The sequence below is a fragment of the Pseudomonas sp. HD6422 genome, assembly GCF_025377065.1.
In the GTDB taxonomy this organism is placed as follows: domain Bacteria; phylum Pseudomonadota; class Gammaproteobacteria; order Pseudomonadales; family Pseudomonadaceae; genus Aquipseudomonas; species Aquipseudomonas putida_U.
The window spans coordinates 105,261-159,871 of the sequence record NZ_JAHWIW010000010.1 but is presented as its reverse complement, the minus strand read 5'-3'; the positions used below and the strand labels follow the sequence as shown (position 1 = coordinate 159,871).

General features: G+C 56.3%; 57 protein-coding genes (1 of these 57 only partly in view). 50 read left to right on the top strand and 7 right to left on the bottom strand.

The genetic code is table 11. The features are described from left to right. Positions 1–228 precede the first annotated feature (228 nt). Positions 229–786, bottom strand: coding sequence for a TetR/AcrR family transcriptional regulator (locus KY379_RS09900; protein WP_003152690.1), 558 nt, complete (start codon positions 784–786; stop codon positions 229–231). A gap of 179 nt (positions 787–965) precedes the next feature. Between KY379_RS09900 and tmexC the strand changes: the two genes are divergently transcribed. The 6 genes from tmexC to KY379_RS09870 all read left to right on the top strand — a co-directional run bounded on the left by tmexC (position 966) and on the right by KY379_RS09870 (position 9,212). Continuing rightward, positions 966–2,129: a multidrug efflux RND transporter periplasmic adaptor subunit TMexC gene (gene tmexC / locus KY379_RS09895; RefSeq protein WP_065285147.1), complete on the top strand. Its 1,164-nt coding sequence runs from the start codon at positions 966–968 to the stop codon at positions 2,127–2,129. A gap of 15 nt (positions 2,130–2,144) precedes the next feature. Beyond that, positions 2,145–5,279, top strand: a complete 3,135-nt coding sequence (locus KY379_RS09890; RefSeq protein ID WP_034065037.1) for a multidrug efflux RND transporter permease subunit TMexD3 — start codon at positions 2,145–2,147, stop codon at positions 5,277–5,279. Between the two features lie 4 nt (positions 5,280–5,283). After that, positions 5,284–6,702, top strand: a complete 1,419-nt coding sequence (toprJ, locus tag KY379_RS09885) for a multidrug efflux transporter outer membrane subunit TOprJ (RefSeq protein ID WP_256819899.1) — start codon at positions 5,284–5,286, stop codon at positions 6,700–6,702. A 429-nt stretch (positions 6,703–7,131) separates the two neighbouring features. Next, positions 7,132–8,097: a Y-family DNA polymerase gene (locus KY379_RS09880; RefSeq protein WP_256819929.1), complete on the top strand. Its 966-nt coding sequence runs from the start codon at positions 7,132–7,134 to the stop codon at positions 8,095–8,097. Positions 8,098–8,219: 122 nt separating this feature from the next. Beyond that, positions 8,220–8,396 (top strand): hypothetical protein, encoded by a 177-nt coding sequence (locus tag KY379_RS09875; RefSeq protein WP_172402842.1) that lies wholly within the window; start codon positions 8,220–8,222, stop codon positions 8,394–8,396. Between the two features lie 507 nt (positions 8,397–8,903). Next, positions 8,904–9,212, top strand: a complete 309-nt coding sequence (locus tag KY379_RS09870) for a hypothetical protein (protein ID WP_084850862.1) — start codon at positions 8,904–8,906, stop codon at positions 9,210–9,212. Between the two features lie 115 nt (positions 9,213–9,327). Here the strand turns inward: KY379_RS09870 and KY379_RS09865 are convergent, their stop codons facing one another. Further along, on the bottom strand, positions 9,328–9,696 hold the full coding sequence (locus KY379_RS09865; RefSeq protein ID WP_253249385.1) for a TraR/DksA family transcriptional regulator: 369 nt from the start codon (positions 9,694–9,696) through the stop codon (positions 9,328–9,330). Between the two features lie 198 nt (positions 9,697–9,894). Here KY379_RS09865 and KY379_RS09860 point away from each other — a divergent pair, with 198 nt between their 5' ends. The 30 genes from KY379_RS09860 to KY379_RS09715 all read left to right on the top strand — a co-directional run bounded on the left by KY379_RS09860 (position 9,895) and on the right by KY379_RS09715 (position 34,957). After that, positions 9,895–10,257 (top strand): hypothetical protein, encoded by a 363-nt coding sequence (locus KY379_RS09860; protein WP_084850864.1) that lies wholly within the window; start codon positions 9,895–9,897, stop codon positions 10,255–10,257. A 31-nt stretch (positions 10,258–10,288) separates the two neighbouring features. Further along, positions 10,289–10,615: a hypothetical protein gene (locus tag KY379_RS09855; protein ID WP_084850865.1), complete on the top strand. Its 327-nt coding sequence runs from the start codon at positions 10,289–10,291 to the stop codon at positions 10,613–10,615. 93 nt (positions 10,616–10,708) lie between these two features. After that, positions 10,709–10,981 (top strand): HU family DNA-binding protein, encoded by a 273-nt coding sequence (locus KY379_RS09850; RefSeq protein ID WP_084850866.1) that lies wholly within the window; start codon positions 10,709–10,711, stop codon positions 10,979–10,981. A gap of 299 nt (positions 10,982–11,280) precedes the next feature. Beyond that, positions 11,281–11,775 (top strand): hypothetical protein, encoded by a 495-nt coding sequence (locus tag KY379_RS09845; RefSeq protein WP_084850867.1) that lies wholly within the window; start codon positions 11,281–11,283, stop codon positions 11,773–11,775. A gap of 2 nt (positions 11,776–11,777) precedes the next feature. Next, positions 11,778–13,988 (top strand): helix-hairpin-helix domain-containing protein, encoded by a 2,211-nt coding sequence (locus KY379_RS09840; protein WP_253249187.1) that lies wholly within the window; start codon positions 11,778–11,780, stop codon positions 13,986–13,988. Then, positions 13,975–14,406, top strand: a complete 432-nt coding sequence (locus tag KY379_RS09835) for a hypothetical protein (protein WP_084859135.1) — start codon at positions 13,975–13,977, stop codon at positions 14,404–14,406. Before KY379_RS09840 ends, KY379_RS09835 begins: the two co-directional genes overlap by 14 nt. Positions 14,407–14,411: 5 nt before the next feature. Beyond that, complete coding sequence (locus KY379_RS09830) at positions 14,412–16,214, top strand: type IV secretory system conjugative DNA transfer family protein (protein WP_084850870.1); 1,803 nt, start codon at positions 14,412–14,414, stop codon at positions 16,212–16,214. A 38-nt stretch (positions 16,215–16,252) separates the two neighbouring features. Then, positions 16,253–16,594: a hypothetical protein gene (locus KY379_RS09825; RefSeq protein ID WP_084850871.1), complete on the top strand. Its 342-nt coding sequence runs from the start codon at positions 16,253–16,255 to the stop codon at positions 16,592–16,594. 88 nt (positions 16,595–16,682) lie between these two features. Further along, positions 16,683–17,042, top strand: a complete 360-nt coding sequence (locus tag KY379_RS09820; protein ID WP_084850872.1) for a hypothetical protein — start codon at positions 16,683–16,685, stop codon at positions 17,040–17,042. Continuing rightward, positions 17,039–17,419, top strand: a complete 381-nt coding sequence (locus KY379_RS09815) for a hypothetical protein (RefSeq protein WP_137187849.1) — start codon at positions 17,039–17,041, stop codon at positions 17,417–17,419. Before KY379_RS09820 ends, KY379_RS09815 begins: the two co-directional genes overlap by 4 nt. Before the next feature lie 13 nt (positions 17,420–17,432). Further along, positions 17,433–17,816: a hypothetical protein gene (locus KY379_RS09810; protein WP_084850874.1), complete on the top strand. Its 384-nt coding sequence runs from the start codon at positions 17,433–17,435 to the stop codon at positions 17,814–17,816. A 2-nt stretch (positions 17,817–17,818) separates the two neighbouring features. Further along, positions 17,819–18,451 (top strand): hypothetical protein, encoded by a 633-nt coding sequence (locus KY379_RS09805; RefSeq protein WP_084850875.1) that lies wholly within the window; start codon positions 17,819–17,821, stop codon positions 18,449–18,451. 2 nt (positions 18,452–18,453) lie between these two features. Then, positions 18,454–19,242, top strand: coding sequence for a type-F conjugative transfer system secretin TraK (locus KY379_RS09800; RefSeq protein ID WP_224372755.1), 789 nt, complete (start codon positions 18,454–18,456; stop codon positions 19,240–19,242). Then, entirely contained in the window at positions 19,239–20,798 is a 1,560-nt protein-coding gene (locus KY379_RS09795; protein ID WP_084850877.1) for a conjugal transfer protein TraB, read from the top strand. The genes KY379_RS09800 and KY379_RS09795 overlap by 4 nt, the downstream gene beginning before the upstream one ends. Positions 20,799–20,808: 10 nt before the next feature. Further along, on the top strand, positions 20,809–21,204 hold the full coding sequence (locus tag KY379_RS09790) for a TraV family lipoprotein (RefSeq protein ID WP_224372740.1): 396 nt from the start codon (positions 20,809–20,811) through the stop codon (positions 21,202–21,204). Further along, entirely contained in the window at positions 21,192–21,674 is a 483-nt protein-coding gene (locus tag KY379_RS09785; RefSeq protein ID WP_084850878.1) for a hypothetical protein, read from the top strand. Before KY379_RS09790 ends, KY379_RS09785 begins: the two co-directional genes overlap by 13 nt. Continuing rightward, the gene (locus tag KY379_RS09780) at positions 21,667–24,546 is read left to right on the top strand and encodes a VirB4 family type IV secretion system protein (RefSeq protein WP_084850879.1); all 2,880 of its coding nucleotides are present in this window, start codon (positions 21,667–21,669) and stop codon (positions 24,544–24,546) included. The genes KY379_RS09785 and KY379_RS09780 overlap by 8 nt, the downstream gene beginning before the upstream one ends. Next, positions 24,530–24,904: a hypothetical protein gene (locus tag KY379_RS09775; protein WP_084850893.1), complete on the top strand. Its 375-nt coding sequence runs from the start codon at positions 24,530–24,532 to the stop codon at positions 24,902–24,904. Before KY379_RS09780 ends, KY379_RS09775 begins: the two co-directional genes overlap by 17 nt. Positions 24,905–24,907: 3 nt before the next feature. Continuing rightward, positions 24,908–26,221 (top strand): hypothetical protein, encoded by a 1,314-nt coding sequence (locus KY379_RS09770; protein ID WP_256819905.1) that lies wholly within the window; start codon positions 24,908–24,910, stop codon positions 26,219–26,221. Then, positions 26,202–26,861, top strand: a complete 660-nt coding sequence (locus KY379_RS09765) for a hypothetical protein (RefSeq protein ID WP_084850897.1) — start codon at positions 26,202–26,204, stop codon at positions 26,859–26,861. Before KY379_RS09770 ends, KY379_RS09765 begins: the two co-directional genes overlap by 20 nt. Continuing rightward, complete coding sequence (locus tag KY379_RS09760) at positions 26,858–27,541, top strand: transglycosylase SLT domain-containing protein (protein WP_230396069.1); 684 nt, start codon at positions 26,858–26,860, stop codon at positions 27,539–27,541. Before KY379_RS09765 ends, KY379_RS09760 begins: the two co-directional genes overlap by 4 nt. Then, positions 27,510–28,307 carry a hypothetical protein gene (locus KY379_RS09755; protein WP_084850899.1) on the top strand — a complete coding sequence of 266 codons (798 nt, stop codon included), beginning with the start codon at positions 27,510–27,512 and terminating at the stop codon, positions 28,305–28,307. Before KY379_RS09760 ends, KY379_RS09755 begins: the two co-directional genes overlap by 32 nt. Positions 28,308–28,314: 7 nt before the next feature. Beyond that, on the top strand, positions 28,315–29,196 hold the full coding sequence (locus KY379_RS09750; protein ID WP_084850901.1) for a conjugal transfer protein TraF: 882 nt from the start codon (positions 28,315–28,317) through the stop codon (positions 29,194–29,196). 1 nt (position 29,197) lies between these two features. Next, positions 29,198–30,571: a hypothetical protein gene (locus tag KY379_RS09745; protein ID WP_256819907.1), complete on the top strand. Its 1,374-nt coding sequence runs from the start codon at positions 29,198–29,200 to the stop codon at positions 30,569–30,571. Continuing rightward, positions 30,571–31,383, top strand: a complete 813-nt coding sequence (locus tag KY379_RS09740; RefSeq protein WP_261239705.1) for a hypothetical protein — start codon at positions 30,571–30,573, stop codon at positions 31,381–31,383. The genes KY379_RS09745 and KY379_RS09740 overlap by 1 nt, the downstream gene beginning before the upstream one ends. Continuing rightward, positions 31,383–32,537: a hypothetical protein gene (locus KY379_RS09735; RefSeq protein ID WP_261239706.1), complete on the top strand. Its 1,155-nt coding sequence runs from the start codon at positions 31,383–31,385 to the stop codon at positions 32,535–32,537. Before KY379_RS09740 ends, KY379_RS09735 begins: the two co-directional genes overlap by 1 nt. A gap of 189 nt (positions 32,538–32,726) precedes the next feature. Beyond that, entirely contained in the window at positions 32,727–33,671 is a 945-nt protein-coding gene (locus KY379_RS09730) for a hypothetical protein (protein WP_139813908.1), read from the top strand. Next, positions 33,668–34,216, top strand: coding sequence for a hypothetical protein (locus KY379_RS09725; protein ID WP_084850914.1), 549 nt, complete (start codon positions 33,668–33,670; stop codon positions 34,214–34,216). Before KY379_RS09730 ends, KY379_RS09725 begins: the two co-directional genes overlap by 4 nt. Before the next feature lie 70 nt (positions 34,217–34,286). Beyond that, positions 34,287–34,703, top strand: coding sequence for a hypothetical protein (locus KY379_RS09720; RefSeq protein WP_084850915.1), 417 nt, complete (start codon positions 34,287–34,289; stop codon positions 34,701–34,703). Further along, positions 34,700–34,957 (top strand): hypothetical protein, encoded by a 258-nt coding sequence (locus tag KY379_RS09715; RefSeq protein ID WP_084850917.1) that lies wholly within the window; start codon positions 34,700–34,702, stop codon positions 34,955–34,957. Before KY379_RS09720 ends, KY379_RS09715 begins: the two co-directional genes overlap by 4 nt. On the opposite strand, the gene KY379_RS09710 is transcribed toward KY379_RS09715, so the two are convergent. The 3 genes from KY379_RS09710 to KY379_RS09700 are packed head-to-tail and all read right to left on the bottom strand — an operon-like array spanning position 34,954 to position 37,309. Then, positions 34,954–35,550, bottom strand: coding sequence for a hypothetical protein (locus tag KY379_RS09710; protein WP_084850918.1), 597 nt, complete (start codon positions 35,548–35,550; stop codon positions 34,954–34,956). The two genes, KY379_RS09715 and KY379_RS09710, sit on opposite strands and share 4 nt — an antisense overlap. After that, a complete protein-coding gene (locus KY379_RS09705) occupies positions 35,543–36,613 on the bottom strand; it encodes a ParM/StbA family protein (RefSeq protein ID WP_084850920.1) in 1,071 nt (356 codons plus the stop codon). Before KY379_RS09705 ends, KY379_RS09710 begins: the two co-directional genes overlap by 8 nt. A gap of 15 nt (positions 36,614–36,628) precedes the next feature. Continuing rightward, positions 36,629–37,309, bottom strand: coding sequence for a hypothetical protein (locus KY379_RS09700; RefSeq protein WP_139813907.1), 681 nt, complete (start codon positions 37,307–37,309; stop codon positions 36,629–36,631). Positions 37,310–38,142: 833 nt separating this feature from the next. Between KY379_RS09700 and KY379_RS09695 the strand changes: the two genes are divergently transcribed. Then, the gene (locus tag KY379_RS09695; protein ID WP_139813906.1) at positions 38,143–38,625 is read left to right on the top strand and encodes a hypothetical protein; all 483 of its coding nucleotides are present in this window, start codon (positions 38,143–38,145) and stop codon (positions 38,623–38,625) included. Between the two features lie 1,194 nt (positions 38,626–39,819). Here the strand turns inward: KY379_RS09695 and KY379_RS09690 are convergent. Then, positions 39,820–40,152, bottom strand: a complete 333-nt coding sequence (locus KY379_RS09690) for a hypothetical protein (protein WP_084850923.1) — start codon at positions 40,150–40,152, stop codon at positions 39,820–39,822. A 465-nt stretch (positions 40,153–40,617) separates the two neighbouring features. Between KY379_RS09690 and KY379_RS09685 the strand changes: the two genes are divergently transcribed. Genes KY379_RS09685 through KY379_RS09665 form a run of 5 tightly spaced genes read left to right on the top strand, consistent with a single transcriptional unit; the run spans position 40,618 to position 44,950 of the window. Continuing rightward, positions 40,618–41,349, top strand: coding sequence for a hypothetical protein (locus tag KY379_RS09685; RefSeq protein ID WP_084850924.1), 732 nt, complete (start codon positions 40,618–40,620; stop codon positions 41,347–41,349). Beyond that, entirely contained in the window at positions 41,346–42,731 is a 1,386-nt protein-coding gene (locus tag KY379_RS09680) for a hypothetical protein (RefSeq protein WP_084850926.1), read from the top strand. The genes KY379_RS09685 and KY379_RS09680 overlap by 4 nt, the downstream gene beginning before the upstream one ends. Next, positions 42,724–43,035, top strand: coding sequence for a hypothetical protein (locus KY379_RS09675; RefSeq protein WP_084850927.1), 312 nt, complete (start codon positions 42,724–42,726; stop codon positions 43,033–43,035). Before KY379_RS09680 ends, KY379_RS09675 begins: the two co-directional genes overlap by 8 nt. 10 nt (positions 43,036–43,045) lie before the next feature. After that, complete coding sequence (locus KY379_RS09670; RefSeq protein WP_084850929.1) at positions 43,046–43,705, top strand: hypothetical protein; 660 nt, start codon at positions 43,046–43,048, stop codon at positions 43,703–43,705. Positions 43,706–43,717: 12 nt separating this feature from the next. After that, positions 43,718–44,950, top strand: a complete 1,233-nt coding sequence (locus tag KY379_RS09665) for a hypothetical protein (protein WP_084850930.1) — start codon at positions 43,718–43,720, stop codon at positions 44,948–44,950. A 60-nt stretch (positions 44,951–45,010) separates the two neighbouring features. On the opposite strand, the gene KY379_RS09660 is transcribed toward KY379_RS09665, so the two are convergent. Next, positions 45,011–46,567: a sensor domain-containing diguanylate cyclase gene (locus tag KY379_RS09660; RefSeq protein ID WP_084850932.1), complete on the bottom strand. Its 1,557-nt coding sequence runs from the start codon at positions 46,565–46,567 to the stop codon at positions 45,011–45,013. A gap of 913 nt (positions 46,568–47,480) precedes the next feature. Between KY379_RS09660 and KY379_RS09655 the strand changes: the two genes are divergently transcribed. The 8 genes from KY379_RS09655 to KY379_RS09620 all read left to right on the top strand — a co-directional run. Next, a complete protein-coding gene (locus KY379_RS09655; RefSeq protein WP_256819911.1) occupies positions 47,481–47,903 on the top strand; it encodes a hypothetical protein in 423 nt (140 codons plus the stop codon). 303 nt (positions 47,904–48,206) lie between these two features. Beyond that, the gene (locus KY379_RS09650; RefSeq protein ID WP_084850935.1) at positions 48,207–48,764 is read left to right on the top strand and encodes a hypothetical protein; all 558 of its coding nucleotides are present in this window, start codon (positions 48,207–48,209) and stop codon (positions 48,762–48,764) included. 46 nt (positions 48,765–48,810) lie between these two features. Next, complete coding sequence (locus KY379_RS09645) at positions 48,811–49,353, top strand: hypothetical protein (protein WP_084850936.1); 543 nt, start codon at positions 48,811–48,813, stop codon at positions 49,351–49,353. Positions 49,354–50,294: 941 nt separating this feature from the next. Continuing rightward, positions 50,295–50,786 (top strand): hypothetical protein, encoded by a 492-nt coding sequence (locus tag KY379_RS09640; protein WP_261239718.1) that lies wholly within the window; start codon positions 50,295–50,297, stop codon positions 50,784–50,786. 326 nt (positions 50,787–51,112) lie between these two features. Beyond that, on the top strand, positions 51,113–52,135 hold the full coding sequence (sohB, locus tag KY379_RS09635) for a protease SohB (RefSeq protein WP_084850941.1): 1,023 nt from the start codon (positions 51,113–51,115) through the stop codon (positions 52,133–52,135). A 487-nt stretch (positions 52,136–52,622) separates the two neighbouring features. Continuing rightward, on the top strand, positions 52,623–53,126 hold the full coding sequence (locus KY379_RS09630; protein ID WP_084850943.1) for a hypothetical protein: 504 nt from the start codon (positions 52,623–52,625) through the stop codon (positions 53,124–53,126). A 282-nt stretch (positions 53,127–53,408) separates the two neighbouring features. Further along, on the top strand, positions 53,409–53,780 hold the full coding sequence (locus KY379_RS09625; protein WP_084850944.1) for a hypothetical protein: 372 nt from the start codon (positions 53,409–53,411) through the stop codon (positions 53,778–53,780). Continuing rightward, positions 53,770–54,611, top strand: the beginning of a protein-coding gene (locus KY379_RS09620; protein WP_084850946.1) for a hypothetical protein. 1,267 nt of this gene lie beyond the right edge of the window; the window shows 842 of its 2,109 coding nt (coding positions 1–842); the start codon lies at positions 53,770–53,772; its stop codon lies off the right edge, out of view. Before KY379_RS09625 ends, KY379_RS09620 begins: the two co-directional genes overlap by 11 nt.

The window sequence follows — 54,611 nt, the reverse complement described above, 5'->3', positions numbered from 1 at the left end:
GCACTGGTCGATGCTGCGCAGGAGGTGTTGAGCCGGGACGTGATCTTCTAGGTTGAACGAGTAGAACAGGCGCTGCTATCCTCCCGGTAACTGCCCCATCATGCTGTTCGCCCCCACGCTCGCTGACAGAGCAATTTTGCCAACGGTATGGAGAGGCCGCTACTTTTTCAACAGAATCGGCCAAAAACGGACACCGCCAACCCGAAAAAAACTGAGCGTTGCTTTCCGTTAAGTTTGGTAGTTGCAAGCCCCGTTCAGGAAGAATTGCTCGATCAACGCCGCCATACCTGCGCGTGCGATACGGCCGCGGCGCTCGGCGTCTACCAGGCCGAAGATCAAGGAGGAGAAGATTTCGGTAAGCGCCGGGGCACCGATATCGATACGGAATACGCCCAGTTTTTGCCCGCGTAGAAAGAACTCGTCCAGCGTTTCTGAGTAAGGCAGCCATCGGCAGCCGCCTGCATCTAAATCAAACGTGTCCGGGCGCCACTGAAATGAGAGGAAAACCAACAACTCCCTGTGAGTCAAATGGCCTTCGATCAGGCGATGCAATGCGTCCAAGGGCGCCGACTCAAGATCGGCATCGGCAATGACCCGATAAATAACCACCGAACCATGATCCAGAAGCATCTCGATCAGGTTGTCGCGGGTGCCGCAAAACCTGTTTAGCGTCGCCTTGCTGACTCCCGCTGCCTGGGCTATTTCTTTGAACGTGGCTCGCGGGTGGTCAACGATGGCGATCGCCAGGGCCTTCAGCAATTTCTCATCGGCAGCAGTTAAATCCATCGGTCACTCTTTATCTATCGCAGGCAGATGCGGGTATTTTGCCTAGAACACTCATTTTTCTCAAAGAGGATACTAGCTTTGTTCACATCAAAATCAAATGAGTCAATATTGACTCATTTGATTTTGGTGTGCATCATGCGCGGCTTCGACTACGTACTGGCTTCGTGCTTGGGTGAGATATGAACAAATTTCGCGAGTGGATCACTTTTTCCGTGATCTCCTGTTTGGTCGCCGTGACCCTGGTTGGCTGCGACAAGCCCGAAGAGCAAGGGGAGGAGGCGCCGGCGCGTGAAGTCGATGTGCTCAGCGTGCAGACCGAGCCCTTCACCGTGGTTGCCGAGCTACCAGGACGCATCGAGCCGGTGCGTGTCGCCGAGGTGCGCGCGCGGGTGGCGGGGATCGTGCTCAAGCGCACCTTTGAGGAAGGGGCCGACGTGAAGGCCGGCGACGTGCTGTTCCAGATCGACCCTGCGCCGTTCAAAGCGGCCCTGTCGCGGGCGCAGGGTGAACTGGCCCGCGCCGAGGCGCAGTTGTTCCAGGCCCAGGCGATGGTTCGCCGATACGAGCCGCTGGTGAAGATCAACGCCGTCAGCCAGCAGGATTTCGACAACGCCAAGGCCGCTCTGCAGAGTGCCCAGGCCGACAAGCGATCGGCCCAGGCCAATGTCGAAACCGCCCGCCTGGACCTGGGCTATGCCGAGGTTCGCGCACCCATTGCCGGACGCATCGGCCGAGCCCAGGTCACCGAAGGGGCGCTGGTAGGCCAGGGTGAGGCGACTCTGCTAGCGCGTATCCAGCAACTTGATCCGGTGTACGCCGACTTCACCCAGCCGGCTGCCGACGCCCTGCGCCTGCGCGCGGCCATCGCCGAGGGCAAGGTTACCGGCGCTAGCGACCAGCCGTTGTCGCTGCGCGTCGATGGTACCGATATCGAGAGCAAGGGCACGCTGCTGTTCACTGATATCTCGGTGGATCGCAGCACCGGGCAAATCGCCCTGCGAGGGCAGTTCGACAACCCCGAGGGCGTGTTGCTGCCGGGTATGTACGTGCGTGTGCGCACGCCGCAGGGGCTCAACCAGAACGCCATCCTGGTGCCGCAACGTGCCGTGCAGCGTTCGGCTGACGGCCAGGCCAGCGTGATGCTGCTGGGCGAGGGCGATACCGTCGAGGTGCGCCAGGTCACTACTGGCGCCATGCAAGGCTCGCGCTGGCAGATCAGCGAGGGCCTGCAGGCCGGCGACAAGGTGATCACCAGCTCGCTGGCGGCTATCCGTCCGGGCGCCAAGGTCATCCCACGCGAGCAAGGCGCCGCCGAAAAAGCTCCACAGTCCCAGGCCCAGTAAGCCGGAGAACCATTCATGCCCCTGTTTTTCATCCGACGCCCCAATTTTGCCTGGGTAGTCGCCCTGTTCATCTCGCTAGGTGGCCTGCTGGTCATTCCGTTCCTGCCGGTGGCACAGTACCCCAACGTGGCGCCGCCGCAGATTACCGTGACCGCCACCTATCCCGGCGCCTCGGCGCAGGTGCTGACCGACTCGGTGACCAGCGTCATCGAGGAAGAACTCAACGGCGCCAAGAACCTGCTGTACTTCGAGTCCACCAGCAACGCCAACGGCATAGCCGAGATCACCGTCACCTTCCAGCCGGGGACCGACCCCGAACTGGCCCAGGTCGACGTGCAGAACCGTCTGAAGAAGGCCGAGGCGCGCATGCCGCAGGCCGTGCTGACCCTCGGCATCCAGACCGAGCAGGCCACCGCCGGCTTCCTGCTGATCTATGCGCTGAGCTACACCGATGGCGACAAGGACTCCGATGTCACGGCGCTGGCCGACTACGCGGCGCGCAGTATCAACAACGAAATCCGCCGGGTACCCGGTGTCGGCAAACTGCAGTTCTTCGCCTCCGAGGCGGCCATGCGCGTGTGGATCGATCCGCAGAAGCTGGTTGGCTACGGCCTGTCCATTGATGACGTGAACAACGCCATCCGCGCGCAGAACGTGCAGGTGCCGGCCGGTGCCTTCGGCAGCACGCCGGGTTCCAGCGAGCAGGAGCTGACGGCGACCCTGGCGGTCAAGGGCACCCTGGACAACCCGCAGGAATTCGCCGCCATCGTGCTGCGTGCCAACCAGGACGGCTCGCGCCTGACCCTGGGCGACGTGGCACGCATCGAGGTCGGCAGCCAGGACTACAACTTCGGCTCGCGCCAGGACGGCAAGCCCGCCGTTGCCGCCGCCGTGCAGCTGTCGCCCGGTGCCAACGCGATCCAGACCGCCGAGGCGGTCAAGCAGCGTCTGACCGAGCTGTCGGCCAACTTCCCGGACAACGTCGAGTTCTCCGTGCCGTACGACACCTCGCGCTTCGTCGACGTGGCCATCGACAAGGTCATCATGACCCTCATCGAGGCCATGGTGCTGGTGTTCCTGGTGATGTTCCTGTTCCTGCAGAACGTGCGCTACACCCTGATCCCGTCCATCGTCGTGCCGGTGTGTCTGCTTGGTACCCTGACCTTCATGTACCTGCTGGGCTTCTCGGTGAACATGATGACCATGTTCGGCATGGTGCTGGCCATCGGCATCTTGGTGGACGACGCCATCGTGGTGGTGGAGAACGTCGAGCGGATCATGGCCGAGGAAGGCCTGGCGCCGGTGCCGGCGACCATCAAGGCGATGGGGCAGGTGTCCGGGGCGATCATCGGTATCACCCTGGTTCTGTCGGCGGTGTTCCTGCCGCTGGCCTTCATGGCGGGTTCGGTGGGGGTGATCTACCAGCAGTTCTCGCTGTCGCTGGCGGTGTCGATTCTGTTCTCGGGCTTTCTCGCGCTGACCTTCACCCCGGCGCTGTGCGCCACGCTGCTCAAGCCGATTCCTGTAGGCCATCACGAGAAGACTGGCTTCTTCGGCTGGTTCAACCGCAAGTTCACCAGCCTGACCAGCCGCTACACGAAGCTCAACGACAAGCTGGTGCCGCGAGCCGGGAGGGTGATGTTCATCTACCTGGGCGTGGTGGTGCTGATGGGCTTTCTCTACATGCGCCTGCCGGAATCCTTCGTGCCGGTGGAAGACCAGGGTTACATGATCGTCGACATCCAGCTGCCGCCCGGCGCCACCCGTGAGCGTACCTCGGCCGCTGGTGGAGAGCTGGAGTCATTTCTGATGGCCCGCGAGGCCGTGCAGACGACCTTCCTGGTGCTTGGCTTCAGCTTCTCCGGCATGGGCGAGAACGCGGCCATTGCCTTCCCGCTGCTCAAGGACTGGTCTGAGCGTGATTCTTCGCAGTCGCCGGAAGCCGAGTCGGTTGCGGTCAACGAGCACTTCGCCAACCTCGATGACGGCGCAATCATGTCGGTACCACCACCGCCGATTGAAGGCCTTGGTAACTCCGGTGGCTTCGCCCTGCGCCTGCAGGACCGCGCCGGTCTCGGCCGCGATGCCCTGTTGGCAGCGCGCGATGAAGTGCTGGGCAAGGTCAACGGCAATCCGAAGTTCCTCTACGCCATGATGGAAGGTCTGGCCGAGGCGCCGCAGCTGCGCCTGGTGATCGACCGTGAGCAGGCCCGCACGCTGGGTGTCAGCTTCGAAGCGATCAGCAGCGCGCTGTCCACTGCGTTCGGCTCGTCGGTGATCAACGACTTCGCCAACGCCGGCCGCCAGCAGCGCGTGGTGGTACAGGCCGAACAGGCCGAGCGCATGACGCCGGAAAGCGTCCTGCGCCTGCATGTGCCCAACGACAGCGGCAGCCTGGTACCGCTGAGTGCTTTCGTCACCACGAGCTGGGAGGAAGGCCCGGTGCAGGTCGCGCGTTACAACGGTTACCCGTCGATCCGCATTGCCGGTGACGCCGCGCCCGGCGTGAGCACTGGCGAGGCGATGCTCGAACTGGAGCGCATCGCTGCCGAGCTGCCCGAAGGTATCGGCTACGAGTGGACCGGGCTTTCGTATCAGGAGCGGGTCGCCAGCGGCCAGGCGACGATGCTGTTCGCGCTGGCCATCACCGTGGTGTTCCTGCTGCTGGTGGCGCTCTACGAGAGCTGGGCGATCCCGCTGACGGTGATGCTGATCGTGCCGGTCGGCGCACTCGGCGCGGTACTGGCGGTGACTGCCATCGGCCTGCCCAACGACGTGTACTTCAAGGTCGGCCTGATCACCGTGATCGGCCTGGCGGCGAAGAACGCCATTCTCATCGTCGAGTTCGCCAAGGACCTGTGGGAAGACGGCTACTCGCTGCGCGATGCCGCTGTCGAAGCCGCGCGCCTGCGTTTCCGCCCGATCATCATGACCTCCATGGCGTTCATGCTCGGCGTGGTGCCGCTGGCCATCGCCACTGGCGCCGGCGCTGCGAGCCAGCGCGCACTGGGCACCGGGGTGCTGGGCGGGATGCTCAGCGCGACCATGCTCGGGGTGATCTTCGTGCCGATCTTCTTCGTCTGGGTGCTGTCGCTGCTGCGCACCAAACCTCAGCAAACCGACAACCATCCCCTGCATAAAGCGGAGTAATGCGATGACCTCTCACTTCATGCTCCGTCGCGCTCTGCTGCCCCTGGCCATCGCCGCCCTGGCGGGGTGTTCGCTGGCCCCGACCTACGAGCGCCCGCAGGCACCGGTCGCGTCGCACTGGCAAGCCGCCGACGCGGAGGGCGCCCGTGCCCAGGCGCTGGACTGGCAGACCTTCATCGTCGATGCCGACTTGCGCCGCGCGGTGGATACGGCGCTGAGCAACAACCGCAGCCTGCGCCAGGCGCTGCTGGATATCGAAGCTGCGCGTGCCCAGTACCGCATCCAGCGTGCTGATCGCCTGCCTTCGATCAACGCCAATGCCAGCGGCAACCGCCAGCGCCTGCCTGCCGATCGCTCGGAAGTGACCAGCAACTATCAGGTCGGCCTCGGCCTCGCGGAGTACGAAGTCGACCTGTTCGGCCGCGTGCGCAACCTCTCCGAGGCCGCGCTGGAGACCTACCTGGCGACCGAGGAGGCGACCCGTGCCACGCAGATCAGCCTGGTTGCCGAGGTCATCCAGGCCTACCTGACCCGCGATGGTGCGCTACGCCGCATGGCCCTGGTCGAACAAACCCTGGACAGCCGCATGGCCTCGCTGGAGCTGGTCAGCCAGCGCCGTGCAGCGGGGGCCGCCACCGCCCTGGATTACCAGGAAGCGGTCGGCCTTGCCGAACAGGCTAGGGCCGAGCGCGAGAGCACCGAACGCCAGTTACGCCAGGCGGACAACGCCCTGGTCCTGTTGCTCGGCACGCCAGATGCCGCTCGCCTGCTGCCCGCGACGCCCCGCGACGACCTGATGGTGCTGCAGGACATCGCCCCCGGCACCAGCTCGGAACTGATCGAACGGCGCCCGGACATTCTCGCCAGCGAGCACCGCCTCAAGGCGCGCAATGCCGATATCGGTGCAGCTCGCGCCGCGTTCTTTCCCCGGATCAGCCTGACCGGTTCGGTGGGCAGCTCCAGTGCCGAGTTGTCCGGATTGTTCGATGGCGGCTCGCGGGCCTGGAGCTTTGCCCCGACGCTGTCGCTGCCGATCTTCGCCGGTGGCCGCAACCGCGCCAACCTGGACCTCGCCGAAGTGCGCCAGGACGCGGCGGTGGCCGACTACGAAGGCACCATCCAGACCGCCTTCCGCGAAGTGGCCGATGCCCTGGCCGCCACCGACACCCTGCGCCGCGAGGAGGCTGCCCGCCAGGCTCTGGCCGGTTCCAGCGAGGCTGCGATGGCCCTGGCTAAGGCGCGTTACGAGGGCGGCGTGGACGACTACCTGCGTTATCTTGACGCCCAGCGCAGCACCTTTAGCAACCAGACCACACTAATTCAAATCAGCACGGAACGGCAGATTGCGCTGGTTGACCTGTTCAGGTCTCTGGGCGGTGGCTGGGGCCAAACTGAACCGATGGCCGGGATCGGCGCTGAGTGAGCAAAGCCAGGAGTCCTGCATCCGAAGACCGGACTCTGGCTCCATCACCGGTGAGCTACTGGTCATCGACGGGGCAATCGTCTGATCGAGAATAAGACTGTCTGACGACTGGCAGGCCTATGGATTATTGGTGGCAGCAGCTAACGGCTCTATAAAGAGCTGCAAAAAATCACTGTAACGCATGATTGACTGACTGCTTCTGGCCGGTTTCTGCCTGTTGCGTCTCTGCTGCCCACTGGCCAAGTCGGATGCACGCGGTGGTCAGTACCAATGCAATTGACTGGTCAAATGGGTGCAATTGCGCAGGTATGGACTTCAAGCCCCAATTTCCTGGAAAAGAGGTTCTTTCTATGGACATCCGACATCAGAGATTGAGTAGCGGAATGTCTGAGCTGAAGTCATGTCCATGGCTGTTCTTCTTTCCTTTACATCGATGAAAGTTTCGCAGACTTGACTGGAATCCGAGAACCGCTCGGCGACTTTGCACGGACAATACAATCTAGAGTTCTCCAATGGACCGGCATGCCAGTAGGTATCGGAATCGGTCATACAAAGACTTTAGCGAAGGCAGCTCAGCACGCGAGCAAAGTTTACCGACAGCAAACTGGTGGCGTTGTCGACCTACGAGCTGAGAAAGCTGTGAAATGGCTACTGGAGCGGATGCCCTGCCAGGAAGTATGGGGCGTCGGGCGGCGGCTCACCGAGCATTTGGCCTCCGACGGGATTACTACAGCATGGCAGCTTGCGAACGCAAACAGCACAATCATTAGGCGTAAGTATGGCGTTGTACTTGAAAGGACAGTTCGCGAATTGCAAGGTCAGTCATGTTTAGACCTTCAAGAGGCCGAGCCGGACCGCCAGACAATATGTACTAGCCGGATGTTTGGCTCTCGCATAACGACAAAGCCTGCTATGCAGGAAGCCATTGCATCCTACATGCACAGGGCAGCGCAAAAACTTCGCAGTCAACGATCCCTTACCTCTGTTTTCCGCTTGGGAATTCGAACCTCGCCATTTGGTGACGAGCCGAGGTACTCAAATGGTACCACCGTTGTCCCCCCCTACCCAACCGACGACGTTTTGTTGCTTACCCGGCTTGCTAGTAAAGCCCTGGATGATATCTGGAAGGAAGGATTCCGATATAGCAAAGCTGAAATTCTTTTGATGGACCTAAGAAAGCGAGGGGAGTACACACAGGATCTCTTCACGCCCTCTCAACCAGCGAAGTCCGATGTGCTGATGCGCACCATGGACATGGTAAACAGTCGATTCGGTAAGAATGCACTGCGTTCAGCCAGAATGCCTGTAGAGGCCGACTGGGAAATGCGCAGAGAGCTAATGAGTCCATCATACACAACATCCATTAACCAACTTATGCGTTGCTCAGCAAATTAACAGCATGGCAGACTCTGACTCGCGTCCTATTTGCTTGACTACGTAAAGCGATGGTGTCTGCCGTTATAATGACCACTGGCACGCAGCATCAAGCGGCGGGTCGATTTCGAGGGTGAATGGGTATGATTTGGGCTGAAAAAGCGGCGCCAATCGTCGCGGAGGTCATCCGCACGGTCGGCCGCAGCGACATGAAGGTTCTGCGTAAAGCACTGGTCGATGCGTACCCATGGGGGATGCGGAAATATACACCCTACAAGGCCTGGCTAGGGGAAATCCGTCGCCAGCTGGGGCATCCGTAGAATGCCCCGAGACATGATCTGGCCAATACGCAGGTCGACATGTTCACCCAGCTTTGAAAAGCCGAACGCCGCATGCGCAGACGCCATCGCAGTTAAGCGGTCAATCCCTCAACTAGCCGCCGAGGTCCGGGCTCTCCAGCAACAAGATCTGCAAGAACTCTAGCAAGAGTAGGCAGTTCGTGAGGATACGCTTCGTCGTTGCGTCCAGGCGTCCAGGCGTCCAGGCGTCCAGGCGTCCAGGCGTCCAGGCGTCCAGGCGTCCAGGCGTCCACCTTGCAGCGATCAAGCAGGCTCACGCAATGGCTAACGCGAACTGGAGGGCAGTGCTGTGAAAGAAACGCCTGCTGGCCACCACGATCACCTTTCCGCGATGCTTCCGCATGCGAAAACTTTCCTCCCTTCGGAGGTATTTTACAGGGGGTGGTTTGAGAGGATGTCAGCAGAACCGCTGTAAAATCTTAGCCACACCGCATGCCCTTCCCACCATACGTTTCGGGGAGTAGGTGCATGACTACGCGCATCCTTGGAATCAGGACCAGTCAATTGAAGGCTACCTACAAGCAGATTGTACTTCGCGCCGCCCTATCCGCTGCACTAGCGTGCTTTGCTTCGACCGTTACCGCTGAAGAGCAAACAGACATGGCCATCCACACGCCTGAACCGACCGCCATTGATTACCAAGCCTGCGATGGGCTAGCTGAGGGGGATTTGGTTGAGTACTCGATGGCTGGCGGAAAGTCATTCATTGGCACATGCGAAGTCATAGAGGGGCGCCTGGCTGCTGTGCCTTTGAAAGGAACCCGTTCGGCAAAGTGACTGGACATCTGCCCCAGGTGCTATAGAACCGATGAAAAAGCCGCCCTGAGGTTATTCCCCAGGGCGGCTTTTTTCAGGGTGACAGATAAGAGGACACCTCCCACACTCCCGGGACCTATACAGCAGCCACTCGATGATGCTTGCCGATGGTCTCGAGACGGTTTTGCGCTTCAGTAGTGCGCAGGGCGGTTGGGTTGTTCAACAGCCGACGGAGGCCGATTTCCTCACCTGTGTCAGCACACCAGCCGTACTCATCATCAGCAATGCGGTCAAGGGCATCTTTGATTGCCAGAGCCTCAGCGCGCTCCCCTGTGAGGAGACGCATCATGAGCGTGCGGTTCTCTTCAATGGTTCCGGCGTCGGATGAGTCAGCAACCCGTTCGGTGACTGAGAGGGATCGCTCATGCTCACCGATTCGCTCGAAAAGCTCGCGCTGTTTCGCCAGTAGCAAATCCTTGAAAAACTGGCGCTGGTGTACGTCCATGTAGTTCTCGCTAGGCTGTGACAGCAACGAGGATGCATCTGAAATCATGACCACTCCAACCAAACATTTCTATTCAGGAATGACATCAGGTTAACGGCAGTGCATCGGAATGCAATCCGAAACACAACCCCCAAATCCACCTCTTGCAGCCGAGGCCCGGCCCGTTATGTTGGGTTGTGACATCACAGGAGATCCGTCATGCAATTTGAAAATCGGTCGTCCGGGCAGGACAAATTCAACGCCACCTACGGGGCTGCAGCAAATACCATCCTGGACCACCTTCAGATCCTCTACCGCAGCCGTGCAGGAGTTGAGGCACAAGGTTGGGACACAGCCGAGCACCAAAACGGACTGGTAGTTTTGATCCCGACCTCTAGCGATGAAAGTGACCAAGCAGCCCTCGGCGCGGTTGATGCTGCCGGGACCTTTGCTGTAGCGGCCATGCGCACATACGAAGCATACGCGGCAGAGTCTGACATGGACGACCCCGAGCAAGCAGAGCTCCCAACCCTCTTGCTCAAGGCAGCTCAAGATGCCCACCAGTTGGCAGCGCCGGCCTAATCTGCTTTCCTTAAGTGAAATGGGAGGATCTATGCAAACAGACCTTAAACCCGTATCGCGTGACATACGCATCGGTAAGTACAGCTTCACTCACAATCGCTTCCTGCTGATGCTGGCGCTCTGTGCCTTGTTGGCATACCTCGCTGCCGGTGCGGTGGGGATCCCTAGCGCGTCGGCGATGACTATTGCCGAGCGGCTAAGTACAGCGCAGATGGTTTGGGCCCTGCTTTTGGTACCGATCTGTGGGATTGGCAGCTATTTGCTGAAGCGCGCCGGTCATTCCGACACCGCCCTGTCGTGTGCCGTACTTGCGATGGGCTTTCTCATCGGCGCCGCGATGAAGACCTTCTGGATGTAATGAAATCCGAGGCCCCATTTTGGGTTCGAATGGCCGCAGACCACAGTTATAATCGGCGCTTCCACAGTCGTTCCCCTACGCAGGAGAGTCATTTTGAACAAAGGTGAACTAGTAGCAGCCGTTGCTGAAAAGGCGGGCATGACCAAGTCCAGTGCAGAACTAGCTGTCAATGCAGTCTTGGAGACCATCACCGATACCCTTCGCCAGGGCGATTCCGTTGCACTGGTTGGATTCGGCAGTTTTGCAGTCAAAGCGACCGCCGAACGTAAAGGACGCAACCCTTCGACCGGCCAAGAGATCACCATCGCCGCATCGAAGAAGCCTACCTTCACCGCCGGCAAATCGCTGAAGGATGCAGTCGCTTAAAGCCCTGCCTCTCCCAGGTCAAAGCCTCGCACATGCGAGGCTTTTTTGTGTGCTGCTGGCAGCCATTCCACAACACTCGCTAGGGCATCCAAAAGCGATACTCGCTTCCCTTCCCCTCTCCTCTACACACGGCCGCCAGGCGTTAACCGAGCCGCCTGGCTACCTCAACATAAGCACAGGCGCTCACTGACTCACGTTCACGAGCCGCAGGCCCGAAATGACTATTAAGTTTTTTTCCGCGGATCGCCGAAAATGGGGCTGTCGATAGCCACTATTGAGTTAAGACCCCGAGGCCTTCAATGCAACCAATCCATACACCCGAAGCGAAATCCCTGATTTCTGAGTCCTTCCCGACCATCTACGGAACGCTCAAGCGCGGGACACTCCGAAAATTCCTGCACGACGGCTCGAGCGCAGTATTCGCTTGCAAGTCCATTCGTGAGAGGAAATCTGCCTCGACGTTATTCACAAGCGGTGTGGACGCTGCGATACGAAAAATCCAAGCCCAGGTAGATCGCTATGCCGGCCTGCCTATCGATGGGCTCTTTGATGGTTACGACGCGGCTCCTGCACACCCCGAGGGGATGATTTACTGGGACGACCTGCTAAGAGCAGTCACCTTGGTGACACTCTTCGATCAGCTGGTCGCCCTCACCTACAAATACCCAAGCCATCTCGACGAGTCGCCTGAAAGCATCCGCAAAGCCGCCCTAATCGTCACCATGCGCCCACTTTTCCGGGTACGGCGTGCGTCGCGGATCGTCAACAGCGGCCGGGCTTTTCAACAGGGATGAATATGGCAAGTGTGACCGATGCAGTCGATGGACTGCTGAGAGAACAGGCTATCCTGAGCTCAATTCAGTATCGCGACCCATCCGGCCCCTGGGGGATTGGCACCTTCCGACGTGAGGACGGTTCCACCTTCACTGCAACAGGTAGTTTCGGTCAACCCATTCTCTATGAGGAGTTCATCCTCTATGGGAAGTGGAGTCCAGATATCCCGGGCGGGGATTTCGATACGGCATCGTTTTCGTCGATGCCACCAAAGGCCCTGGAAACCCTCCCGCGTTACCTAACCAGTCTGACCCAGAACCGAGTCGCCATCGCTTCAACCATCAAGGCAGTCCAGCACTTCGGTGAGAACCTGATCGACATTCTCGAGCGGGCACCAGTACGCCTTGTAGAAGCGGGTGTTTCTGAGCACGACGCTGCAATACTGGGGTCGACCTGGGAAACCGAACGCTCTCACCAGCTCGCTCTGGCCCAGATCGACCTTGAAGGAATACCGCCGGCAAAACTCGCTACGCTGCAGCGCCGCCTTGGCTACACGACCGACTTGAACGCTGTCCTTCGTGAAGACCCGTACCTCCTCTATGTGCATTTCGACGACATGCTGTTCAGCACTGCTCAGTCGCTAGCAAAGCGCTTCAGGGTAACCAATGACACGGTCTCAGCCGTGAAGGGTGCGATCGTCGCAGTGCTGCGCCGGGAAGCATGGCTAGGCCACAGCTATGTTGAAGGCGTTCCGCTCATCGAGGCAGTGGCGAAGCTTCTCAACCTCGACCGCCAAACGCTGCACCCTCTGATCAGGGAGGGCGTCACTGAATTGAGTCGGGCGAAAGTGGCACGCGCCGAGGACCGCAAGTTACAACTGTTCAACTTGTATGAGATCGAAAAGTCTCTCGTTGAGAAAGCGCGCGGCTGGACAAGATTGAATGCTGACGAGCTCGAGGATCTCGTTCCTTCTGACGAGATGGCCATCAAGCTCCTTCGCCCCCTCAAGCTGGGTGCAGCGGCAACCAAGAGCCTTGCTGCAGGCCTAAGCAGTCTCATGTGCGAACGCCTGGCGCTAGTTCAGTGTGAGACCTTGGATGATCAGCTGACAATCGTTGATGGCATCCAACTGTATCTGAATGGGTTCGGCACAGACGCACTTATCACGGCCGCATCCCGTGAAATGATCACTGAGCTCACCACCAGGTTGGGAGATGAGGCACAAGTCCTGAGTTACGCAGAGCTGATAGGTCTCGACCCTATTACAGGCGTTCCCCAACAGCATAAAGCCAACCCCATTCCAGCTGATGTCGTCGTGGTGGTAGGCACGGACGCTATGGGCATTGAGGAGATCGATGCCCTACTTGAGGCGATGCCGGCAACAGGTCGGATCTTCATGCTTGGTGCACCAAAGGACCTCCCGTCCCAAAACGTTGGCCAACCCTTCGATGATATGGCCAAGGTTCGCGAGATCCGTACGTTCATTGCAAGCTTCTGGTTGCCGGCGAGATCAGAGAAGCGCCAGGCTGCAAAGAATGTTTGGTCCGGGGCGATCAAGCCAGATGACAGCTTTGTACCCGAGAGACCAATCTGCTGGCTCAAAACACCTCGCGAGAGCATCCAGGACGTTGTAAATGTCCTACTGCAACAGCTATCCGACGCATGCGAGATCTCACCTCTGCATGACATCAAAACAGTAGTCGCTCGGCAGCACGCGGAAGTACCAGGCTCCGATGCAGTTACCTGGCTTACACGCTCAATTGCCAGTGAGTTCATCGGCCCGGATGAACCTGTGGAGTTCCAAGGGAAGGCCCTATTCAAAGGTATGCCGGCCCTAGTGCGCCAGGCCCTTTCGCTTGAGCACCCTGCCTTCTCGATCTTTGAAGCCACTGAGCTATCAGCCGAGCGCATGGTCGCAACGCCGAGGTCAGGAAACCCGGTGGTGCTGGATCACAAGCGAAGCCTGAACCTTTTCCATGGGGCAGTCCTGACACCGAAATTCATCCGCGGCCGAGTGTATGAGTTCGTGATCCTAATCGTGCTCAAGGAGCACATGGGCCTGTTCAATGCTGAGCTCCTCTCCACCCTACTGAACAGCGCTAAGCGCTCGCTCATTTTGGTTGGCGAGCTGGAAGGTATCGCCGAGAGCTTCCCCGGTGACGAACCTACCAGGGTGCGCTCACTGCTCTCTAAATGGATGGAAAACGATGGAGACAAAATTGAACAGCATTGAAGCCACACCCCTTCTGGATCTGACCAATCGTGAACAGCTCGATGACTGGCTAGCACGGATGAACTTGAGGGCATCTGGTGCTGATGACTACTGGTGCTACGTAGTCGGATTCACCGTATCCGCAGCGCTTCAAGCAATCAATCTCCAGCCGAACCGCAACGAGATAGGGCCAAGTGACAGAGTAGCTCTGCTCGTATCCGCATTGAGCAGCTTCGACAAGCTGGGGGAGCTTGCAATGGGCATTGACTCAACCTGCTCGCTCGAGCACGCAAACGGAAAAGCCCATGTGCAAGAAATCATCTGCTACTGGCTGGAAGGGAGTCCCGAACACTTTGCCAGGCAGTATCAGCATTCTATGCACCTAACCGCACAGAAAATCCTCGCCCTTGCAGCGACCTCACAACAACCAATCGGATAAATGTAATGGCGATCAGATCTGCCCGCCTGGATGCGCGGGAGGCAGCAAGGCTCAAGACTCAACAGGCTCGAAATGTCGCGCTGAGCCTGCCTCTGGTAGGTGCAGCGATACCCTTCCTGCCCTTGCCGCTTTCGATTGCGATCGCCGTGGGGTGCGCAGCCTGGACGTTGTATCTTGATCGGCGTGATGAAGAGTCAGACACACCGTTGGTGTGGGATCGGAGCTACACACAAACCGACCTCTCCGATTGCGACTTTCAGCGATCCACCTTCCTGGGCAAGACAATGCCATGGGTGGAGTGGAAGGAGCGCGTGGACGCGGTAGCTAATGAGAAAGGTGTCACAAGCGCTGACGACGTCAGGCAGACCCTTATCGAGGCTTACCCAAGCATGATCCCATTCATGCTGTCGGACGACATCATGACGCGCCATATGGCGCTGCTGGCCGCGACCGGGACCGGTAAGACCGAGCTGATCCTAGCAATCATTCAACAACAGATAAAAAAAGGGGCAGGCCTCCTGCTCGTTGAAGCAAAGGCTGATTCTGACTTATCAGGCGCCATTTACGCCATGATGGAAGCCGCAGGACGACTGGATCAGTTCAAGCTCATCACCTTCGAGTTCCCAGAGATTAGCCATACGTACAATCCGTTCTTCGCCGGTGGTGTACGAGCATCCTTGTCTACGGCGATGAAAATGCAGGCTGCTTCGAAGGAAGAGTTCTGGACCGACGTCAACCGTTACTCGCTTTCGGCTGCAATTCTTTGCATGAAGCTACAACCAGGCGAGCCGGCGTTCCACATCAAGGACCTCATTGCGGTCCTCTCTGATTTCGACCTTCTGCTGCGTTATGTGAAGTCGATCCGAGAAGCAGATTCGGATGCCCATAAAGACGGGAAGGAATTCCTCTACTCGTACCTCCGCTACTGGTACGACGAGGAAAAGCAGGAGTGGAATCGCAAGAACTTCAAAACCCTGCTTCAAGGTGCCATTTCCAAGCTATCGGCGTTTGCTCATTCTGAGTACTCTCGCATCGTCAACACCTACAGCCCGGACGTCGACCTGAAGGACGCGATCCTGAATGGCGAGGTAGTTGTGCTTTCTATGTCCGCGCTCGCTGACAAAGACGGCGTTGAGTTGATGGGCAAATTGTTCATCTCTGACCTGGCCAGGGCGATCGGTGAAATCCAGCTACAGAAGCTGAAACCCCTCATGATCTGCCCAGCGATTTTTGACGAATACGGCTCCTTTGCCGAAGAAGGGCAAATCGTTCTATTCCAGCTCGCGCGAAGCGCAAACATCCCGATCATCATTGCGTTCCAGGGCGTCGGCTTCCTGCAGGAGCATTCTGCTCCATTCGTGGAGAAGGTCCTGGGTAACTGTTGGACCCACATCTATTGCGACATTCGTGATGCGGAAACGAGAGCCTTTGCCTGCAAGCTTGCAGGCACGACACTTCGGAAGTTTGAGCAGGAGACGCAGGCCACCAGCACAGGCGCTAGCCACAGTTCGGAGCAGTCAGGGCTTATCGCCAACGAGAACACAGGCGCCAGTAGCAGTGTCGGGGCAAAAGCGACTCGTGAGGACCTACTCCAGCCTGATGACTTCCAGACCCTTGATCAGGGTGACGGCATTGTCATCGCGAAGTCGGGAACCTATCGGATACGCATGCCAATGGTGAGAAGCAGCTTCCCAACTGTTCACTTCCGCGACATGAAGCTGACGCGCCGGCATTCAAGAGGACGAACCGGCCTAAATGCCTGGTCGACCTTCACGGAAACCAACCGCCGACTACTCGGCGATCTCTGACAAAACATTTCGCATGCAGAATCTTTTTAGGGGGACCAATGACGTGGATTGAGAAGATCCGGAACTGGGATTACAGCCTTGACGGGGTGATTGAATGGATCCTGAACCTGATGGAGTTCCATGCCCAGCGCGCTGGGGTGTGGGGCTACCTCGGCGTGGTTCTGTTCATCATCGCCCTCGGCCTGGCATTCCCGGCGACACGCGGGGTCACGAGCCTGATCATAAGCGGCATTTTCAGGATGTTCTTCACCTTCATCCAAAACGTACTTACGCTTTTGACTGCCGACCTCTTCAAATTCTTCGGTCGGATACTGCTGGCAATGTTCCACCGGACGCGAAGATGGATCGCTGAGGTCGCAAGCCGCACGCACAGAGAGTAATCAAAAAGACCCGGGAAACCGGGTTTTTTCTTTTGAAACGACAGAAATGGGGCAGTCCCTTTCCACTATTTAGTGAAAGGAGATCCTCATGAAAGCCGTCTTTCTAGCCATCTGCATGTCAACAGTCGCGGTCAATGCGGCCGCATCTGACTATGCAGGCGACTCATACGTCATCGACCAACGCGATCCAAAGTACCAGGCCGCAATCGAGCACCTCTCGAGCGCCGCCCAGGCGCTACGCCTTGCCCAAGACGAACTGAAAAAAGCTGAGGCCTCCCACCCTCTCCCAGGGTTGGACCTGGTTCGAATGCTCAGCCAGGTCCACCCCGTGGAAGAAACCATCAACGTGATCCTGCGTCCGGAGCAAAAGCGGCTTCGGTATCAGGAACTCACGCCTGATGGGCAGTTTTTTACTACCCCCCCCTCGACTTGGAGATTGAGACGATGACCGTCAATGGATGCATTCCACACATACGCATGGAGGATATGAGGCGGTTCATGGTCAGCATGCTTCTGCTGCTGGCCGTGGCCGCCCTGTGCCTCATACCTGAAGTTTCCCACGCTGCCGACTCGGCGTGGAACGGTCAGTTCGGCCCGGATGCGACCCTGACCAAAAACACAAACGCCAGCTTGCAGGGCTGGTGGAAAACTGCGGCCGGCTGGGGCCTCTGGATTTCGATCGGCTGCCTGCTCTTCTCCATCTTCTTCATGGGCGGTAAGTGGTGGTGGATCCCAGTTTGCGTGTTCCTGGTGTGCCTGTTCGGTGAGAAAACCATCTCGCAAGTAGCAACCTGGGCTGGTTTTGCCAGCGTCTCGGGCGCTTAACAGGAGTCGGACCATGCGTTTTAGAACCACGGCAGAAAGCGACACATACGCATACGCAACTTCTCCCTTGAATTTCGGGGGCGTAGAGAAAGAGGACCTTCTGTTCTGGATGATCCCAATGGCGATCTCGAACCAGGTAATGGATGACCCGTTCTATGCGTTTGCGGTCGGCTGCTTCTGCCTGTGGCTCTATAAGCGACTGACCATGAACACTCCCCCCGGCCATATGGTGCTTCGTTTGAGCATCTGGATGGGGCAGTTGGAGAACGGTGAACTAGCAGAAATGTATCCGGCAATGAAGAAACTAGCTCGTGGCTTGAACAAGTTCCTGACGACTCTCTGGTTAGAAGTTGGACTGCTGCCCTCCCCAACCTATTGCAATCGATACGAGCCATAAGCATGAGCGACAAGTATGGAGTCCCCCTTCGCTACTTCAACCTCCTCGGACGGGGCGAGTTGAGCGCTAACCGGATTAGCGTTGCGTTCATTGCAATTGCTTTATTGCTTTCTGCAGTAATCGCATTCCTGATTAATGTAAACATCGAGCTGCAACGGACCAATGCCGAGCTGCAGGGCAAACGGATCATGTACGGCTACCCTAATGCCGAAGGGATCTTCATCAGCGAGAACGAAATCCCTGAGAGGCACCTCGCTGCTTTTACAGGGGTATTCCTGGACAACTTCTACAACTTCACGCCCGAGTCGTCTTTCACCAACGCGAATGAGTCGCTGCGCCTGATGTCGTCGCGTCTGCGGGCAGTCCAAGAGGAACCTCTGAAGGTTGTTGCTAAGCAGTCCGCTCAGCAACAGATCACTCAGGTTTTCGTCCGTACCACACCATACAAATTCGAAACGACTCCTCAAGGGTACATCGTGTCGTTTCAGGCTCTTCGCTATAGAGCAACACTGAACACCGTGTTTGGCAAAGCGAAGTTCGACGTCAAGCTTCTGCTCAAGCCGGTTAAGCCGTCCAAGCACTTCGAGTGGGCCGTCGTTGCTGACGACATGCAAACTCAGGAGATTACTCAGTGAGAATGACTACTCTGGCTGCATTGGTTGCTGCAGTCCTAGCGACACCCGTTTTTGCAAATGAGGAATGCAACCGTTCCCCGCGCACTGTGGTATACGACAATTCGCCGGTAGACGTATACATTTCGAACGACACACAGCGCGCAGAAGTGGTGTTTCCAGAATCATATTTGTTTGGTGTAAACCCTGAGAACCCTGAGGGTCTTGAGCTCTATCCTTCGCCGATCAAAAACAAACTGGCTTTCAATAGCCATGATGCTCAATACGTAGGACTAGTCACAGTCGACGGAGCGTCTGGCAAGACATACCAAGTCAATCTCATCACTCGACCAGGGTGTGCGGACAGTCAGGTTTCTATAGAAACTCAGGCCCCTGTCGATCAGTCTAAACTGGCTCGAAATGGAAAAGGGAATGTGAAAGGCCTTATGAACTACTTGTTCGACGGCACCGTTCCCAATGGCTATAGAAAAAATAACTTTTCAAAACTCACAAAGCAGCAGCGCGTTGTTTTCCGCCAAGGATCTGTGGAGTTCTCGCTCCAGTCCCAAGTGATAGGTCCAAAATATGTGGGAACCACGTACGAAGTTGTGAACCGCGGCCGGACAGCTTTCAAGTTAGCAATCGATCAGATCGACTATTCGAACAAAGCTGTTCGGGAATCTATTGGTGTCGCGCGACAAGTTTCGATGCTGCCAACATCACGAATTCTGGGGCCCTCACCTGAGTACGTTTCAGAAATCTACGGTGACTCGCACCGTGGACTGCTCTTCATCGTTTCGGAGAAGACCAAATGAGCACCCCTCCGAACCCGTCAGGGCCGAACAAAAAGCTGCTTTGGATCTTTGCATTCGCTGGCGCAGGCCTTTTTCTATTCGGCAAATATTTAGAGTCCTCGAATTCCGAAGTTAAGGTGGCTGGGCAACAGGCCCCTACCCCGGTCGAGGCTGGCCCAGCCGGCGTAAACCAGATCACAGGTCAGGACGCGGATGCTGCCCTGACTCAGTTCCGTAAGCAGCTGGAGGCAATGCAAGCAGCGGCAGAAAGAACCGAGAGCGAGCGAATCAAAAGCGATAAAGCACGCGATCAAGAAATGCGCGAAATGCAGCAGAACAACAACGCTCAGAATCGCGCACTGAGCGAAGAGATTGCCGACCTCAAGAAGAAGAGCGTTGACGATCTGTATGCGGCAATCAACAAGAAGGACGGCTCAACGAACAGCCTTCCCGATATGCCTTCGGTGCCAGGCATGGGCGGCGGCCAATCTGGACTCAACTTTGATGGTGATCTCGATCTCGGATCGATAGCAGCTCCCGCTCCGGCCGCTGCGAAACCAACCCATCCATACGGTCCCAACTACATCGTCTTGACTCCGCCCATCCAGGCCCGCTCGACGTTCCAGGGTGATAGTGGCGGCGGCCCGGGCAACCAGTCGGAGTCTGCACTCTTCGCAGATATGTCTGCGCCGAGCACGAATACCCAGAGCGGTACCGCGGGCAATGGGAACCTCAACTCACAGTTCAACGATGTGTATGGCAAGCCGGCCAGCAATCAACAGGCCTTCCAGAGTTCGGCGCAGCCTGCAGCGCAGCCTGTTGCACTGACGCCCGAAGAGGCCGCAGCCAAAAAGAAAGCTGATGGCAAGTACACAATCGAAGGCTTCTCGTTTGTTGAGGTCACGACGCTGCATGGCGTTAGCTGTCCCATCGGAGCAAATGCGCCAGGCGCATCCGATTCAAACAAGATTCCAGCTCGCCCAGTCGTGCTCCCAGTCCACGGGATCTTCCACGGCCCGAATGGTGTGGAGCGCGACGTTGGGACAGCGCACTTAATGGGGTTGTGCTCGGGTCGAAGGACGTCGTCATCCAACACTGGCCGCGCAACTATCAAGGTTGAGCAGATGAGCTACTGGGATGCTTCTGGTGGCGCGCAAATGGTCGCAGCGTCCGGCTATATCGTCGACATGCGGGATAACGAAGCCGATGTGTACGGGAAACTAGACAAGGCGTCGGGGCGCACGCTCGCCCTGCAGTCTGCAGCAGCAGCTGCTGCTGCATACGCAACAACACTGAGTTCAGCTGAATTTACCAATACCAGCTCCGTCCAGAACGGCACCTCAAGTGCGACGAGCCAGCTTACAGGTGACGCCACCAAAGCAGCGGTCGCCCAGGGTATTGGCTCAATGTTCCAGAAGATCAGCGAACGATTCGAGGCTGAAGCAGACGCTGCGATCGACACAATTCTTGTCGAGCCTGGTATCCGACTGCGGTTCGTTACAACTCAACCGATTGATGTCGTGAAGCCACTTGAACCCTTCGACATCGATGCCTCGATGTACGACACGCTGATCTGAGGTACCAGTCATGAAGAACACTATCAGTACCGCGCTACGGAATGAAGACGACGCTGCACCAGTCCCTCGTGAGCCGATGACCATGAAGAAATTCCTTGTCCTTTTCGTAGTAGCAATGGCTCTGACCGGTTGCGCCTCAGATGAAGAGCCGTTTCGTAAAGGCGCGACAATGGATCAGATCTACGAAACAGTGAACTCGTCTGGTGGGCAGGACACTGTGCGCTTGCTGCGTGAAGGGCTCCGCGCTCGGCCTGAACTTGGTGCAAGTGATCCTTACTACCCGATCAGGAACCCTGATGTTGTAGCTCCAGTCTGGGTGGTGCCATACGCAGACAAGAACACGGGCGTTAAGCATGGAGGTCGCTGGGACTACGTGATCATGGAGGAAGCAGATTGGGCAAATTAATCTTCTGCATTCCTATGATCCTGGCGCTCACCGCTGCAGCTCATGCTGAGGGCATCACCCAGGAGCACAAAGATGCGATTCGTGAACACTATGAAAAGCTGATCCTCGGTAGCGGTCAGGACCTGACTGTGCGCCAGCCGGATGTTGCACTGTATCGTCGTATTTTCACAAAACCCAATGTCGTCGACACGCGCCCTCTCCCTCCTCCGGACCAAATTCCGTGGCCGCAGATTTTCAAAACACAGAACCTGACGTTGGGTGAAATTCTGAACCTGGCATCCGCGGCGAGCGGGTACGAAACAGCATTCGATCCAGAGATCGATCAGAGCCAAGTAGTTCTTTTGAACACCGCACCTAACTCCCTTCGGGATATCGCCGAGTATCTAACTCGCGTGAGCTCTGCGCAGATCATTGTTTATCCAGAAGCACGCCTGATTACTGCAACCCAAAAGGTACCGACCAATGGCTGAGAAGCTAGATTTGCACCTCTACGACTCAGAATTGGCCGGTCTAGCTCGGCGCAACTATCAGGGTGGAATGCCGATTCAACTCCTGTCTGATGCGTTCCTGTACGAGGCTAATGGACGTTATTTCCATACCCAGGACGGGCGCTTCGCCAAGATTTGGAAAATGTCGGGTGTCGATGCTTCGATGCTGAACAACGATGGACTGTTCGACGTAACTGGTTGTTTCGCTGACATCCTAAATAAGTACCCTGCTGGTAGCTCTGGCCAACATATTCGCCACACCCATCGCGACATTCGAACAATCCTGGGCGTTTACCAAGATCAGGTTGACCCCGAGGCAGGCGAATTCGCTGCTGAAATTGCTCAGTCCATTATTGGCCGGCAACTGAAAGCTGCCATCTCTAGCAATGGTTTCTTTGGTGATGCCACAGAAGCAACCATCAACCAGATGAAAGCTGATGCTCTAGCAGAGATTGGCGATGAGACAGACGACGATGTCCGCGAAACAGCTTCTGAAGCTATTAAACGGGAGGTTCGTGAAGGGCGGTTTCCCTTCGTAAGCGACTTCTACTTGGTCTTCATGTGGCAACCGGAGTACATATTCGGCAAATTCTTTGACAGCGCAGTCAAAGCCGGATTGGCTGCAGTAGGGCTCGCTGACGCGAACAAGATGACCGAACGCGCTTATAACAAGCACGCGAAGATATTCGGCCAATACAGCACTGAGATTGAGCAAGCTCTGGCTACCTACAACTTCAACCCAGAAGTACTCACTGGCCAGGGTTACATCAACCTTCACTACGGACTCATGAATCCGGTCCGTAGCTTTGAGATCGAGCCACCAAAATATCGTGCCGACATCCCGATTCTAGAAGCGCTCGCTAATCCGAACATTGTCACGACACGGGACAATTTGTCGGCTACTGCCACATTCGCGCATGTAGAGACGGAGCCAACGGGCTGGACTATCCACGACCGAAATGTTCCCTACTACATCCGTCCCGTTTCTGTCATGGGCAAGCCAATTCGTAGTACCCCTGGGATGCTCCAGACTGCTATGGCAGGCATCGAATCAGAAAGCCTAATCACCATGAACTGGACCATTCCGCGGCCAGTTCTCGTAGCAAGCCGTTTGGCGATCCGCGGCCGCATGATCGCCGCAAAGGAAACGATGAAGATTGGTGATCGAGAGACCCGCGATCGCCAGCGAGGCGACTTGGACGCAGTTCGGAACAAAGTCTCTTCGGAGAACCCGAGCAACCGTGAACAGTTTTTTGACCTGTCGGTACACGTGAACCTGATGGGGTTCAACAAGGAAATCATCGACGACCAGGCTATGGCGCTTGAGCGTCGCCTGTGGCGAATCGGCCACAAAGAGGTCCTCCGCGGTGATGCTGTTGTACGCAACAGCATGCCGTTCAACTTCCGGCAGACGAGCATGAAAATGCTCAAGCGCAGCATCCCACACCTGACTGAAAGCGTGTCGCATATGGCACCGCTGTTCGTCGAGTACCAAGGTGTTGCGGATCCGGCCATCCTAATGAACAACCGTGCTGGGCAGCCAATCTTCCTGGATCTCTGGGGCCACAACGTAAACACTGCCCACTCGCTCATCTGCGGTACCACCGGTTCAGGTAAGTCGTTCACCTTCAACAACCTGCTTATGGCCCTTCGTGTGAAATATCGGCCGAAGGTTTGGATTATCGACAAAGGCGATTCGTACGAAAGCCTGTGTCTGGTTTTGAATGGTAACTACGTTCGACTTACTACCGAGTCTTTTGTCGAGCCGGTTTCGAATCGAACCATTGACCCGATCTGTATCAACCCGTTCGCGCTCAAGCGTGATGAGAACGGTAGGAATGAGCTGCCTGAGCTAGATGAAAAGTTTTTCGTCGCTCGCATGCTGATCATGATGATGGAGGCCGGCGACGGTTCGGGTTCGACGAGGTCGAATCTGACCAAGGTCACTACCTCCTTACTCTATAAAGCACTCGATGATTTCTTCCAGGACTGGGTGGAAACCAGGCCATTCGATGAGCCACGCTTCAGAGACTTTATCCCCTTCCTCATCGAAACCGATTTCGAGGAGCAGAAAGGTAAGGTACTCGCTCAAAACCTGACCCTGTACTACGGTAACGGGCCTTTTGCAGCAATCTTCGATGGATATCTGCAGGTAGATTGGGAAAATGACTTCACCGTGCTCGAAACACAGCGAATGTCTAAGTCTCCGGCACTGGGCGTTGTAACACTTGCCCTATTCCGTCAGATCGATTTGTACTGCAAATTCAAGCTCCAGCGTAGTCGCAAAAAAGTCGTCGCAGTCGACGAGGCATGGGCGACCCTTTCCGATCCTAACGCAGCAAAAGCTCTATCTAGCTTTTACCGAGAACTGCGCCGCTACGGTGCGGGCTGCCTGTTGATCAGCCAAACCGTGAAAGACTTCGTCAACCTCATTAAGGCAGAGACAAGCGGTGGCGGCGACTCACAGGATGGCATTCTTGAAAATACAAGCCATTACTTCTTCCTTGCATGTTCGGAGTCAGACTACCGAGTAGCCAAAGAGGAGCTGGCATTTACAGATGAAGAAATCGATCTCTGGCGCTCGCTAGCATCGCTGCCTCCAATGTATTCAGAAGTATTTTACAGGATGCGTACAAGCCAGAGCCTTTACTACTCGGGTGTGTTCAGATTGTTCTCAGCACCCATGACCTTGTGGATCGCTAGCTCGCATCCGGACGACTACAACATGCGAGAGATCAAGGCGAAAGAGCTGGTTGAAAAGTTAGGAATAGATGGGTCCGACGCGCGCCAAAAGGCAATCATCGAACTTTCGAAAACTCACCCTTACGGAGCCCGTTATGGCCAAGTTGTTTAAGGCTTCAGCATTGCTGTGCATCGCCCTTATGGCTGGATGTTCAGCAAAATATGAACCACGAGAGACAATCGTGGATACCGAGCAAAAGCCGGTAAAAGAAATGTACGCACCTAAGACAGAGCTTGAGCGTCGCGCATATTCCGAAGGTGTCAGCCAAGTGTTAACTGACATGAAGGGCAAAATGCGAGCCCGTGATCGATTTACTTGGGACGCGCCTCAAATTCAATGTGGCGTCAAAATCCCAGGGCGAGTTGTTAACGGGATGCTGATTCCAGAACATGAAGAATGCGTCCAAATCGCCCCGGGCCGCTGGTCCGAAGAGGCACCAACCTTCCTTCCAGTACTCGGCGGAAACTAAAACATGAGTGACCAGAAAAAACAAAGCGGGCTGAGTGACCTGATCAACACTATCACTGCCGGCGCTGCAAGCCTAACTGCGGGCCGTAAGAAGAAAGGTGCCGAGCAAGGGCCGGAGTCAGCACCACCGCTTACTGAACCCCAGGATCGTGTGAGCCATCAGCGGCCGACCATCGACGACCTCGAAGATCCTCTTCAACTCGATGAGCAAGACCAGCAAGCACCAGCTAGCCCCGCCAAGAAGCAGATGAGCACGCGAAAAAAAGTCCTTCTGGTGGGCGCACTTGTATGCGCGGCAGTGCTTGCAAAGAACGGCGTTTTCGCACCCTCCCCCGAACTGATGAATCCTCCGGGGGACAATAAGTCAGCGGCCAACTCTCAGCCGGAAGACGGCCAACCCTCTTTGCCGAACTCAGCCGAGAATGGGTTGGCTACTGGGCTCAACTCCCTGCAGGGAGGATCTGCTCATGCAGACCCTGACGTTGGCCAGACCCTGGATGAGCTGGCGCTTGATGGCCCGCTTCAGAAACCAATCATGAGCGAAGATCAGAACGCGCGGCCTAGCGATATGCCTCCTCCGCCAGGCGACGGTTTCGGCTTCCCTACACCTCCATCCGAGGTAAGCCCTCCACCACTTGAGATCGGCAAGGCTGAACCCAAGGAGCCAAATCGTGGTGGACTGACTAGCCCATTCGACGGAGTTCCGCAATCCGAAACACCTACTGCACCTGCAGCCGTTGAGCAAAACAGCCTCTTCGGGACCTTGACGCCCCAACCGGCACAAGAACCTGTTGCAGAGGGTAAGGCGACCGAAAAACGTGACCCTGTTTTGGGTAGCACTTCTATTAAAAACCCGGATAGTGGTCAGCAACCGAGTCTGCAGAGCAACACAGACGAACTGAAGAAAATGGAAGAGCAGCTCGCCAAGAAGGATGGAGAAATCAAACTCCTCAAGGCACAGCTCGCAACGAAGCAGCCTGCGCAGCCAGTACGTGCCAAGCCAGCTGCATTGCATTCCCACAAACAGTCAACTGTCGTTGCCCAGCGCCCCCAGCCACGGTCCACAAAACCTGTAGCGAAGGTCGCTCCGAGACCGAAACTCTGTGTGAAAGCTGTAGCCCCGCCTGCACGTAACTGCCCTACGTGCGTGGCACATGCATTCGTAGTCGATACCGGCGCGGAGAGCATGGTTGGCCAAGGTGATTTCCTGGCCGGCTACCGCGTATCGATCACAGGCGATCGCCTCGACCTACAGAACTCGGATGGCCATGTAGTACACAAGTTCTGGAGTCAACCAAATGGGTGTCCGTCGATTTAACATTCACGAGCAGATCAGCAAAGCGGATGAGGAATATCTGTCCCGTCTAGCAGCTGAAGTTTCAGGATGTCATTTTCGAGCACCAAATCTAATTGCCGTGCGCTGGGGCATCCCCAGCGCCAGTGAGGCTGACGAGCCGAAACTCCAACCAGGTCAACTCACCAAGGCACAACTCGAGGACCTCGAATTGGCGGTAACTCTGTTTGTAAAACAGAATTACCAAGAGGCGCGCGCTGCGCTCGAGCCTTTCGTGGAGATGAACCATGAAGAGGCTTCTAAGTTGTACATTAAGGTCCTTCAAAAGCTCCGTGTTCCAGATTGGGACAAAATCGCCAGACGGATCAACAGGGTAAGCACCGATACTCTTTTTGTTCCTGCGGGTAGTACCGAGGTGATCGATGGGCAAAAGATCTTTCTGATCCATCAAGGTCTTAGTAAATCCCTTGGTCACGATGCGCCCAGGTGTGTAATCAAGTACGTGATACATCACGAAATGCTACATGAACACTTGGGCACCTGCGCAGAAAACCCGCACCCTCCCCTATTCAGGCGCCTGGACAGGAGCTTCCCTGAGCGAGCCCGTTCGGTCCAATGGCTTCAAAAGTATAGTTTCTCGACCATCGATGGTGGCCGCCCGTGAAACGATGGTCCCCGGTTCTGTTCATGGCGGTAATCACTAGCGCCTTTGGATCTCCGTACGATCCATTGATTGATGCGACTGCACAGCGTCATGGTGTAGACCCGATTTTGCTACGTGCCATTGCGGCACACGAGTCAAGGAAAAACCCCTGGACGTTCAACGCTGATGGGGAACCTTTCCAGTTCAAAGATAAAGCAACAGCCGTACAGGTCCTTTGGTCCCTAACCAAAGCTCCCTGGATGGTGAAGTCTATGCCAATCGCTGGTAAGCGTTCGCGGAGATTCTTCTCGACTCAGATTGATGCATTAACTTACGCAAGGAGCGTGCGGAGCTCCGGATTCACGCTCAGAACAGATGATAGTCGAGAGGTTAAGAAGGGTCAGGTCAGAGTACGACAACTTCGACTTATCAATACTGATATTGGCATTGCCCAAGTCAACTACAGGTGGAACGGACAAGGCATCGCGACTGTTCAAACATGGTTCGACCCTGCATACAACCTCAATTTTGCAGCAGCCAGGATAGCCAAGCTCACACAGAAGCATGGCAATGAAATCCTCGCGGCAGGGTATTACCACTCAGGCACCCCCGCCATTCGCAAGAAATATCTTGGCTACCTGATCCCAAAATACAAAGAGGAGAAACGTCTTGCGACTGCATCTATGGCTGCTTCTCGCTAGCATCATATCTACCCAGGTTTGTGCTGACCCGATTGGTCCAAACGATGACCAGCGTGTCGGCGAAGGAATTATGGCTGCCTTAAAGGGCGAGAAGCAGAAAGCGTGGGATATCCTTTTTCCAGAAGCCAAAAGCGGAAACATCATTGCGATGTTTCATCTTGGGAATTTAATGCTGCGCTCCCCTGAGTACCCTGACAACTTAGCCCGAGCCGCTAAGTTTTTCAAAGCTGCAGCAGACCGAGGGCACAAAGGAAGTGCAGCAATGCTCGCCCAAGTAGAAGGGATGATAGCGAGGAAGAATGGAACGCCTACTATAGCGGGCACAAGCGGCGTGCCGCTACCCAAGGACATAGAGGGTGCTAAGCAAGCTTACGCACGGATGCAAGCTACCGTAGGGCGCTTTGTGGGAGAGCTCGAGACAGTTGCGCCCATCGCTACTGTGAAAATGTTTATCGCTGATAACGCTAGTAACGCAGGCGATCTTGTTGAGATATCAAAAGATGCAAAGGCGCGCTTTGGAGACAAAGTAGCTTTCGAATACTTTGTTTTGATCGATCAAGCTAACTGGGATCCCCGGCGAGTGTTCACTCCGGCATCAGCTGGAGTTCCATTAACCGGATTTCGCCCTGACATGAATGGTGTCGAGGCCCGTAAATATGGGGTTCGTTCAACACCTGCAATCGTCCTTGTACCACAGCAGGGTAAACCAAAGCTCATAAGCAGCGCTCAGTCAGTAATTACCGAATTGTCTGCTGTTCTCAGGTAAGGAATGTATGAAAACGACAATGAAAATCGCCTTGGCATTCATGGCTGGCGGCCTAGCCTTCAATGCGCCATTCGTACTGTCAGATTCGACCAAGCCCAACGACGCATTGAGTAATGCCATCGCAATTGCCATGGCCAAGGTTGACAAGTACAACGAAGACCGGGAGAACGCAGAACTCGACAAGCTTCCTAATATTCTCGACTGCCAGAATATGGACTGGATGAAGAACTGTTCGGAGCTCAACCGTAACGCCAAGAAAAACCCTCAGGCACCCATGCGGATGATTGGTCGTAATGGTGTCGAATTCAACTTCCAACCAGGGACACCAAGCGCGGTTATCAAGTTGCAGCTAGAACAGACCCCAGAGGCTGCGGCTGAGCTTGTTAGCTACATGGACAACACCTGGGGCGAGTACCACAAGTCAGCAGAACTCTACAAAATGGCCATGTGGAAAAATGGCGACCTGAAGAACATCAAAGGCTTGGATGCCGCAACTGAGAAATCTGCGGCTAAAAAGTACATTGATACAGACAATGTGAGCATGTCGGTATTTGTAGAGTCGACCTGCCCTGTTTGTGAGAAGCAGCTGCAGATCCTGTCGAGCGTTCAGCAAAAATATCCTAAGTTAAGAATCAAGATCTTCCAGCTTGATGGGGACCGTGAAGCCTTCAGCAGACATGTTACCCAACGTGGACTCACGGGCCGTGTTCTGACCCGCGAAGAAAGCATCAATATCCAGAAGCTGGGCGTGACCTCGTGGCCAATCTCGTGGATCGACAATACCAAAGTCAACAGACGAAAGAGTTTGGTTGGCAACCGTACGCTTAAACAGCTTGAGGATCACTTCCAGGCAATGACATATATCCAGCCAGAAAAGAAGGGCGCTTGACATGACGAATTTCACTCTTAAAAACGTCCTCGCGCTCACTATTTCTGCGCTGATTTCTATGAGCGTCGTTGCCGCAGACTTAGACACTTCAGATGCGCCTTGGGAACGACGCATGGATGACGTGACAGGTCTGTTCGGCGAAACAGTTAAAGGCAGCGCGGTCATCGATGCAAACAAAGCGAGCAGCTATGCATTTGATACTTTTGCGCCCTTCCAGGACCAACGAACCGGTGTGGTCAGCGGCTACGCTGCGACTGAGGTAGGCGTTGGCTGTAACGGTTTGAATCTTGGAACTGTACTCGATGGACAAATTGGTCAGTACGCTGAGATGGTTGAGCAGTTCATCCAAAATGCACCCTCGCTGGCGATTATGTTCCTAGCCTACAGCCAGCCGACTGTTAAGTCCGTCATTGACCAGTTGAATACAGTTGGTCAATTTGGCCTCGACCTATCAAACCTGACATGCTCTGGTGTTCGCGGGCTCGCAGATAAAGCTTACGAAGAGAAGAAGCAAACGCTGGCAGAAGCTGACTGTACAGTCGATGAAGGCTTCAAAAGCAGCAAGTGCATGGCTGGCGAAGGTCTGACCGGATCCTTACTTAACCAGATGGCTGAGTTCAAACAGAAAACCTCTGATCGAGCCAACAGCCTGATGGGCAAGGTGTCAGGCGCAACGGGCGGCCTGGTTGGATTCAACTCATCCGTATCAGGCGGCACCAATCCTGGGGCAGGCACCGGCTCTGGCACTGGCACCAGCACCCCAACGGCTTCAATTTCAGGGAAGTCCTGCAGCAGTGGCGCACCGGAAGGAAGCGCCGGGTTAGTCCTCGCTGCATCTGAGTTGGGCTGCGAGGATATTAAAAAATATAGCGCTTTGCTGCCTTCTTACAGCATACAAGGTGATGCTACCTCCGTGACCCCACGCAGCATGACCGTCGAGAACCTCTCGAAGACGCTGACAACTGAGTACATGGACCTGTACCAAGCGATTTATGCTGCTGATGGGACGACATTCCAGAACACCAGTGCATACAAAGAACTAATTTCCCGAGCAGACACCGTTGTTAGCGAAAATGAGCATCAGTACATGCGCAATTTGGCTAAAGCTAGTCCTGCCACATTTATCGCTACGGAACGTCAGCTGGCGACACTCGGGATGCTAAAAGAACTGGACGACGTTATCTCCAAAATGGAGATCGGCATCACAAGCGGAATTGCAAACCAACCGGACAACACTTTGAGCGCAGACGTAATAAATCGCACAAAGTTCTCGGTTATCGGACTGCGACAGCAGTATCAGGCACTTCAGGCGCGAGTTCAGCACGACCAGGACAGATATAAGGTCTTGTCGAGCATTCAGCAGGTGACTAAGTAATGGCAGCTGACACTGAAATTTCCAATTATGGATATTTACAAATTGTCAACTCAAACTTTAGTGATTTGGTAAGCCACTACATCAATATGTGGCAGGCATACAATCAGTCGTTCACCCAGGTTGCTATGGTATTGTGCCTCTGGGGTGGACTGGCGTGGGTAAGTGTTCTTACGCTGAAAGCCCCCGTTGATCGATTGAAAACCGCCTCTAGCGCTGCAGGCGTTGTTCTGTTGGTGGGTATGCTTCTCCAACCTGGACACTATAATATAGGTCCTGCGGGTGGATCTGTCGGCCTGTCCGCCGGTGCAGGATGGTCTTTGCGAATAGTTGGTAATATTTATCAGCTATTCAAATCAGCACTTGATAGCGTAAACAAAGAAAGCGCCATGGAAGTAGCATTTGAAAATGCTTACCATGTTACTGACGAAGGGACACTAAAACGGTTCGTCGACAGCCCCGTTTACGACATGTACAAGGACTACATCGGCAAGTGCCAGCCAGCGCTCATTTCTACCGCAGGCGCTCAACCGGATACTCGCTCGCTTGGGAAATATGTTGGTTTATTTGGATCGACCGGCATAAATCCTGTAGAAGTTACACAAATGTCCGAGGACACTTACAATGAACTATTAAAGGGAAATAAAACAGACAGCCAGGCAGTCCAAGCATTCGGATCTGTTCTTCCTTGGAAGGCTTACCAAGAAGCAAAAAGCAATGCTGCAGTCGCTGAAAACGTTGACAAGGCCAGGGCGATGCTCGCTTCGATTCCCGAGGATGCTAACCATTTAAAGGCTCCAAAAAGTATTACCTAATGCCATCAGAGGAGTATTGGGTCCGTCAGAACTGGCCAGAGAAAAAAACCGAGGGCAAGTCCGAGTATGAAAAATACTCAAGCGGAAAAAACGGTGAGATGTACAGAAATCCCGAACTTGCCGAGAATTCCACTGTCACTACAGAACAGGAAGTCAGATACTACCCCAAAGACTGCCTCCAAATGTACGGAATGGTACAACAAGCCGTTTCTAACTTAACGAGTGCAATCCAATATGCGGTTCCGAACGCCAAGCAGTCTGCATACATGCGTGACGGAGTTGAAGCGCAAGATATGATGATTAAGCAAATCCAGGCACAAGCCGAAGCGAAGGAGAAGAAAGATAACCTTCCAATCCCGCTCTTTGGGGGTGAGAGCGTCGGATGGACAGCTAAAGACACAGTAAATTCTATCGTTACCAAGATACAAGACGTCGGCAAAATCTACAGGGAATGGATGCTTACCTTCAAAATACCGTCCATGATCAACGGCTGCGCAATGCTGGTAGGTATTCTCGTTGTTCTTTTTCCAGTCATCTGCGTTTTCGGTGTTTTCGTCAATCCAAGCATCCTTATCAGCTACGTGAAACTCATATGTTTTGGCTTTATGGTTCCTCTAGTTAATAACCTATGCCTAACAATGGCGGCGACGTTGCTGGCTATGAACGGAGAGCTGATGACGGGGCTGACAGCAGGGAATTTTGGCGAGAACAACACGCTATTGATCTCAGCTAGTAACGCGCAGTACATCATATTTATGGCTCTGACCGCAGTCGAAATTGTAATTGCGAAAATGCTCATTTGGGATGACGTAAAAGGACTGTCCGGGTTCAACCCAGCCGGGGCAGCTACAGGAATGGCAGCTACGGGAGCTGCGGTTATTGGTACGGCAGTTAAACTCGGCAGCACCGCAATGAGCCTCATGAGAGGTCCTGGTAAGGTTTTGGGCGCTGCTGCCAAGGCAAGGAATGCAACCCCTGGTGTTGGTGGCGGCGGAGGAGGCGGGGCGTATCAATCTAGCATCATTAATGTGCGGTTACCTGCGCCCTCTAACGCCTCATACGCGAGTACGGGAAGTAAGCTATCGAAGGGTCCTAAACCCCCTGCCCTGCCACCCCCGGGTTCCGCGCCAGGTGGACCGGGACCTAAGTCCTGAAAACGCCGCCAGCTCCCTATGCTGGCGCATTCAGCAAGTGTTCAAGCCCGCTTTTGCGGGCTTTTTTGTGGCTAGGTGTTGGTATCACTGGGTGAGCGCCGCATACTCCGACCCTTAAATTTTTGCCTTAGGGTTGGAATCCTTGGCTGGATCGTTACAACGATCCATATCCAGATGACGGAGATGACGATGAGAAAATTCATGGTTGCGGCACTGACCGCAGTAGTGTTGAGCGGATGCGGTGAGCCTGAAAGTCAGTCCGCCTCGTGGATTGGTGGCGCCCTTGCTGAAAAGGTGGACTTTCGATTCCCTGGTTCGGTCATTGCTTTGAAAAGCAAGGCTGACCCGAAAGCGCAAGCAGGCCGGGACTGGTTCTTTGAAGAAGCTAACTGGAAGCCTAAGGGATGGTCCCTTTGGATCGCTTCGAACGTATATTCCGACTACAAAGCGCCAGGCAATGACCTGGCCCTCCTTCGGAACGGTTTCGGACGAGCAGACTCAGCTGCGGAACGATTCGCCCAGGATAGCTACTTCATCAGCGGTGTCAGCAAGTGGCTCAAATCCAACCACATTGACGTTGAGGTCAACTTCCTCGGGTACGATGGCATTCCTGGCTCTCTGGCAGCCAGCAACAAGGCCTATAACAATTACTGGCTGACCTTCACCGACGAATACTGCGGAAAAGCATTCCGGATGTGCATTGATAACTATTTTGTCTCGCCCGCGGCGCGTGTTGCAGGGGGTGGACGACTCTCGTTCAAGGACTGGATCAGCCCCTATCTGCAGGTTGGAGATGATGCCTCTGGTATGGGGCAAATGCAGGTCATCAACATGATGGGCGGCCTGGCCGATGAGAACAGCAAATTCTACGACTATTGGCCGACTATGGTCTTCCTTGTGAACCCTCAGGGCAAGGTTACTCGAGCCTGGCTCCCCCAGAAAAAGGACCTTGCAACGGTTGGGCGGGTTCAGGCCGCGGTCGTTTCTGACGTAGGTGGCGAATACAAGGACGTCAAGGTTGCGAAAGACGACCATACAAGGCCATCGGCACAAGCCTACTACGGACAGTACTACATCGAGGCTGGCGTAACGAAAGTCCTCGAAACCTTTAAAGAGATCATGGATTCCAAATGATTGGTGAACTGACTTTTCAGGATGCCACCTGCTCCAAACCGGCCTACTGCATCGACCTCGTGGGCAACCTGGTACGCTGCAGCTCGGCCGGACCGGAACAAGGGCTAATACCTTTTGCGATCGAGCTGGCGTCGTCGGCTGACGAGTTGGCATGCCCTTACCCATGGACCCTTACTACGGATGCTGTACTCGAAAGGATTGCGCTTGTTTCCGAGAGCCAAGCAAGCACCAGAGATGCGTATCCACACAACAAGCTTAAAACCGCGGCATACCCTTTTGTGCCCCACATCGAGGTTACCGAGGACGAGCAACTCATCATCAGAGCGATTGAGTTGTACCCCACTTTGACCGGTGAGAACGCGACTGCGGTCAGAGAGCAGCTAGAGGTCAGCGGTGTTTTTATGATCCCGAGCGTTGACGTCTTTAGCCCCAACATCCACGAAGCGGCCGGTGATGGGCTCACCGTTCCTCCGATCAAAACTGTCACTGCAGGCTGGATGTCGAGCATGAAGGTATACCGTAAAGCGCTTGTTCGATCTGCCTAATTTGCCGCCTCTTCCGCCGTGCCACCAGCAGGCCAAAAAAATGTTTTCTCAGTTTCGGAGCAACACACCAATGCAAGCCTTCACCGTCGACGCCAGGTACCTTGATGAGGAGGATGCCTTTGACGTAAACCAAGTCCTCGAAAACTGGAGGCCATCCTCCAACGTTTTTATCAGGCGATCGGCTGCAAATGCACCGGTTGGCTTCAAAGGTTCGCTGCCTGTTGCTGACTTTACACAGTGGGTAGCTGATCACGTTCTCTCGCTGCCCAGCCACACGGGAGTCATCGTTGACCTTTCGTTGGCCCGTAGTGACGCCGGCACAACTGTTCAATTCACAGTAGCTGGACACGTGCCAGACATCGATTCTCCGATTGACGCCGACAATCCTGGATTCTTTGAGTACGCGCTTCAGTGGTTCGCAGTGCACAGGCCATCAATCAGGGCCTACGCCACTGAGGGTCTTTTTTGGGTCGAGGAGATGAAATGAGCAACCAAGCAAAATCGATCGCTCTCGCACTGAGCGACACCCTTCAGTGCATTGAAGATGGACTGCATGTCTTCGGGTTGCTTCATGGTGAGGTTCAGCCACTTCCGAGCCAAGGCGTAACCATGCCTCTGCTCACCTCTTCGGGTGAACCTGGAGAGGTGCAGCAACTGGTAGATTGTTTCGCGAACTGGGACGGAGGGGTGAAAATCGCAGCCCTTCAGAGTGAAGGGCTGCTGGACGTGTGGGTCGTTTAGGTGAATTCCATTGGTGGCAGATTAGCAAGCGGGTCGTCCATCTCCTCAGCCACATCTGGTGGACTCAACGGCTCGGGCCTTGATTCTGCCGGTGGTGTAGCGCTGGCCTGCGCGATGGCTTCCCGGGATTCAACATCTTGCCCCCCCTGCGCCTCGGTCGAACCCTTGCTGTCGACCTGAACAGATGTGATTTCAGATACGACCCCTTCCTGAGGCTTAGCCACCCCTCCTGACAAAGCTGCATTGAGAGCCTGGCTTACCTTTTCAGGATCAACCTGCCTCATCTCCTGATGGCGGTTCAGCAGGTTGATGATTGCTTGGCCTTTCACCCCTCGAGGTAACGCTTTGTATAAAGCGTACAGCTTTGGGTATTTCTCCTTCGACAAGGTGAACTTCACGTTCTGAAAATCAGCACCATCCGAGACGTGATAGTCCGCCTCCGTAATGGGCCATAGGCCCAGACAAGCCTCCGACATGGCCAGGACCACCTGGTTACCAGCCTGCCTTGGATATTTCGCCAACACATCCACAAGTGACTCGTGCATATCCGGGTAGAGCCGCTCCCTGATGACCAGGCTATCTGGCTTAGCCACGCGGTGCTACCAAGACGCGGGCATGATCCTTGAAGTGCTGGGTCACGTAGAAACGGTAGTAGCCGCGCACGATCGAGTTTTCAGGGTCTTTGGCCATGTAGATGCGTGTGCTGATGTAATTCGAGAGGAGCTTTGATCCGAGCACCGACGCACCGCCGCCGGCAGCTACCATGCCAGCAAGAAAGTCAGTCGTGCCCCACACCGCTTTGATGCAACGGACCAACACATCGTCAGCGAACTCCTGCCGCGCTGGCAGACTAATCGGTTCCATGTCGATCTTCGAGCCACGCCATTGGATGAAGCCTTTGCGAATCCAGGTATCCATCGTGTATTCGGTGGTCTGGCTGTCGAGTGCAAAGTCCTTTGGCAGTCGCGCCTTTGCAGGCAAAAGGGCGTTCAGTGTTTCTGGCTGCTTGAGCTGCGTGAACAATTTCTTGTGGATGTCAGAAACCCCACTCGATTCTCCCCATCGCAATTTGTCATCAGCACTTACCTTCCCGTCGACGAACTGACCGGCGTCGATTGTGCCCTGGCCAATGTCGATGATCCCAAGCTTCCCCTCCATGACTACTCGTGGATCAATCCGGTTGCCCTCAGGGTCAAGGAGCTCTGGGTCAAACCACGGACCGACGTACTGCGGAAGCACAACGACATTCGCTGGTTGATAGCCCTCCTCGATCGCCCACTTTTTTAGGTCGGCTGCGAATTCGCTACGGCGACTCTTGAAAAATTCTGTCGGAAGACCAGTGACGATAACCGGATGCTTCTGGCCAACCTCTTTCAAGACCTTGAGGAAAAGCACCTTGATGGTCTCTGAACTGTAATAGCTGGAGTCGGTGCTGCGAGGGGCGGCGCCATCCTCACGACAGTCATCACCGATGTAGAAGGTGCCAAATTTTGTCTTGAAGGTTTCGCGGCTGAATCCCCCCCCAAGCCCTTGGTTGGACTGGGCAGGTGCTACGAGCGAGGCAAAGGAGCCTTTGATCTCGCCGGTTCCTGCAATGTAGCTGGTTGTGCCGTTTCCAAGATCAACGGCAATCAGTTGTTCAATCGACTGGGACATAACTCATCCTTCTACTTAGAGCAACGCTCGGAGTAAGGCCCTTACGGAACCCCATTCTTCCAGAATCGCTGCCATTCTTTTTTGGTGATTGTTGATGCTGCCCGAGTGCTTACCCAGGTGGCAATGCGAGATAAGCTCATCTGTCAGCCAGGGCGAAGGCTTACGAGATGGACGGGAGGGCTGGAGTGCAGCAATCTCATCCGGGAGCGGATCTCTGCCCAACTGAATGCTCAAGCGCTCGCGCTGCTTCTGATTCTTGAGTCGCTGTTTATAGCTGCTTACATCGCGACTACTTCTCCTGCCAGTCCTTCGATCGAAGTACTCCACCACCCTGTAGCGCGGTTCGGCAGGTGATAGCAGGTCGAGTTCCGGGCACTCGCGCCGGCAGATGATCGAGCGGAATCTTACCGGTTGTCGAGCCTCATTGAACTCAAAAACGAGGTGATTTAGCTCCTCATCCATTTTCAGAAAACGCTCCACCTCCCCGGCGGCCATCGAGCTCCGTCTCTCACATGCCTCTGCAATTGCCTTTATCCAGCGCTCAAGACCAACCGCCTTTGACTTCGGCGATAGAATTCCAAGGTCATCCCCGGGAAACGCATTGACCCATCGCACAGCGCGGCGAGCAGCTTGGAGGAAGCACTCCAGGTCTTTAGAAAAAGATTTTGCTGCCTTACGACCGATCAAATCTGACAAGTGGAGAAGCCGATCCTCATGAGCACGCAGAGAGACGCGCTGAAAGTCACCTGAGATTTTGCTTCCTTTCGATAAGTACACTTCGATGCAAGATACCCGGCCCTCCTTCAAGCTGGCTCTCCAGGTCCACATCAAGGACCAACCATCCGTCGACCTTCGCTGAGCCCACCCACCCTCATAAGCCAAAACTTTCCGAGCAAGGCTTTCCAGTTCGCTGTGCACGAACGCCATTTGGTCCAACAGGCTGAGCAAGGTTGTGTCTCGCCGCTCGGTGACCTCAGCCAGTCGCTGTATAAAGGGACCAGCCAAGTCCTTATCCCGGACATTTCTACGCACTCTTGAAACCTTTAAATTCCGTCGTTCGCTGTTTTTGCACATTCTGGTGCTTTCGAACGCACCCCTAGTTCCTTCACCGCACCCACACACACCCTAAACCACACCTCAAAGCCCCTTTTGCAACCCCCCGAACACCCATCGGCACACTCATAAAGCACCTACGCAGCTCAGACCTCTGGGTCAGCGATTGCACCTTAGAGCCCCCGCTACTTCCCAATGGATGCCAATGAACCTCCCTGTATTATCCCAGCAATTCCCGAATACGCACCCCAAAAGCACCGCATGAAATTCAGTGTGCAACAATGCTCCTTTTTTGCACATTTCGGTGACAAAATAGGGCGAAATAGACTGATCTGTGGCAGCGACCAGCTCAAGACACGCCCCTGAGAAGTAGGCGAGTTTTCGCCCAAATCCCCGTCTAATGTAATTATACGGCTGAACTGCAAAACCATCTCCAGATCACCGCTTTGACTAGTCCAGCTCAAGGAAAGGCTTTTATGCCAAAACGCAATCGTGAAAATGGCCTCTCAGCCCTACCAACTGATCGCCTCAACAGCACAGAGGTCAGCTCAATCCTAGGGATCCACCGCAATACGCTTAAGCGTATGGCTTTGACCGGCTCCCTCTCTCCTGATGGAACGACCGGTGGAGGTCGTAACTACTGGTTACGGTCGAATGTGGACCTATACCGTCTTGGCGCTTTGACCTCCACGACCGTCTGGTACATCCAAAATGATTTGCTTGGAGAGCTCCAAATAAGCCACAGACAGGACGCCCGAATTCTTGGCCAGAGAGCTGCACGCATCTCCTTACCCGCCACCAACCGAACTGCTTGCCTGGCAGCCCTCCTCACCTTCATCGCCACCGAGGCACCTCACGCTTTGGCCCTGCCTGCGATAAACACCAACCACCAAACCAACCGCTTCATTGCTGATGTCTGCTGCCGAGAAGGTGTTAGCGTGATTCTTGTCCCATCATGAGGGCTCATGCATTGGCTAATGATCAGTGCCCAGCGACGCCAATGGTCGTCGCACGCATCAACGAGTAATTGCCCTCCGAAAACTGAGCGCTTCCTGAATGCGTCCTTCGCCAGACCTAGCAGAGGTAATGGTCATAAGACAGGCAGGGCCCAGCCCTCTCCAGTAAAGAGCTCCGGAACGACGCTAGAGGACAAGCCCTCACCCGAAACCAGGATGAAGACCCGCGCACTTTCAACTGGATCAACGACAAGGCGTTCCCTGGGAATGGTGGGGCAAAGATCAGTGTAGGCCCCCGCATGATTGACCCACTAACGGCGGAGGGTGGCTTCAGCAGTAAGAATGAAAAGCAGGACCGCACCTGTAAGTTGATTCAGCTGGCTCGGCTTCTCAGGCAGCCTGCACACACGGACCTGACAGTCGACCTGCATACGCCGGTCAGCTATGGACCGTTAAGGCGAAGCCTAGATAATTGCGCAACGTATTAGCGCTGCTCTCGGCTACCAAATCGTTGGTACCCGGTCGCAGTCACCGCGGCGAGCGCGCAGCCCTTCACAAAACCACTGCTGGCCCTGGACTGGCTCGGTAAGGAGGCCACGCCATGGCCGAGGTCTCCGGACCCAATCAATAGTCGCCAGTCGGCGGGACCGCCACGCCAGAGCGATCTTCCGCCTAGTCGATCTCGCACCAGTCGTAAATCACTCCAACCTGTTGCTATGCCTGCATGTGGCAAGCCGAGGCTTAACGTTCGGCTAGGGCTACATGCTCAGATCATTGCGTGGCCATGAGACGAATGACCTGGCACCTGCAATAGCAGCATTCAGCTAAGTAGCAATCGGCGCCTCAGCCGAATCACCATCTTCTCTGGCGCGACCACTTGGGAGCTCGCCGCTCATCTGTCAGTCGGAAGCGCTTCGTCGCTACTTGCCTAGGGCCAAATGATCCGGCATCGAGTACCGGTAGGCACTGCCTGATAGCCAGTGCACTATCCAACACATGCTCCATCGCAGTCTGAACGATGATCCTCGAAAGGGATGGGTTACGGATCCGGAGAGGTTAGGTAAAGGCATGAGGGGACGCGCCGTACAGGTGGCAGCGCCTTATATATGGAAGGGAAAGGTCGAGTGCCAGGCGAGGCGAGCAACCACTACTACTGGACGCGTCGGCGCTCAACCTCGCAGCAGGAATGCTGGGACATCAGTGCGGTGCGCCCGATACCGCAGAAACCATACGATCAAGAAATCCAGCCTGGGGGGCGCTTGAGTGGTACATGTTCACCAGAGCAGTTACCAACTCGCGCCCAGCGCCTGCACCCTCATTTAGGTGATCAGCCACGAGCTCAATCGCACCCTGACGATCTTCCCCTTGCCAAATCACCTGCGCTTGCACGGCGCCGTCATCCATATAGGCAAGTGAGACGAGCGAGGTCTCCCCCGCCGGCCTTACAACAGCCCAGCAGCGGATTCGATTTTGAAGGGCTACATCAACTGCGCGAGCTGACGCGATTGCCTTGTGGTACGCGAAATTCATGACTTCTCCTTTCTGAGAAGCCTCAACATAACGGCCTCGCCAAATATTTCTATGCCCGCGACGAGCGGTAGCACCGTGCCCTCACCCTTCAGGGTCCTGCCACTGGTATGCCATTACTGACGGAAAGCAAGCGTCAATTTCCTTACGCGAGAGGGGCTGCAGGGTTTTTTTTGCTGAACGGCATTGCCCACAGTTGCGTACCTGATGTCGCATTTTAGGTTCCGCTTACCGTTTTTGCGTGAAAAATCAGAGCCTTTTTAGAGTTGCCTGTCCCATCGGCGCCCAATAGAATCGCGCTCAATTACTTCGGTTCACACCTACGGGGTGGCCGGGGAGCCAATCGATTGCGCATAGCTCAATCGTATGTAGAAGGGGGTCGGCAGCTGTCGTGGCTGCCGAACAAAGCAAATACCAGGGGACTGGATTTGCGCTTAGGAGCCGATCGCTTGATCGGAGGAGGGAGGCATGCGCCTCGTTAGGAACAGTTGGCTCGCTGGGCTTTCTAGCGACCAGTTCTTGAATCTTGACCCGTGGGCATTCGTCATACATGGCGAATCTCAACAGCAATGGGTGGCCGAAATCCGCCTGAAGCTCTCCGTGCGTCTCACCGACGAGGAGCTTCTGCAGATCGTCTACCCGGGCCTCTGTGACGCCACCAAAAATGCCATCAAGAATTACGCTGACGGTGCCCCCGAGGGGCGCGGTCGGTGCTTGATTGGCTACGCGCTATCTTTCATCCGAAAATACGGATGTGCCCTGGTAATCGACGAAGTACCAGGAGCCGGCGCGTATCAATTTGGGGACCTCGACGCCCTCGACTATGCGCCCCGCGCCCATGGCTTGGAGCCGGATTACCTCAACGCCGCCTCCAACTACACCGACAGCTTGTCGGTGCTCCCGCAATTCCTCTCTGACGGCATCGTCCTGAGCGATGAAGGATTGCAGAAGCGTCACATTCATGTCGAAACCCTTCGACGCTTTCTCACCCACCGTGAACACCAGATCCTTCGCCTCGCCGTCCTTGAACAGCACTGCTCCGTAGACATGTGCTCCATGCTCGGGCTTGGTGAAAAGCAGGTCTGGAAGGTTCGCCGCCAGCTAAATCGGAAGCTGAGCGAAATTGCGATCGACCAGGGCATCAGTCCTGAAATCGTCGCAGCTTTGAGTGGTAAAGAGATGGCGGCCGCTGGCGAATGAAGCAATCGATCACTGATTTCATTAAAGATGAGGTGTATCCGGTACTGGATGCAGTCGACCGGGGATTACTGAATCACCTCCGACCCAAAAGCCAATCTGCAAACGGCTCCTACGTTCTGGACTGCCCGGCCTGTGGTAAGGACCGGGCGTTCTACTATCCCACTCGATCAGGGATTCAGTGCAACCGAAAGGATAACTGCCCTAGCCCATTCACCTCCCTATGGGATGCTCTCGCACAAAATGGGATGTCAAACGGCGAAGTGGTCAAGTCACTCTGCGAAGCCGCCGGCGTCGAGCCGCCCGACCGGGATCAGGATGCTAACTCTCAGTCGCGGACAGCTAATAACGGCCGCCCGGTCATCAAGACTGGCCAAGCGATAGTCCAGGTTACGCAGCAGCTAGCTGCACGCAATAAACACATCCTGGACGCATTTCAGAAGGCTCGCGGCTACACGGATAGCGTCATGGCGTCTCTCCGGCTCGGGGTGTTCACCACTAACGAAGAGGTGCTTTCGCTCCTACACGGCTTGGGTATCAGCAAAGAGCAGGCCCGAGAGATAAGCATCGTCAGTTATGAGGACTCTGCTCCGGATGCCATATGGTCAGGGATGGAAGGCCGTGTAATTGGCTACTGGCCCCATCCGGACGGACACGTCCGAATCTGGGGAAGGCTGCCATCGGGACCAGGCGAAGGCCGATCCAATCCGAAATACCGATTCTCACCGCACTCCTCAAAGGTGATTCCGTACCTTTTTAGGCAACGTCAGAAATCCATTCTGGTTTGCGTAGAGGGCACCCTGGATGCATGGGCTCTGCAGCTCATCAACGTTTGGGGATGCGCTATCGGCCAAGCTTCTATCAATAGCGCACAGGCCGCCTATCTGTTCAGCCAGGGCGTCACCGAGGCAGCTCACATGGTCGACGGTGATCACGCTGGCTATGAGGGGGCTCTTTCCTCTATTCGTGAGGCAGAGGCCGTTGGGATAACGCTCAGCATCATCCCGCTTGGGAAGGGCATGGACGATGCCGACAAAATGCGCACCGTTGGCCGTGAGAACGATCTGCTCAAACTCATCGAGTCACGCATGAATGCAGGCGAGTACATGGCTCGTTACTGCGCCTCTCTTCTCGACCAACCCCGCCCTGACCTGCGTCGAGTTTCGAAAATCAAGGCAATCGCCAAAAGCTTAGGGCCCACGTCACACCGCAAATGGCTCGACTGGTGTGCAAGCCTCGGCATTGCTGCTGACGAAGAAGCCGAAGCGTTTCGGATCATGTGCAACCTCGTAACAGGGGGACTCCCTGTGGAGGAGGCCTCCGGCTTGGTCCAGCGCAGGACAGGTTATCTCATCACCATCACCAAGGACGCCGCTCATGGCTGAGTCGAGCTCACAAGGCGCCCCATCGGGCCCAATCGTGAAGTCCCTCAAGATCGTGCTCTTTGTCTTTCTCGTGCTCTTCGCCGCGAAGGTGTACTTGCGAGCCCCTGAGTATCGCTACATCGAGGTCTGCTATTTCCCACACAAAGTATTCCAACTCGCTTGGATCGATGCTTGGGGCTTGTTCGTCCCGGACGACAGCGCCAGCTACCTGAGCCACGCAAATGACGTCAGCAATTTCTTCCGCACATGCACTCAACATGCTGCTGGCTGGGATTGGCTGAGAACGATTGGCACTCACCAGTAAGGAACACCCCATGGCTAACGAAACTACCGAAGTAAACAACTCGCATCAGGTTCCGGAGCGAAGCCTCCGCATCGACGGTGAGCGCACTGCTGCAATGTACGCCTTGGCTATCCGAGTCGCCCGGCTTGATGTTCATTTGCGCAGCCTTGCTGGCCTGTCCCAAGCAGAGAGCCGCAAGATGTACCGCCTGGGCTGCGAAGGTTTCCAGCAATTGATCGGGCAATTTGAAGATGGCCTGGCCCAGCTCGAGAAAGATGTCGACATCCGGTCCCGTCGTGGCGCCCCTTCCAACCAGCAACAGCGCAATCCACAGCGCCCAGCGAAGCGCCAATCGCAACAGGCTGTACAGCAGCGTAACCCTGCTCAGCCGGCAAAAGCAGCAACAGTAGAGAAACAAGCCCAGGTTCCTACCCTTGATTCTCAGGTAAAACCTGCGGTTCCTCCTGCTGCAGAGAAGACGCCTGCGGTGGAGAATCAGCAGCAAGCCAAACCGGGACAAGGTCAAAAACCTGAGCAACGGAATGGCCAGCAGCAGAAACCGGGCAACGCACAACAGCCCAAGAGCCAGCAGCAAAAACCGCAGAACAAATCCAGCGAAGGCAACAAAGGCCCTCAAGGCGGCAAGACCGCCCGGGAAAAGCAACAGGCCCCGGCCGCAGTAAACCCATAACGGAGCTGGACAATGAGCAGTTGGAATAACCTGAAAGATGCGGGCCGGATGCTTCCGGCCTGGTTCACCCCATTTCTTCTTGCGGGCGCTACCATTGGGCTATACGTGATCGCCCGCTACATCACGACTGAACAGCCCGATGAACTCGTAGGCTCTGCAACTCTCTCTGCCATTGTCCTGTCCCTGCTCATCGGTTTTGCCTTCATGGTTATCGCAATCGCGAAGGCTAAAGCCGGAAACGTGGTGGCGGCCATCGGTGAAGGCTTCCAGCGGGGGCTGACTTTCGTATGGGTGACGACTGCGGTCTGCCTGTGTGTGTATGTCTGTGCCACCCCGCTCTACCGGCTTCTGACAGATAACCCGTTTTACACGTTCACTGCCATCGGAGTGATAGGTCTGCTTGGCGTCGGCTACTGGGCTTCGGGCATGAAGCCTAAAGCTGCCGCGGAGAATCAAGACCTCGGTGCAGTACCCGGTACCGCACTCGCACTTCCAGTGAATTTCACACCCACCATCGAGCAGCGTCCCGCCTTCCAGGTGACCATGGCAGACCAAAGTCGCCTAATGATCCACCAGGCGGCTCGCATCATCGCTTACAAGGGAAGCAACTGCCTCATTACCGACTCATTCAGCGCTCACCTGGACATCAACGCCCGCACAGCGAAGATCTTCAGTGACCTTAACCTGCTGTCCACTGCAGACATGATCTACTGGCGGATGCACATGCTGCTGATCGGTAGCGCCGCAGAACAGATCATCCTTAAGACGGCCTCTGATGCCGCCATGGATGACCTCCAGAACTTCGATGACCTGGCCCTGCGCTACTTGCAATTGACTAACAAGGGCAACTTCTTCAAGCCAGTGTCTGATCAAGAGGCATTGATGAAGGCTAACCGCCTGAACATCCTGCGCAGCAACGTAGGCCAACGTTGTCACGCGGCCGTTGCTCAAAACGAGAAGCTGATAATCGAGTTGGTCAAACTCATGCGCGGCCGGCCTACCCTGCTACACATGGACCTGAAACACATCCTTGATCGCGTTCAGATGCCTGAGGACTTCCCTGCGGCGGAATTCGACTCGGACGAAGCGATGGAGCGCGTGCTCTTGCAGATCTCCTACGACGGGCCCGAAGACATCGCCGGCACCACTGAGCAAAGCGACATTTCAGATGGTGATTTCACCGTGAACCAGTCGAACGTTCACACCTTGCATTCAACCACTGGCCCGCAGGCGTTCCGCGCCTAGCCCGAGGGAATGAAAAAGCCCCGCAATGTCGGGGCTTTTTTGTGTCCGCTGTCCGGGATCCTATTCGTACACCTCTACCCTATTTCGACCCGCATGTTTGGCTTTGTACAGCGCGTCGTCGGCAGCTTTGATTGCCGCAGAAGCCCCGCCAGCCAGAGGAGCTACCCCTGCGCTGAAGGTACAGGCAAACCACTTCCCGCCTTCGCTCCCCCCTTCCAGGCCCGATTCAAACTGCAGGCTGCTGAATAGGTCACGGATACGGTCGATCACGCGCTTCGCCTCTACTGGAGGGGCGCCTACCATGAGGACAGCAAATTCTTCGCCACCCATCCTGCCGATGTAATCCGTGGACCGCAGGTTGTCAGAAAGGATCTCAGCGAGGCCGACCAGGACCTTGTCACCTACTGGATGTCCGAAGGTATCGTTGACCTGCTTGAAGTGATCGATATCGATCATCACCATGGTGCTCAGCACGCTCGAAGGCGCAGCGCTTAATCTACCGGCTGAGGCCATCAATTGAGCATGGTTCAAAAGCCCAGTCAGGGGATCACGGCGCATCCTCGAGTCGAATGCTTTGGATCTCGAAATGAGGGCCTTAAGAGCCTTGATGAAGGCGCCTCTGGTAAGTGGCTTCTGAACGAAGGCGTCGGCACCCTTTGAAAGCGCTATCAGCTGTGTCTCTGCATTGCGCTCGCTGCTGAGGAAGACGATTGGCATGGCTGAATCGTTGTCCTGCCTGATCACGCTGGCTACCTGATCACCATTGGCTGCCGGCATGTGGAAGTCAGTGACAACGACGTCAGGCCTGAACCGATCGATGGCTTCCAGCACACCCGACGGGCACAGGATGTGCATCACCTCAATGCCCTCCTCTTTCATGTACTTGATCGCGCGGTAGGCGTCGGTTTTCGTGTCATCCAGGAGGAGGACCTTGTAGCCATTGATCTGCGAGTCCCGGGCACGACTACGGATGAGCGCCCTCAAGGTTTTGACATCGGCATCAATGTCGAGCAGGCGGACCACACCAAATCTCGCAGCGACCAGGCGTTCCTCGAATGACAGCGGCGTGTCAACCGCTATGACCACGAGAAGGTCGCTGTCGTGGTACTCCGCAAGTTTTTGCAGGGCGGCGCAAGCGGCCGGCTGCGAAACCACATCACCACCGACCAGGACAAGGCCAGAGGACGGCATTCGTCCCCCCAGCTCGGATACAAGGTCATCATTCACATTCAGGTCCACGGTGAGGATTTGCAGCCCCATTGAAACCAGACCCTCGGCAAAGAAGTCAGCACGCGCCCCAAACCCGGGAATGAATATGGCCGAAGGCCCTTGGTCACCGGCGCGGGCATCGCTTGCCCGCCGGCTTGCCACCTGTAGCGTGTCCATCTGCTGTTCAATACCTTCTAGAAATCTTGCTGTCAGTGTTTGGCTACTGCTGACCATTGCCGAAAGCGCTTCCAGCTCGGCAATGAAGTCCCCGTCCAGGTTTGCATTCCTGTCTGGGCGGACCTTGTATACGACTGATTTGAACGCCTCAAACCTGTACTCACTGGGCCGTGCCCGTACCTGCGAGCGCCAGAATGACTGCAGCACCAGGTTGATGGTCTCGTGGTTCATTTCAATTGGCCTCCACCCCTAATAGTGGCCACCCACTGCCCCAAATTTGAGGGTTCGCCTCAAAAAAACGGTACGAATCCAGCAATACCGACTGAGCCTCTACTGCTGATGTCCGTTCGACCGCAGAAAACGACCGTTCAAGATGCGATGCACCGCTGCTTGTGGCACACGACCGATCGATCGAGGATGGCGGCCTGACTGAGGAGCCAAGATGGACACGATAATGACGTCAGCCCTGACTAATCGGGCTGCTATGAGGTATGCAAGGCGCGTAGGGCGGGACTGTGCTACCGGCATGCCCCTGGAAAAGTCCCTCATCACCCGAGCGGTACCTTCTGACCTTTGGGGGGACCTTGCGGTGATCATGCAGGCTGTGGATGCCGGGTGGTTCGCAGTTCCGGCCGGCCCGGACCTCACCTACAGCAAAACCCAGCATGCCGCCCTCAGCCAGCTCAGCAGTCGCGCACCCTGGCTCCTGGCCCTCCACACGGAAGCGGTGATCTTTGAGGCCGTACGTGCATCCTCAGGCCTTCCGCAGGGGAAGGGATTCGGAGTGCTGCCACTTCCCGACTTCCAGGCGGATGCTCTTGGTGCCCGAACTCGACTGGCAAGACTTCCCCATGAGCACGTAGCTGGCGCAATAACGCTTGAGCTTTGGGTACAGGTGCTGCTTGACACCCAGTCAGTTGCTCAACACTTGTCCTCCCAGATGGAGTGCCTCCGACCCGCTTGGATGTGGAGCCCATGCCACCCTCTCGCGGACCAGGTCGAGCGTCTCAAGGCTCATGACTGCCTGCACCTGCTGATACCTTACGTCTCATGTACCCGCAACCGACCCCTAGACCCTTTCGAACGACAGCTACTGAAAGACGTCCAGTACCGCGGGCTTCCCACGGAGGAGTATGAGCGGCGGATGCATGCTGAGCGCCAGCGACGTGAGGAAGCGGAGCGCGTCCACTGGCAGGAGGCTTTTGCGTTGGTGCGCCGCCTGGCGGCCATTTTCGACGGAGTCACCAGCTATCATCACGGGACCCTGACTCGCCGCCTCAGGCAGGAATCCAATGGGGCGTTTCGCCTCCAGCGTTCGGGATTCACGAAGGACGGTCTTGTCGTTGAGGTGCGTCCGAATTTCTGTGTAGGGCAGAACGCTAAACTCGCGTCAGGCTTCATGCTGGTGAACTACTGCCAGGCACTGGCTGATGAGATTGAATCAGCCACCCCCTCTTTCCCTGCCTACCTTGATGCCTGTGAGCGCGCGTGCGCCCGCGTACAGGATCTTTCTTACCCAGCGCCCAATCACCGCCCGCCAGACGACTTCGACACCGTCGCAGTGTGATGCCCCCTTCCCTAGCCGCTCCCTGCAGCGGCTTTGTCTTCCTCGGGATTGGGTTCAAATCCCGCCTGAGGGTTCAGCTCGCGCCACAGGTTGCGAGATGGGGTTGAAAGCCCAAAACACTCATATGGGATAGGAATGCCTGGCCCGACAGGCCGGCCACACTCCAAAACCGTATCTCGGTGCAGAGTCGGCAGGGCCAACTGCCTATCCCCAGGGGGATAAATCGTCACCCACGCGGGTTCTGCCACACAGGAATGTCAAGCAGGATGGCTGCAATCAGACCCCACCCAAGGAATGCGCTCGATGTCACTGTTTGACGAAATCCAGACCTCCCTCCGCTCGACTGGCTTTGTAACCAATGGCCAGGCCTCTGACCTCGCCGAGAAGGTTGTGGGGTGCATTCACGTCCGGGAGCGAAACCTCCACGCGCAACTCAAGGCGCTGCAGGACCGTCTCAACGGCTTGCAGGCTCTTGTGAACACCGCCAAAGAGGGCACCGAGGCCATGGACTCAGAAGAGTATCGCGCCCGGGCACTGGCCACCTTCGAGGCTATCTGCGCGCCAGGCCTGTTCGAGCCTGAAGTAACCGAAAGCGTCGACCCCGCCGGGCCACCAACTGCCCGGCTGGTTATTGAGCTGTACGGGAATGAGGTGCGCGCCGCTTACTCGGACTTCCCGGTGGACATCGTGTTCGTGAATCGTGACCAGCATTCGGACCCAGAGGCCGAACCTGAATCGCTCGCTGAATGCTTCGCCTTGGGTGGTGAAGCGCGCGTCAGCGACATCGAACGCTACTTTGAGGATGCTGAGGTGGCTCGAAAAGCTGGAAAGCTCCTGGGGGTGGTTCTGCCACATCCATGACGCCCGATCATTACCCCATCAACCGATCACCCCGAGAGCATCCTCCATGACCATTGCCACTCAGCAACCAGCTATCCATTTCACCAGTTTTGCAGTACAGCAATGCATCCGAGTCAACTACTCGGACGAGGTTGTGTATCGGAATATCCACCCCTCGCAAGATCCGTGGGCACTGGGCGCTGTCAACGACGCGTCCTTCCAGGAAGCACAGCGCGAGACCGGGGAGGCCTTCACCCTCGTGACCGTTGATGACACTGAGGGCGAGGGCGTGATCGTGGCTTCTGAGCGTTGCGAGGCCTATTACATCGCCCATGACTGCAGGCATAAGGCGATCTCTCTGTGCAATGGGGAGTATGGGGGCCTCTACTGGCGCATCCTCGCTTTCACCGGCGGCAAGGAGAACCTGGAAGACGCCCATCAGATGATGGTCGGCAACTGTGAGGAAAGCATTCGTGCTGCCTGCGAGGCCCTCAGTCGACTGGTCGACCTGCCGAATGCTATGCGCAAGCACAGCAAGGCACTGGATGAGGCTGAGGTAGCCCCTGACGGTGAGAGCTACAACCAGCTGCTGTCCCTGGCAGGTATCTGATCTACATTCGCCCACTACAAGGCCCGGCACGCTCCGGGCTTCTTTTTTTGGAGACTACCCATGGTCAGCGCCAGCTCTCATACAGCCAGTCTGCATTCCCTCCCTGCAGGCACGTACCACAGTTCGGGGGGCGCATGCGGGATTCACACCTACTTTGGCCCTGGCGGCGCGGAGGTGACGTTCAAACGGAAGTATCGCATCGGCAAGGCCTACACTGGTGATCACCTGCCGATGTCGGTGGGCGTTGATACGTTGCGCCAGCTACTGGAGGCGGAGGGTGAAAGTATCCATATCGCCCCGCTGGGGCGCGCAAGGTAGTGTGCCTTGCGGGCTGTCTCGCTCATCCTCAGCCTGAGGCCATGAATCACCATCAGAATCGGTGGTCCTGTTCCATGCACCAAGCCAACCCCGAAACCGCAGCGCTATTCGAACGGCTTAGGATCTCACGCCTATCTCCACACCAGCTGACTCTCGAGCAATTCCTCGCGCTGGGCGATGCTCTACCCGTACCAGGTAGCGATTGCAGCTGGGAGGTGAGCCACGGCCGTTATCTCTCGTGGGCAGAAGGAGGCAGCGCGCGGGAGGCCCTGGCAAGCACCCATCGTCGCGAGGTTGAATTCGCTTTGCGGGCCAACCTTCACCCTGCCGGCCGGGAGTGCTTGCCTTCGATGCCCAGCCAGAGTGTGCTGAACGATTATCCCGATCTGCGCACACTCTACTCAGCCATACTCCAGGTCGATGGGCACACTGAACCTTGAATCCCGAGGTTGAGGACGCAACAAGCCGTGATTTCCTTGCTCCGGCCGCTTCTGCCACACGTGAATCGCCCTGAGACTGGCCTCCATCAACTACAGAGCCCGGAGGCCACTTCTATGCAAAACGCACAAGCAACCACTCCAGCAACATCCCCAGCCCCAACCGCCCACAAGCAGGCTCACGAAATGCACCTCTGTGAGTTCATAGACGCAGCACAGGTCGTTGCCTTGACCAACCATGGCCGCAAGTGGCGGGTGAGCCTCGGTGAAGACCACAGCTTCTCTGATGCCGCCGAGCCCCAGGCTGCGCTTCGCGACGTCCACCACGCGGCGGTGAACAATGCTCTGTACCTGAATCAGGCCGATGCGCCCGACATCCCCAATAAGCCTTCCATTCCTTCCCCACAGATCGTCTGCGCCTACCCTGACCTTGAGGAGCTGTACGCGGACGTCCTCAAAGCCGGCATGCGTGAACCATCCATCCCGCTGCCGCAAGTGAGCAAAGTGGAGTTCGACGCGCTGATCGCATCCCTTCGCCTGCTGAGTGCCGGCATGAGCGGTGGCCTGGTACGTGCGGACGATGGTGACATCGGTGCCATTCTCACCGACAGTGGAACCCACGGTGGGCTGTCAGCCGATGAAGTGGATAGCCTGTGTGAGCGCATTCTGTTCATGTAGAGGCCGACCGCACAGCATGGAAGCAACAAAGGCCCGGCCGACGCTGGGCTTTTTCTTGCTGGCGTTCATTCCCTCAGTGAGGATTCCTTCACGATGTGAGCGCCCTTCCCCTAGCCGGCTTGCCCAACCCTGAAATCCGAGCACCGCTTTTGGATAACGGGTTTAAGGAATGAAACGTATCCTCGCGCATCCGGTATCAGGCAGGTTGCTCGAGCCGGGTAGGCGCGAGTGGTTCTGGCACACGCCTGGCGCTCCTACCCTTCCTCAGTGCTTGTCAGCAGATCGGCTGGCGCTCAACCTCCAACGAAACAGTCCTAGAGATCCATATGTCGACATTCCTCCTCAACTACACCGAGTTCCTGGCGAAGGCCATCACAGTCCTACTGGTGTTTATGGCCATGCTCCTGGTCTTTGCTGGCATGCGCTCAAGCGGCGGCAAGGGTAAATCCCGCGAGGGCAAGCTGAGCGCCCGCTCCCTGAACAAGTTCTATGAGAACCTGACACGGACGGTCACTGACCTCACGATGAGCAAGGCAGAACGGAAGGCTGCTGATAAGGCACAGAAGAAGGCCGACAAGGCTGTGGGCGCACGTCCCAAGGTCTTTGTGCTCGACTTCGAAGGAGATCCCTCTGCCTCTGCGGTTGAGTCCCTGCGTCATGAGGTAACCGCCCTACTGGCTGGCGCGAATGCATCTCAAGATGAGGTGGTTCTGCGCCTGGGGTCTCCCGGCGGCTATGTGAGCGCCTATGGCCTGGCTGCATCCCAGCTGCAGCGTATTACCTCAGCTCAGATTACGCTGACCGTCTGTATTGACGAGATTGCTGCAAGCGGCGGCTACATGATGGCCTGTGTTGCTGACAAGGTCATCGCAGCGCCATTCGCCCTGGTTGGTTCGATAGGCGTCGTCGCCGAATTGCCGAACGTGAACAGACTGCTGAAGAAGATCGACGTTGATTACAACGTCTACACCGCCGGCGAGTCCAAAAGGACGGTGTCCGTCTTTGGCGAGAACACGGACGCCGCCCGCGAGAAGTTCATGGAGCAGCTGACCCGGGTTCACGAACTGTTCAAGACCCACGTCTCCAAACACCGGCCGCAGGTTGAGATCGAAAAGATCGCCACCGGCGAGGCATGGCACGCTAACGAGTCGCTGGCCCTGAACCTGGTGGACGATCTGATGACCAGCGATGAGTACCTCGCTACCAAGGCTAAGGGCGCTGAGCTGATCCACCTCGAGTTCGCCCGCCCCAAGACCAGCGCGCTCAGAAAGCTGATCAGTGGGTCTGTAACAACGGGGCTCGAGCAGCACCTGCCGCGCTTCCTGGCACTGTTCACCAAAACACACTGATCCGGTCGCACCCTGACCGCCAAAGCCCGCCACCATTCGGCGGGCTTTTCAGTTTGTGAGGTATGAGGATTCCGGGTGCTGGCGAATGCGCCACCAGGCCCGTCGGTGAGCCTTCAAGTTCCCCGGCCGTTCGACGGGTGGCGGGGTTGGGGCGGCTGAGTGCCTGAGAGTGTGGTGCCCCATGTGGTCTGGCAGCATTCGTACCCAAGGCTGGGGAGCGGGCCAACTTGTGTCCTGGAGGCTGATGCCGTCGACTGTCGCCAAGAGTGGGGATAGCAATACGGACATTGGCCAGGCGCATAAGTCCGTATTGCCTAGCCGCCATGTGCGCCGCTCGCCTGCACCCCCATCTCTCGGAAGGACCTTTAGGAAAGCGTGGGGGCACTTTGAGTCCAGCGCGCACTGTTTCGGTCGATAATCCACCCTCCCCACCTGCTCGGGACTTACCCGACAGGCACACACCCATGACGCAGAGGATTCCGCCCGCATGAACCGCCAACCAGGGAATGTCGAGATTCCCCGTGGCCTGGCTGATCGCATTCTTTCGTCCCTGAAGCCAGTGACCCAACGCAAACGCGCAATCCAAGCCTGCGCCGGGCTCAAAGACCTGCTTGCTCAATCTGGTGCCGGTACTGGCAGTGTCAGCATTGGCTGGGATGAAGCCGGTCAGCTGCTCAGGCACCTGGCATTTACCACTGGAGTGCACGACCCGGTAAGGGGCCTACGCGACGAGCTGGATCTGATCATCAACAACCTAAGCAGCCGCGATAGCAAGGTCGCCCCACACCAGGAAGACGATTGCAGTGCCGCCGGTGTCGACCTCGCTGAGCAGTTGAGCACTGTCCGTCGGCACTACAACCGCCTGCTCCGGGACATGCAGGCCATCGCGGACCAGCGGCTACCCGCTGGGATGACCGCATCCGGCTTCGCAGCTGCAGCTATTGCGGGCGCTCTATCCCCTCAGGTAGTACACCCTCGGAGCGGCGAGTAGGTAGCTGTTCGAGCGCCCTGGTTACTGCCCCGTTAGGCAACCCCGCGCAGCAGCGCCAGCCAATATGTGCGGCGGGCCTGGCTGGCGCATTCGAACCCGAGGTGGGGAATTGGACCGCTTCACACTGATGGCCTCTGGTTGGGAACCTAACTAAGGACCGGCCTTGGTGTTAGGCGCCCGGGGTGAGGCCCCGAATCGCGGACCAATCCTAACCCGGCGGAGCTTCTGGCACGCCCCGACCAGCCTGACAATACGCTCACTCCAAAGAGGCAGAGCTCTACCATGGCTACGCTCCAAAACCACTACGAAACCTATGTTCAGCAGGCCGGCCACGACGCAGTCATGAAGAGTGCTGACTGGGTTTATGAGGCCGCTAACGGTCCTCGACTATGCCTCCTTCTCAATCGGTTCTCAGACAAGCAGCTCCTGATCTTTCAGGGTTTCGCAAGTGAGTGGTGTGTGGATGCGGACTTCACCATCCGCATGTATCCAGCGGAGGATCACGCCTGGCTGAAGCTGGAGATAGACCGTGTCGAAGCCAATTATGCTGCCATTCGTGGCGTCATCAGGGCTGAGGTCGAGCGTCGAGGCATTCAGCCGTCGTTCCTGCCATGTTCACCACCAGAAACCAAGGCCATCCCTCATGAACACTGAAGCCAACAACGCTCGCCCAGGTGAGGCAGCCATTTCTCTCTGGGAGAAACTCACCGGCCGGAAGGTGGACGCCTTGAGTTCGTCTATTGGGTCCGGAGAGTTCAGCCTCTACGACGCCAACAAACGGATCACTGCGGCCATCAAGACCGGCGACGAAGCCATCGTAACCCTGCTTATCCGCTCGCAGGTGCCACGCTTCGCCAGGGCGGCCACCTTCCCCCTCAGTGAGTACAGAAGCGGCTCAGAACGCATCACTGGCTTGCTGGAGACTATGGACCGACTTGACGCCCTGTTCGCAGAGCCAAGCACCGCCAGACTGCACGACGAATTTCAGGCCTATGCCGAGGGTTCTCTTGCATTCTACCGGGGTGTGGAGCGATCTGCGCTGTCAGAGGAGACCCGGGCGTTCGTGTCCGCAGAGGGCGGGAGCATTGGCCTTGACGCGCTGCAGGGTCTCGACCGGCTGACGCGCTTGATGATCCAGGACGGTATTCCAGCGCCAGCTTCAGGTGCCAAGCTGGGGCGCCATATCTACCAGATCAGCAAGATCGAGGATCTGCTGCACCACGCCAAGCAAATCCCTACAGGATTCTCGTTGTGTGTGATCCGCGGCCAGAACATCGCTAGCAGCTACTTCGTGATGGTGGTGCGCACCGGTACCCGCATCCTGGCGCTGACCGACAAGGGCAAGTTCTCCCATCCCCTGCAGGAAGAGCTCATGCAGGCCCGCAACGACCGCTTCAACGCATACCGCATCGACGGGAGCCATTTCCCCTACTCGCTCTTGAAGATCGAGTGGCTGGACCGTGAGCGCGTTGCTAGGGAGAGTGA

Bases quoted from the DNA above. Each gene is read 5' to 3' on its own strand.
- KY379_RS09705 (WP_084850920.1), bottom strand. From the start codon at position 36,613: ATGTCCCAGTCGATTGAACAACTGATTGCCGTTGATCTTGGAAACGGC.
- KY379_RS09735 (WP_261239706.1), top strand. From the start codon at position 31,383: ATGCCATCAGAGGAGTATTGGGTCCGTCAGAACTGGCCAGAGAAAAAA.
- KY379_RS09795 (WP_084850877.1), top strand. From the start codon at position 19,239: ATGAGCACCCCTCCGAACCCGTCAGGGCCGAACAAAAAGCTGCTTTGG.
- KY379_RS09665 (WP_084850930.1), top strand. From the start codon at position 43,718: ATGAGCAGTTGGAATAACCTGAAAGATGCGGGCCGGATGCTTCCGGCC.
- KY379_RS09845 (WP_084850867.1), top strand. From the start codon at position 11,281: ATGCAACCAATCCATACACCCGAAGCGAAATCCCTGATTTCTGAGTCC.
- KY379_RS09900 (WP_003152690.1), bottom strand. From the start codon at position 786: ATGGATTTAACTGCTGCCGATGAGAAATTGCTGAAGGCCCTGGCGATC.
- KY379_RS09690 (WP_084850923.1), bottom strand. From the start codon at position 40,152: ATGAATTTCGCGTACCACAAGGCAATCGCGTCAGCTCGCGCAGTTGAT.
- KY379_RS09865 (WP_253249385.1), bottom strand. From the start codon at position 9,696: ATGGACGTACACCAGCGCCAGTTTTTCAAGGATTTGCTACTGGCGAAA.
- KY379_RS09670 (WP_084850929.1), top strand. From the start codon at position 43,046: ATGGCTAACGAAACTACCGAAGTAAACAACTCGCATCAGGTTCCGGAG.
- KY379_RS09875 (WP_172402842.1), top strand. From the start codon at position 8,220: ATGATTTGGGCTGAAAAAGCGGCGCCAATCGTCGCGGAGGTCATCCGC.
- KY379_RS09650 (WP_084850935.1), top strand. From the start codon at position 48,207: ATGTCACTGTTTGACGAAATCCAGACCTCCCTCCGCTCGACTGGCTTT.
- KY379_RS09830 (WP_084850870.1), top strand. From the start codon at position 14,412: ATGGCGATCAGATCTGCCCGCCTGGATGCGCGGGAGGCAGCAAGGCTC.
- KY379_RS09800 (WP_224372755.1), top strand. From the start codon at position 18,454: ATGACTACTCTGGCTGCATTGGTTGCTGCAGTCCTAGCGACACCCGTT.
- KY379_RS09680 (WP_084850926.1), top strand. From the start codon at position 41,346: ATGAAGCAATCGATCACTGATTTCATTAAAGATGAGGTGTATCCGGTA.
- sohB (WP_084850941.1), top strand. From the start codon at position 51,113: ATGTCGACATTCCTCCTCAACTACACCGAGTTCCTGGCGAAGGCCATC.
- KY379_RS09805 (WP_084850875.1), top strand. From the start codon at position 17,819: ATGAGCGACAAGTATGGAGTCCCCCTTCGCTACTTCAACCTCCTCGGA.
- KY379_RS09855 (WP_084850865.1), top strand. From the start codon at position 10,289: ATGCAAACAGACCTTAAACCCGTATCGCGTGACATACGCATCGGTAAG.
- KY379_RS09790 (WP_224372740.1), top strand. From the start codon at position 20,809: ATGAAGAACACTATCAGTACCGCGCTACGGAATGAAGACGACGCTGCA.
- KY379_RS09840 (WP_253249187.1), top strand. From the start codon at position 11,778: ATGGCAAGTGTGACCGATGCAGTCGATGGACTGCTGAGAGAACAGGCT.
- KY379_RS09765 (WP_084850897.1), top strand. From the start codon at position 26,202: ATGGGTGTCCGTCGATTTAACATTCACGAGCAGATCAGCAAAGCGGAT.
- KY379_RS09630 (WP_084850943.1), top strand. From the start codon at position 52,623: ATGAACCGCCAACCAGGGAATGTCGAGATTCCCCGTGGCCTGGCTGAT.
- KY379_RS09825 (WP_084850871.1), top strand. From the start codon at position 16,253: ATGACGTGGATTGAGAAGATCCGGAACTGGGATTACAGCCTTGACGGG.
- KY379_RS09725 (WP_084850914.1), top strand. From the start codon at position 33,668: ATGATTGGTGAACTGACTTTTCAGGATGCCACCTGCTCCAAACCGGCC.
- KY379_RS09660 (WP_084850932.1), bottom strand. From the start codon at position 46,567: ATGAACCACGAGACCATCAACCTGGTGCTGCAGTCATTCTGGCGCTCG.
- KY379_RS09815 (WP_137187849.1), top strand. From the start codon at position 17,039: ATGACCGTCAATGGATGCATTCCACACATACGCATGGAGGATATGAGG.
- KY379_RS09640 (WP_261239718.1), top strand. From the start codon at position 50,295: ATGCACCTCTGTGAGTTCATAGACGCAGCACAGGTCGTTGCCTTGACC.
- KY379_RS09890 (WP_034065037.1), top strand. From the start codon at position 2,145: ATGCCCCTGTTTTTCATCCGACGCCCCAATTTTGCCTGGGTAGTCGCC.
- toprJ (WP_256819899.1), top strand. From the start codon at position 5,284: ATGACCTCTCACTTCATGCTCCGTCGCGCTCTGCTGCCCCTGGCCATC.
- KY379_RS09625 (WP_084850944.1), top strand. From the start codon at position 53,409: ATGGCTACGCTCCAAAACCACTACGAAACCTATGTTCAGCAGGCCGGC.
- KY379_RS09870 (WP_084850862.1), top strand. From the start codon at position 8,904: ATGACTACGCGCATCCTTGGAATCAGGACCAGTCAATTGAAGGCTACC.
- KY379_RS09730 (WP_139813908.1), top strand. From the start codon at position 32,727: ATGAGAAAATTCATGGTTGCGGCACTGACCGCAGTAGTGTTGAGCGGA.
- KY379_RS09675 (WP_084850927.1), top strand. From the start codon at position 42,724: ATGGCTGAGTCGAGCTCACAAGGCGCCCCATCGGGCCCAATCGTGAAG.
- tmexC (WP_065285147.1), top strand. From the start codon at position 966: ATGAACAAATTTCGCGAGTGGATCACTTTTTCCGTGATCTCCTGTTTG.
- KY379_RS09750 (WP_084850901.1), top strand. From the start codon at position 28,315: ATGAAAACGACAATGAAAATCGCCTTGGCATTCATGGCTGGCGGCCTA.
- KY379_RS09810 (WP_084850874.1), top strand. From the start codon at position 17,433: ATGCGTTTTAGAACCACGGCAGAAAGCGACACATACGCATACGCAACT.
- KY379_RS09745 (WP_256819907.1), top strand. From the start codon at position 29,198: ATGACGAATTTCACTCTTAAAAACGTCCTCGCGCTCACTATTTCTGCG.
- KY379_RS09775 (WP_084850893.1), top strand. From the start codon at position 24,530: ATGGCCAAGTTGTTTAAGGCTTCAGCATTGCTGTGCATCGCCCTTATG.
- KY379_RS09715 (WP_084850917.1), top strand. From the start codon at position 34,700: ATGAGCAACCAAGCAAAATCGATCGCTCTCGCACTGAGCGACACCCTT.
- KY379_RS09860 (WP_084850864.1), top strand. From the start codon at position 9,895: ATGCAATTTGAAAATCGGTCGTCCGGGCAGGACAAATTCAACGCCACC.
- KY379_RS09770 (WP_256819905.1), top strand. From the start codon at position 24,908: ATGAGTGACCAGAAAAAACAAAGCGGGCTGAGTGACCTGATCAACACT.
- KY379_RS09655 (WP_256819911.1), top strand. From the start codon at position 47,481: ATGCATGCTGAGCGCCAGCGACGTGAGGAAGCGGAGCGCGTCCACTGG.
- KY379_RS09740 (WP_261239705.1), top strand. From the start codon at position 30,571: ATGGCAGCTGACACTGAAATTTCCAATTATGGATATTTACAAATTGTC.
- KY379_RS09695 (WP_139813906.1), top strand. From the start codon at position 38,143: ATGCCAAAACGCAATCGTGAAAATGGCCTCTCAGCCCTACCAACTGAT.
- KY379_RS09685 (WP_084850924.1), top strand. From the start codon at position 40,618: ATGCGCCTCGTTAGGAACAGTTGGCTCGCTGGGCTTTCTAGCGACCAG.
- KY379_RS09780 (WP_084850879.1), top strand. From the start codon at position 21,667: ATGGCTGAGAAGCTAGATTTGCACCTCTACGACTCAGAATTGGCCGGT.
- KY379_RS09820 (WP_084850872.1), top strand. From the start codon at position 16,683: ATGAAAGCCGTCTTTCTAGCCATCTGCATGTCAACAGTCGCGGTCAAT.
- KY379_RS09645 (WP_084850936.1), top strand. From the start codon at position 48,811: ATGACCATTGCCACTCAGCAACCAGCTATCCATTTCACCAGTTTTGCA.
- KY379_RS09720 (WP_084850915.1), top strand. From the start codon at position 34,287: ATGCAAGCCTTCACCGTCGACGCCAGGTACCTTGATGAGGAGGATGCC.